The following is a 57,671-nucleotide window of genomic DNA, read 5'->3' on the forward strand; positions in this document are numbered from 1 at the left end:
CGAGCTGACGCACTTCGTTGCGCACCACGTCCATGCCCACACCACGGCCGGACAACTGACTGACCTGTTCGGAGGTGCTGAAACCGGAGGCGAAAATCAGACCATCGAGTTCGGCCTCGCTGAGCTCCTGGCCCGGTTCGATCAGGCCGCGCTGCTCGCCGCGGCGACGGATCGCCTCGCGATCCAGCCCGGCGCCGTCGTCGGCCACTTCCAGCACGATTTCCGAGCCTTCGCGGCGCAACCGGATCGCGATATTGCCTTCTTCCGGCTTGCCTGCGTCGCGCCGCTGTTCCGGCGTTTCCAGCCCGTGCGCAACCGAGTTGCGCAGCATGTGTTCCAACGGCGCGACCATGCGGTCGAGCACGTTGCGGTCCAGTTCGCCCTGGGTGCCTTCCAGCAGCAGGTGCACTTGCTTGCCGGTCTCGCTGGCCGCCTGGCGCACCACACGGCGCAGACGCGGCACCAGGCCGTCGAACGGCACCATGCGCGCACGCATCAGGCCGTCCTGCAGCTCGGAGCTGACGCGCGACTGCTGTTGCAGCAAGCCGTCGTACTGACGCGAGAGATCTTCCAATACACCTTGCAGACCGCCCAAGTCGGCGGCCGATTCGTTCAGCGCGCGGCTGAGCTGCTGCAGGGTGGAGAAGCGGTCCAGTTCCAGCGGATCGAAAGTGCGATCGCCCTGGTCCTGCTCACGCTGATAGCGCGCCACGATTTGCGCTTCGGTTTCCAGATCCAGACGCCGCAACTGGTCGCGCAGACGGGCGTTGGTGCGATCCAGTTCGCCCATGGCGCCACGGAATGCACCCAACTGCTGTTCCAGGCGCGACCGATAGATCGCCACTTCGCCGGCATGGTTGACCAGGCGGTCCAGCAGGTCGGCACGCACGCGCACCTGTTCCTGCTGTGCACGCGGCATCAACTCTTCTTCGACCTGGCCTTCGACCGGGATCGGCGCCGACAACGGTGCCTGCTCCACCGACGCCTTGGCGATCGCGCGGACATCGGCGTCGCTGGGCGGGGCGGCATCGCGGCCACGGGTACGGGTTTCGAATGCTTCCACCAGGTCGGTCGGCATCGACACCGCGCGGTGCATGCCGGTGCGGGTCAACAACTGATGCAACCGGTCGAAGCCACGTTCGAACAGACGCACGTCGTCGCGATCGATGTCGGTACGGTTGGCCGCCACCGCTTCGAGCAGCGATTCGATCGCATGACCGAGGTCGCCGATGGCGTTGATGCCGGCCATGCGCGCGCCGCCCTTGAGCGTGTGCAGATCGCGCTGCAGTCCGTTGAGGACCTCGCGGTCTTCCGGCACTTCGCGCATGCGGGCGATCAGACCATCGCAATGGTCCAGCAGGTCGCGGCCTTCTTCGACAAAGATGTCGATCAGCTCGCCATCGAGCCGATCGAAGTTGAGCGGGCCGATATCGAACGCGGCGCCCACCTCGTTGGTGGCCGTCTCGACCGGCGCGGCGTCTTCCACCGGTGCACTGAAGGCCGCTGCTGCGGTGGTTTCATGCTCGGCGGCTGCGTGCTCGGTGTCTGCGTGCTCGGCCACGGGTGCGCTGTGGTCTGCAGGCTCGCCGGCGTCGACGTGCTCTGCATGCTCCAGGTGTTCGAGCTGATCGCGCGTTGCGGCCGCGTCGTCATGCTGCGCATCGGCGTCGGCCGTCGCGATCTGGTCATGCAACTCGGGTGCAATCTCGGACTGCGGATCACCCGATTCCTCGACCTGATCGGCCGCATGCGCCATTTCGAACGCCTGCACCGACTCGATGGTCTGCTCCGACACTGCCTCATCGGCGTGTGCCGTCTCGGCCTGCTGCGCGTCGGCGTGCTCGGCCTCTGCGTGCGCTGCGTCCAAATGCTCTACGTCCACCTGCGCGGCTTCGTCGGCAGTCTCGGCAGTCAACGCGTCGTCGTGCGACAGCTGGTCCGGCTGCGCCTGTTCGATCGCATCCAGCTGCTCGCTCGCTTCACCCTGCGCGTCCGACTGCGACGGTGCGTCGTGCGCCGTCTGCGCTTCGGAATGCGCAAGCTGCTCGGCGTCCGCATGGTCTTGCGCCCCTGCGTGCTCGCCCGCTTGCGCGGCGTGCTGTTCCTGTTCGCTGACCTGTGCATCGGCGTCGTGCGCCTGCAGCGACTCGGCGTGCTCTGAGCCCTGGCCTGCGACGTACTCGGCCTGCTGATCCTGCGCACCGGCGTCATACTCGGACGACGCAGCAACGTGGTCGACATGACCCTGATCTGCGTACTGACCCTCCTGATCGGTCGAGACGCTGTCCAGCGCCGCGGTTTCCGGGGTCCAGTCTTCGGCGATTGCGGCAGGCGCTTCGTCGGCGACCGGCGCATCGGCGTGCACTGCTTCCAATGCGTCGATGGTTTCGACAGTTGCTTCGTCTGCAACCGTGTCGGTATCGGCCACTGGCGCAAGCGTCTGCGATTCGCCCAGAGTGGCTTCCGCCTCGGCCAGCTCGTCTACCGCAACGGCATCGTCTGCGTGCGTGCCATGTTCTGCCGCGTCGGACGCAGCGGAAGGCGTTGCATCGGAAGCGAGGTGCGCTTCGGTCGCTGCAGCTTCGGCATGGTCTGCAGGCTGCAACGCCGTTTCCGCTGTCTCGGCGTGCTGCAGTTCGGTGGCATCCCAGGCGTCGGCTTCGACCGCCGGCTCATCGGAGGTGTCGTGCGTCGCGGCGGCCTGCGAGGCCGCTTCGTCGTGCTGCGCGGCATCGCCATGCAGCTGTTCGGACTGCTCTGTGTGCGTTACCGCTGCGGCGCCATCGCTGGACGCGGCATCGGACGCGACACCTGCAGTGTCCTGCTCCAGCGCTGCGACGTGTGCGTCGGTCGCTGCAGGTGCTTGCAGTGATTCGTCCGCCTCGGCCTCGGCCAGCTCGTCCACCGCAATCGGTGCCTCGGCGTGTACGTCGGCGTCTTGCGACTGGTCGGACGGATGCGTCGGTGCAGCGGTATCGGCCGGCAGTGCGCTGGAGTCCAGGTACTGCGAAAGATCTTCCACGCCGGTGAGTTCGACCGCTTCGCTGGCGGCAACTTCATCGCTGGCAGTGTCGAGGTCGTCCAGCTCGTCCAGGAACGCCTGCGGCGGCCACTGCGCTTCGGGAAGCGTGTCCACCAACGCGCGCAAGCGCTCGGTCAGGGGCGCAAACGATGGAATCAACGGCGCATCGGCGCGCAGTGCGGTGACCGTGGTGGCGATCGCTGCGGCCGTGGCCGTGATCGCATCGATCCCGTCCTGCGATGGCGTTTGCGACGCCCCCAGCAGACGCTTGACATAACTTTCGGCCGGCGAGGTCACCAAGGTGATTTCCGGCACATCGGTCATCGCGAACGCGCCACTCATGGTGTGCACGGCGCGCAACAATTCTTCGGTTGCCAGTTGCGGCTCGGCCTGGGTGGCCTGCAACCAGGCGTTGACCGTTTCCAGATGCGTGGCGACTTCGGCTTCGAGGATCTCGCGCAGCACGCTGTCCACCGATGCGGGGGTCCCGCCGCTGGCGACAAACGCACCGGCAACCGCAGGAATCGCAGCAGTCTCGGCAGCCACCGGCGTGACCGGGGCGGGCACGTAATAGATCTCTTCACCAGCGGCAACCCGCTCGGCGATTGCCTGGATTTCCGGCAGATCGGCACTGATACGGCCCTGGTCGCGCAGCGCTGCATTGAATTGCGGCAGCACCTCGTAGGCCAGCTCGACCATCGCCACGACCGCCGGGCTGGCCGGGCGCGAGTTGTCGAGCACGCGGTTGAGCATGCTCTCGACCTTCCAGCTGAACTCGCCGAGCACATTGGCACCCACCAGACGCCCACTACCCTTCAAGGTGTGGAAAACGCGGCGGATCGGGCGCAGATGTTCCGGGCTATTCGGCGCAGCGCGCCAGACCGGAAGCAACTGCCCGAGGTTGACCAACTCTTCGTCGAATTCTTCGAGGAAGACATCGCGGATATCGTCGTCGATATCGCTGTCGCCAAAGCCGCCGAAAATGCCGGCATCGGCATCGGCAGCAACGGCCGGAGCCGGTTCGCTCGCAGCCTGCACCGGCGTGGCTTCGGACGCTGCGTCGCTGAGTGCCGATGCATCCTGCGGACGCTCCACGTCGAATTGCGCGGCGGCAGCGTCGAGCTGTGCCAGGAAGGCAGACGATGCATCGTCCAGCTCGAACTCGCTGACGGTCGCCTGCTGCACACGCGCAGCGGTCTGCTCGGCAGTGGCGTCGCTCGGCGCATCCTGTGCGTCATCGGGCGCGGACTCGACGAACGGATCGTCCAGTTCCTGCGACGGAGCCGGCGGCGGCGAGAACGCATCGTCGATGCTGACCTGCGCGCGGCGCGCTTCGTTCTCGGCAATGAAGTCCAGCGGAGCGTCGGCCTGATCCGCATCGCCCGGCAGATCGATCTGCTCGATGTGCAGCGGCGTCGTCTCGACCACCGCAGGCGCAGCGGCCTGCTCCTGTTCCAACGCGCTTAGATCCACGGTGTAGCTGACCTGTGCGGCCTCACTCGGCGCGTGGCTGTCCTGCTCGGCCGACACCGGATCGAACGCGGACGTGGCGATCGGTGTGGCCTGTTCGGTGGTTTGCAGCTGCCAGTCACCGGGCGCGTGCGCACCGTCGTCGGACAGATCCAGCGGCGCAACCGTAAACGGCACGTGCGCCTGCCCGGAGAGGGTTTCTTCTGCGGCCACCGGGTCGAACGAGAACACCGTATCGGTGGCCGCAGCGCCGGTGTCGTGCACCACACTGGCCGCGAACGGCGTTTCGACCACGGTTTCGTTAGCCCATTCCAGCGACGCGACAGGCGCCGCATCGTTGGCTGCTGCTTCCGGCGTGCCGGCGTGCTGGGTAAGCGGCGCAGCGACCGACTGCGACTCGGCCACGTTGCCCGGCTGGTCGGCACCGACCGGCAATTCGGACGGCTGGCCCGACGGCAGCGGCCAATAACGCAGCGTTTCCAGGCTGTTGCGGGTGATGTCCAGAATCTCTTCGCGGCCGGGACGGCGCTCGCGCAGGGCTTCCAGGTAGTACTCCAGGCTGGCCATCGCGTCGGCCAGCGTATCCAGCTGGCGGCCGCTGGGCACGCGCTGCTTGCCGATCAACTCCAGATCGACGTAGCGACGCACACCTTCCAGATAATCGGCGGCCTGCGGCAGTTCGAGGATGCGCAAGGCACCACCGACTTCGCCGAGCAAATGCGGCACATCGGTCAGACGCGCGTGATCCCAATTGGTTTCGATGAAGGCGACGAAATGCTCGCGCGCCGCACCGAAATTGGCGATCGCTTCCTGCGCCAGCACATCCACGGTGCGACGCACTTCCGCCGAGGTGGCGCTGTTGCCGGCCTCATTGCCGTCGCCGATGTCGGCACCAAGACTGGCGACCTGATCGTCCAGCGACGCATCCACGTACAACAGCGCGCCGGCGATATCCAGCAGCACGCCTTCGTCCATCTGCACCTGGCCATCGACCACGCGCGCCAGCGCATCGCGCTGCTGCACGACGACGTTGCGTGCCACGCCCAGACCCATCATGCCCAGGGTGTCGGCAACGCTGCCGAGGTCCTTGACCTGGGTCTGCAACTCGGCGATGTCGCCGCCGGTGCGCAGGTGCAGGTCCAGCGCGTCTTTCACGCGCAGCAATTCTTCCTTGACCGCACTGCCGACGGTATCGAGCAGTTCGCGGTTGCGGCCAGACAGGCTGCCGCGCGCGTGATCCAGCTCGGCTTCGGTGGCAACACCGGCCTGCGGGTCGAATGCGAACAGCACGCTCTCGTTGAGACCCGGCTGGCCACGGGTGGCGCGGATTTCATTGAGCAGCGGCAGCAGCACAATCGGAATATCGCGGTGGCCGTTCTGCAGACGCTCCAGATAATCGGGCAACAGCACGGTGCCACGCATCAGCATGGCGCAGGCTTCGTCGCGGTCGGCCACTTCGCCGGCCTGCACGGCCTGGGCAAGCAGCTCGAGCTCCTCGGCCACCATCGCCGGCGCGTACAGCTCGACCATACGCAAGGTGCCCTGCACCTGGTGCAGGTAACCGGCGCAAAGCCGCATCCGACTGGTATCGGACGGTTCTTCGGCGAAGTATTCGATCTCGTTGCGCGCCTGGCGCAACGTTTCGTCCAGCTCCGGCTTGACCCAGCCCAGTGCGGCGTGGCTCATCGCATCGCGAAGCGCACTCATTGCAGCCCCCTGACAACGGCCGGCTCACCGCTTGCGCGGTCACCGGTCACTTCCTGCATCGACGTAATGCGACTACGCGCCATCTGCTGATCCTTTCCCATTCCGCGTCGTGGTCACGCCGGCAGCTTGAAGTCGGCGACCGAACGGCGCAGATCGGCAGCGAGCTGAGCCAGGTTGCCGATCGAGTCGGCAGTCTGTTCCGCACCCTGCGATGTCTGGCTGGTGATCTGACGGATCACGCCCATGGTCTGTGTGATATCGGTCGCCGCCGCCGACTGCTGGTGTGCGGCGATGGAGATGTTCTTGATGAGGTTGTTCAGTGCGTTGGACACGCGCTCGATTTCGGTCAGCGCGGTGCCGGCGTCTTCGGCCAGGCGTGCACCGGACACCACTTCGGAGGTGGTCTGCTCCATCGAGCTGACTGCCTCGTTGGTATCGGCCTGAATGGTCTGCACCAGGCCTTCGATCCGGCGCGTCGCACCGGAGGTGCGTTCGGCCAGGCGTTGCACTTCGTCGGCCACCACGGCGAAACCGCGACCAGCCTCGCCTGCCGAGGCCGCCTGCACCGCGGCGTTGAGCGCCAGGATGTTGGTCTGCTCGGAAATGTCGTTGATCAGTTCCACGATCGAGCCGATTTCCTGGGTCGATTCGCCCAGGCGCTTGATGCGCTTGGAGGTTTCCTGGATCTGGTCGCGAATCTGGTCCATGCCCTGAATCGTCTCGCGCACCACGCCTGCACCTTCGGCGGCGATGACCACCGAGCGCTGCGCCACTTCGGCCGACTCGGTGGAGTTGCGCGACACCTGTTCGATGCTGGCAGCGATTTCGCTGATGCGCTCGGACGCGGTGGTGATCTGGTTGGCCTGCTGGCCGGCGGCTTCGGCCAGCTGCATCGCAGTGGCCTGGGTTTCCTGGGTCGACACGGCCACCTTGGCCGAGGTGTCGTTGATGGTGGTCACCAGGTGACGCAGCTCGTCCACGGCGTAGTTGATGGCGTCTGCGATGGCGCCGGTCATGTCTTCGGTCACCGAGGCCTTGACGGTCAGATCGCCTTCACCGAGCGAGCTGATTTCGTCCAGCAACCGCATAATCGCCTGCTGGTTGCGGCTGTTGAATTCCACCTGGGCCTGGTAGCGCACGTCCTGCTCGCGGGTCCGTACGCGCACCGAGCTCCACACGAAACCGACGATGGCCAGCAACGCGATCAGGCCGGAGACCACACCCAGCCAGAAGTTCGGAAACAGGCGCGTGTCGCGCACCGAACCGAAGGCGGAGAACGCATCGAATAGCTTCTTGCTGTCGTCGAGCATCTTGCTCGAACCGGCGGTCAGCGCGGCGGCCGACGACTGCGCGGCGAACAGGTTGCGCGAGCTGGCGAGGATGGCGTCGATGTCCTTCTTCATCGTCGTCCACTGCGCCTGCGACTGCTCCAGCGCCGACAAAGCGGCCGGGTTGCGCACCGCGGCGATGCCCATTTCTTCGTTACCTGCGCGCAGGCCTTCCAGCATCTGCGTGAACACCACCGAGTCGCGTGCCAGCGCGTCGCCCGAGGCGGCGGCATTGGCGCCACCGGCGCGCATTTCGGTCACCCGGCGCGCCATGGTGCCGGCAACCACGACCTGCTGCAGCGTGTTGTAGATCTGCGATGCGGGTGCGCCGCTGACCGTCATCGCGCGCACCACTTCATTCAACTGCGCCTGCAGCTGCGGCACGTTGCCGGAAAAGCGTTCGGCGTTGCCGGCCAGACCGAGCACCGCCGGTTCGCTGGCGATGACCTGGTCGGCGTTCTTGCTGAGCGGCACCCAGGTCGCCTTGAGCTGCGCCATCGAACTGGCCACCGAGCCTTCCTGGCCGTAGCGGCCATCCAGTTCGCTCACCGTGCTGTCGATGCGGCCCTTGGTTTCCTTGAAGGCCGCAAACGCCTTGGCATCGCCGGACACCGCTTCGCGGCCCTGGTTGGCCAGCTGCTGCGAGAGCACCTGCAAGTCGGCCGCGCCGGTGCCGGCACCGGCAAGACGACTGCCTTGCCAGGTCGCGACGCCGGTATTGGCGCCAAACACGATCATCGACAACACCAGCAAGCCAAGCCAGAAGCTGGTGCTGACGCTGCCGAGCTTGTTGGTCTTGCGGGCGTCCGGGGCGGTACTCATGGTTCGACCTCGATCTGTATGACGTGGCGGGGTCGCGGCTTAGGCCGCGGCCTGCCGGAATTCAGGAGTGCGCGACAGCAACGCCAGGGAGAACACACCCCAGTCCTGCGTCTCGTTGCGGAAGGCACGGTCGATAAAGTGCGCGTAGCGGCCCTGGGCCAACTCGCCGGGCTCGACCGCCTGTGACTGTTCGAAGCTGCGTTGGCCGTACAGCTCATCGATGGTCAGCGCGACGTCGCCGCCGCTCTGACGCATGATCAGCACACGCTGGCCTTCCTGCAGCACCGTGCGACGGCCCTCCAGGAACTGCTTCAGATCGATCACCGGAAACAGATTGCCGCGCAGGTTGCCCACGCCCAGCAACCAAGGCTGCCCGCCGGGCACCGGCGTCACCGGCGGCATCGGCACGATTTCCGCCACTTCGCGGAAATCCGACACCAGTCGCCGGGTACCGACCCGGTAGCCGACACCACGCCAGATATCGACCGAGAACTGGCGTTCCGGCAGCGGCGTGGCATGCGCAAGACTACGACGCTCGTAGTCTTCAAGAATATCGAATGGAGAACGCATCAACGCACCAGTTGTTTGATGCGTGCGATCAGATCGTCTTCGCGCGGCGGCTTGACGATGTAGTCGCTGGCACCTTGTCGCAAACCCCATGCCTTGTCGGTTTCCATGCCCTTGGTGCTGACCAGCAGCACGGGGATGTCCTTAGTGGCCTGGTCGCGTGCAAGTGCACGCGTTGCCTGGAAGCCGCTCATGCCGGGCAGCACCACATCCATCAACACCAAATCGGGCGCCTGGCTGCGAATCAGCTCAAGTCCCGCTTCGGCGTTGTCGGTGGCGACAACCGTGTGGCCAGCTTTTTCCAGCCATTGACTGAAGACTGCCCGATCGGTGGGCGAGTCCTCGATCAATATAATTCGAGCCATGTTGCCTTTCCCCCTGGTCAGGCGTGGACGTACGTGCGGATCGCGCTCAGTAGTTCTTCACGGGTGAATGGCTTGGTCAGATATTGCTCGGAGCCGACGATGCGGCCGCGTGCCTTGTCGAACAGGCCATCCTTGGAAGACAACATGATCACCGGCGTCGACTTGAAGAGCTGGTTGCCCTTGATCAACGCACACGTCTGGTACCCATCCAGGCGCGGCATCATGATGTCGACGAAAATGATCTGAGGTTGCTGGTCCGCAATTTTGGCCAGTGCCTCGAAACCATCCGTCGCTGTCACTACTTCACAACCTTCCCGCTTCAGCAGCGTTTCGGCGGTGCGGCGAATGGTCTTCGAATCATCGATCACCATCACCTTCAGTCCTGCGAGTTCCCCACCCGCAGCAATGTTTTCACTCATGCAAATATCCCCGGACGCGCAACGCTTCATCCCTTCCGACGTCGCTACGAAACTGCATGTATATCCCAAGACCCGCATTGACTGTCAAGGGCGCATTGCCGGGCCCCCGCCAGGCGGACGTTCCGACCGCGTCTGGGTGCGTCCGGACCGGCAAGTCGCGCATTTGCGACCCGCCAGACACGCCATCGCCCACCGCTTGAAGTTACCATCGGCAGCTTGTTCGAAAGGTTTAGCCCCATGTTGCTCGACGTCGTTGTGGTGATGGATCCCATCGCCTCCATCAAGATCGCCAAAGACACCACCTTCGCCATGCTGCTGGAAGCCCAGCGCCGTGGTCATCGCCTGCATTATGTGCGCCCGGGCGGGCTCAGCCTGCGCGAGGGCCGCGCGGTGGCGCAGGTCGCGCCACTGAGCGTGCGTGACGACAAGGCCGGCTGGTTCACCCTGGGCGAGTTCGCCGAACTGGCATTCGGCCCCGGCCAGGTGGTGCTGATGCGCAAGGATCCGCCGGTGGATGCCGAGTTCGTCTACGACACCCAGGTGTTGAGCGTAGCGCAGCGCGCCGGCGCGCAGATCGTCAACGACCCGCAGGGCCTGCGCGACTACAACGAGAAGCTGGCGGCGCTGCTGTTTCCGCAGTGCTGCCCGCCGACCCTGGTCAGCCGCGATGCGGCGGCGCTGAAAGCCTTCGTGCTGGAGCATGGACAGGCGGTGCTCAAGCCGCTGGACGGCATGGGCGGGCGTTCGATCTTCCGCAGCGGCACCGGCGACCCCAACCTCAATGTAATCCTTGAGACGCTGACCGACGGCAACCGCAAGCTGACCCTGGCGCAGCGCTTCATCCCCGACATCACCGCCGGCGACAAGCGCATCCTGCTGGTGGATGGCGAGCCGGTGGACTACTGCCTGGCGCGGATTCCGCAGGGCGATGAATTCCGCGGCAACCTGGCCGCCGGCGGGCGTGGCGAAGGCCGGCCGTTGTCCGAGCGCGACCGCTGGATCGCCGCGCAGGTCGGCCCGGAAATGCGCCGGCGCGGCATGCGCTTTGTCGGCCTGGACGTGATCGGCGATTACCTGACCGAGGTCAACGTCACCAGCCCCACCTGCGTGCGCGAGTTGGACGCGCAGTTCGGCCTGAACATCGCCGGGCTGCTGTTCGACGCGATCGAGGCCGGCGCCGCGCAATGAGCACGGCCGCGGCGCAGCCTGCTGCGATGGATGAGCGCCAGCGCCTGAGTGCGATGCTGGTGATCTCGCTGTTGCTGCACGCCGCGCTGATCCTGGGCGTGGGTTTTACGATCAGCGAAGACGCGCCACTGGTACCGACGCTGGATGTGATCTTCAGCCAGACCAGCACGCCGTTGACGCCCAAGCAGGCCGACTTCCTGGCCCAGGCCAACCAGCAGGGCGGCGGCAACCACGACACCGCCCAGCGCCCGCGCGACAGCCAACCTGGCGTGGTGCCGCAGGACCGCACCGGGCTGGCCCCACAGGCGCAGCGCGCAACCAGCGTGCAGGCCCCGGAGCCGACCCAGACCCGCGTGGTGAGCAGCCGTCGCGGCGAGCAGACGGTGCCGACGCCGCAACCCAATCCGCAGACCGACCCGCTCACCCCGGCCGATGCGCAACGCGTGCAGCGCGATGCGGAAATGGCCCGGCTTGCGGCGGAAGTGCATCTGCGCTCGGAGCAATACGCCAAGCGCCCGAACCGCAAGTTCGTGTCAGCCAGCACCCGCGAATACGCTTACGCCAACTATCTGCGCGCCTGGGTGGATCGCGCCGAGCGCGTGGGTAATCTGAATTATCCGGACGACGCGCGTCGGCGCCGACTGGGCGGCAAGGTGGTCATCAGCGTGGGCGTACGCCGCGACGGCAGCGTGGAAAGCAGCCGCGTGCTGATCTCCAGCGGCGTGCCGGCGCTGGACGATGCCGCGCTGCGCGTGGTGCAGCTGGCCCAGCCCTTCCCGCCCCTGCCCAGGACCAAAGACGACGTGGACATTCTGGAAGTCACGCGCACCTGGTTGTTCCTGCCCGGCGGCGAGCTGCACGACGACCGCTGAAGGTGCGGTGGAACCCGACCGATCTACGCGGGCCATGCGAGGTGTTGCGGTTCGGGCACGATGCGGATTTTCAACCTTGGGCTGGTGCGGCGTCCCTTCAGGCGGGTGCGACCTGCAGGCCTGCGCGATCGCGTTGCCCGCGTTGATTGAGCGGAGCAATGACAAGGATCACAGCCGGCTGCGGCCGCCAGTGTGTTCAGCCAAGCGGCGCTGTAAGTCAGGCCACCTACGCCGCGGCATGCAACTGGTCGGCCAATGCCACAATCTCGGCAGCATCCTGGACCCGCTCGCGCCAAGCGGCCGGAATGCCGTCGACGCCGTAGAACGCGCCGGCCAGCTGGCCGCAGATCGCAGCGGTGGTGTCGGCATCGTCGCCCAGATTGGCTGCGCGCAGCACCGCATCGGCGAACGTCTCGGTGGTGGCGAAGCACCAGAGCGCGGCCGACAGCGAATCGACCACGTAGCCGGTGCCGCGGATCTGCGCTGCGGGCACGGACGCGTGGTCGCGCGCGGCCAATGCGCGCACTGCCGGCGTCACCAGGGTGTCGCACTGCGTCTGCAGCACCGCATGACGCTCGCCACCGAGCAGCGCGGCGCGCAGCTGCAACGCGAACAGCCGGCAGGCATCCAGCGCTTCGGCAGCGGCATGCGTGGTGCGCGAACTGTCGGCGGCACGCGCGCACAATTCATCGGGACGATGCGCGTAATACATCGGCACCGGCGCCAGCCGCATCAACGCGCCGTTACCGGCCGTGCGCGGGTCCTCGCTGCCGCTGAAGGCCGGTCCTCCATCCAGATACCGCTCCAGCGCCTGCCGCACAGTGCCGCCAATATCGAAACAGGTGCCGGTGCTGCTGAGGTAACCGTGCTGGTACCAGTTGCAGTAGCGATTCATCTGATCGGCGGCATCGAATCCATGCCGATACAGCAGGCTGTGCGCCAGGCATAGGGCCATCGAGGTGTCGTCGGTCCATTGCCCGGCACGCAGTGCGAACGGGCCACCGCCGCGCATGTCGTCGATCGGGGTAAAGCTGCCGGGTGCGCAAAATTCCAGCGTGGTGCCAAGCGCATCGCCGACCGCCAGACCGAGCAGACAGCCGCGAAACCGCGCGCGCTCGCTATCGCCGCGTGTCATGGCGCGGCTGACGCTGCGGCTGCCTTCGCTGCACGTGCGGCCTGTTGCTCGACCAGCGTCAGTGCGACGTTATCGCGCAGATAGGCCGGCTCCACGCGTTCCGGCGCCACGCCTTCGCCGCGCTGCAACGCCGGTACCGCCAGCGTGAGCAGGTCGGCGGCGTGCGGCAAGGCGCTGGCATCAACGCTGCTCAACTGCGTTGCGAAACGCCGCTGCAGCAGACCATCGGCGGCAGCGAAACCGGTGCCCACTCCGGCGAAGTGGTGCTGTGTTTCGGGCACGACCAGCGTATCGGGCGTGCAAACCACTTCCGGCGCCAGTTCCAAAAACCCATTGCCATGACGCGCGAAGACGCCGGCATACACCTCGCCCATGCGCGCATCGATGCAGGCCAGCACATGCGTGGCATCGGCAGGCGCACGCAGCGCCAGTACCTGCAGCGTGGAGATCGCCAGCACCGGTCGATCCAGACCCAATGCAATGCCCTGCGCGATGCCGATGCCCAGGCGCACGCCGGTAAACGCACCAGGCCCACGACTGACCACAATCGCATCGAGCTGGCGCCGCGTGATGCCGGCTTCGGCCAGCAACTGCTCGGCCCAAGGCAACGCCAGTTCTGCGTGGCGACGTGGCGCCAGTTCGAAACGCTCGATGACGCGCCCGCCCACGGACAGCGCGACGGAGCAGGCTTCGGTAGAGGTTTCGAATGCGAGAACGTTCATGGCAGGGCCGCAGCAGGAAGTAAGGAGAAAGATCAGCCGTCGCCGAACGGCAACGTCAGTCCGGTATTGTCGCCCAGCGGCGCGGCGACGCCAAAAAACGCCCGCACATCGGCAATTTCACGCGTGCGTGCAAACGGTGGCAGCGACTTCATGAAAGTGCGTCCGTAGCTCTTGTTCACCAACCGCGGGTCGCACAGCACCAGCACGCCGCGGTCGGTCTCGCTGCGAATCAGCCGCCCAACACCCTGCTTGAGCGCGATGACCGCCTGCGGCAACTGCTCGTCGCGAAACGGGTTGCCGCCCTCGCGGCGGATCGCATCCAGGCGCGCTTCGAACACCGGGTCGTCGGGCGCGGCAAACGGCAGTTTGTCGATCACCACCACGCTCAATGCATCGCCGACCACGTCCACGCCCTCGCGGAAACTGGCCGACCCCAGCAGCACGCCGTTGCCGGAATCGCGAAAGCGCTGCAGCAGCGTGGCGCGTGGCGCTTCGCCCTGTACGAACAACGGCCACGGCGCACCACGCAGTGCTTCGGCCGCTTCGCGCAGCGCGCGGTGTGAGGCGAACAACAAGAACGCGCGGCCGTTGGAGGCATCCAGCACCGGGGTCAACGCCGCGATCAAGGCGGTACCGAAACCACGCGCGGCCGGATCGGGCAGATTGGGTGGCAGGTAGCACAACGCCTGACGTTCCCAGTCGAAGGGACTCGGCTGCAGCAAGGTCACCGGGTCGCTCAAGCCCAATCGCAGCGCGATGTGGTCGAACTCGCCGCCCACCGCCAACGTGGCCGAGGTGAACACCCAGGCTGCCTGTGATTTTTCGCGGTGCTCGCGTAGCGGCCCGGACACGTCCAGCGGCGTGCGCTGGCAGCGGAATCCACGCGGGCTGAGCTCATACCAGAGCACATCGTTGTCGACGGCCTGTTCCGGCAGATCCTGGGCAAAATCCGCCACCGGCACGTCTTCGCCCAGCCAGCGCGACAAGCGGTTCAGCGCTTCCTGCGCACGTGCGGTGCAGCCATCGAATCCCGGTGAGGCCTCGCGCAACGGCAGCAGCGATTCGCCCAAGCGCGCCAATGCCGACAGCACCGCATCGAACCCTTCGCGCACCTGCGGTTTGGCCAGTGCACGCCATTGCGTACCGCGCGGCGGCAGGCCTTCCATGCCGGCGCGCAGGCCGCGCAAGGCCTCGTCCAGGGCGAGGATCGGCTCTTGCAGACTGGCCTGCGCACCCGCGACCAAACGCGCTTCGACCATGCAATCGCGCGCCAGCTCCTGCCACGGCCGCATGCCGAAACTTTCGCCAAAGAAATTGGCCGCCAGCTCCGGCAGCTGGTGCGCTTCGTCGATGACAAAGGCCTGCGCGCCCGGCAGGATCTCACCGAAGCCTTCCTGCTTGAGCGCCAGATCGGCCAACAGCAGATGATGATTGACCACGACCAGATCGGCGGCCTGCGCACGCTGGCGTGCCTGCACCACGAAGCACTCGCTGTAGAACGGGCACTCGGTGCCGAGGCAGTTGTCGACGGTGGAGGTCACCATCGGCAGCAGCGGCGAATCGTCCGGCAAGGCTTCCATCTCGGCCATGTCGCCGTACTGGGTGCGTCCGCTCCAGGCCACGATGCGCTGGAATTGCGACACCTGCTCTGGCGTGGCGAAGCGCGGCTCGCCACGCGCCTGCTGGGTGCGGTATTTGCACAGGTAATTGGCGCGGCCTTTCAACAGCGCACTGCGCAACCCGATGCCCAACGCGGCGCGCACGCGCGGCAGATCGCGGTGGAACAGCTGATCCTGCAGCGCACGCGTGCCGGTCGAGACGATGGTCTTGAGCCCGGACAGCAATGCCGGCACCAGATACGCATAGGTCTTGCCGGTGCCGGTGCCGGCCTCGGCCAGCAGCACGTCACGCTGTTCGAACGCCTCGGCGATGGCGCCGGTCAGGCGCAACTGCGCATCGCGCGGCGCAAACGCATCGAGCTGACGCGCAAGCGCCCCGCCCTCGCTGAGCGCCTCGATGCTGGCAGTGGCAAGTTGGGACATGAGACCGACGAATGCGGAAGAAGAAGCACGACAGCCTAGCGCGTGCGCGGTGATGCTGCCTGGATCGGGTCTGCAGCAGTCGGTAAACACTTCATCGCGGTAAGGCGACTGCGGCAGACGTGAGAGGGGGATGCGTCGATTTTACAGCTGCGTTGTGCCATGCGCGGCCGATGCCGCTTGCCAGCGAGGATCAGGCGCCTTCGATGCAGTTGGCGCGCGCTGATCGCTACGTCATCCGTGCGGTCCAACGCGCTGGTACGTTTCTGTCGCTACAGATGCCCTGCTCCATCCGGACACAGGTTGCGTCCCGATCGGCGATGCAACCTTCGTCACCCAGCGGCTTGGTTGGCATGCATCGGCGACTTGCAGACAACAAGGCAGATTGCCCATGCCACGCGCGTGGTCACACATCACCCAGAAGCGGCCAAAGGCACGCAACCACGAACGCATACCACTCGACCACGAGACCTGCTGCGGACGAGGCGGAGGGTGCTGTTATCGAGTGACCTATGAGAGGCCCGCTTACGAAACTACTCGCTCAACCGCGCATGACGCAACCAGCCGAACCGGCCGCGCTGCTGGCAGCGCAACCGGGCTTCCACGCGCTCAGTACCGCTTCACGCCCGGCACGGTGCAGCCGGCGATCTGCGACTTGGCCGAGGCGGCATTTTCCTTTTCGCCGCGCGCCAGCCGCGATTGTTCGATGGTGGCCCAATGGCGCCGGCACAGCGGGCCGGTCTTGGAGCCAAGCTCCACCGCCTGGTTGGCAAAGCGTTCGGCAGCCGGCCAATCGGCCTGCAGCACGGCCACTTCGGCACGCTCCTGCAGGATCGCCGGGTCGCCGGACACCAGCCCCAGCGCCTGATCCAGCGCCGCCGCAGCGCCGGGCAGATCGCCGGCCTGGCGCTTGGCCTTGGCGCTCTCGCGCAGGTCGTCCACCTGCGGGTCGCGCAGCGGCTGCACCGACAGCTCGGTGTCGTCGACGCCGGCTTCGCGCTCGATCAGCAACAGCCGTTGGGTGGGCGTGGTCGGGTCCACCGGGGTCGGCGGCGGCGCGGGCGGCGCACTGACGCAGGCAGTGACTGCGGCGAGCACGCCGACCAGGACAACAAGACGGTGCAATCGGATCATGGGGTCATTCCAATTAATGTGCAGGGGGCGCCGACGCAGGCGCCGGTGCGGGTTCTTCCGGCTTCTTTTCCAATCCGAAGAAACGCCGCCAGCCGCCACCGCTGGATTGCTCGGCGGGTGCGGATCCATCGTCCGGCACGTCTTCGATGGAGGGCGCATTACCGGCACACGGCGCATAGGCCGGCGTGAAGCCGACCACGAACGGGAACTGGCGTGCGCCCGGGCAGCCAGCATCGGTGACGCCGGTGCCGGCCGCATCTACCGACTGCCAGTCCAGGCCCTTGCCACTGACCTTCAACGGTGCGCTGGGCAGGCGCGCGAAGATGCTCGACCACACCCGCATCGCGCCGGTCGCGCCGTACAGGCCGGTCTCTTCGTTTTGATCGTTACCCATCCAGATCACCGCCAGATGGTCGCCGGTGTAGCCGGCATACCAACTGTCGCGGCCGTCGTTGGAGGTGCCGGTCTTGCCGGCCGGCGACAGGCGCCCGAGGCCATCGCCGAGCAGCTGCCGCGCAGTACCGCCACTGACCACCTGCTGCAGAGCGACGCTGATCAGGTTGGCCGCCACCGAATCGCCTTCCTGCGCCGGCGCCGGGGTCTTGTCATAGCGCTTGAGCAATTTGCCCTGCGGGTCGAGCACGCCACGCACCGCATGCAGTGGCTGGATCTCGCCACCGGCGGCCAGGAACTGGTACAGCTGCGCCATGCCGTACGGACTCTGATCGGTGGCGCCCAGGATCAGCGATGGGTTCGGGTCGGCCTTGATGCCGGCCAGCACCTGGATCAATTGCGCCACGCGGTCGGCGCCGACCTGCATGCCCACCCGCACCGTGGCCTGGTTATAGGAATGCGCCAGTGCATCGATCAGGCGCACCGTGCCGTGGCTGCGGTTGTCGGAATTGCCCGGCGACCAGGTCTTGCCGCGACTGAGCTGCACGGTCACTGGTGAATCGTCGACCCAACTGGACAACGCCCAGCGATCCGGCGAGGCCAGCGCCAGCAGATAGACGAACGGCTTGAGCAATGAGCCCACCTGCCGCTGCGCTTCGACTGCGCGATTGAAGCCCGGCTTGGCCACATCGCGGCTGCCGACTACTGCCAGCACATCGCCGTTGTGCACGTCGGTCATCACCAGGCCCGCCTGCAGCGGCGGGCGCTTTTTGTTGTCCAACCGCTTGATGGTGCCGGTCACCGCGCCTTCGGCATAGGCCTGCGCGGACGGCGACATGCCGGTGAGCACGCTCATGCCGGCGCCTTGCAGCACGCCTTCGGGGTAATCGTGGGCCAGCTGCCGGCGCACCAGATCCACATAGGCCGGGAAACGGTTGGCCGCGACCAGACCCGGCTCGGTGGGCACGCCCAGCGGCGCAGCCAGCGCGCGCTTGTATTCGGCGTCGTCGATCAGCTGGTTGTCGTGCAGCTTGCCCAGCACAAAGTTGCGTCGATCCAGCGCGCGCTCCGGATTGCGCCGCGGGTCGTAATACGACGGCCCCTTGACCAACCCGATCAGCAGTGCGATCTGCTCGGTGGTCATCGAAGTGAGCTCGCGGCCGAACCACAGCTCCGCACCCGATGACACGCCGTGGATGGCCTGCCCGCCGCGCTGACCCAGATAGACCTGGTTGAGGTAGGCCTCCAGGATGGTGCGCTTGTCGTAGCGCGCCTCCATGATCACCGCGTACAGAATTTCGTTGAATTTGCGCGTGACCGTCTGTTCCTTGCCAATGCCGAGCAGCCCGCTGCGCGCCAGCTGCTGGGTCAAGGTGCTGGCGCCCTGACGGACCTGGCCGCCGGAACGCACCATGATCCACGCCGCACGCACCATGCCGCTCAGATCGATGCCGTGGTGGCTGTTGAAATCGCGGTCTTCTACCGCCTGCAAGCCGGTGACCAGCAGTTCCGGCACTTCTTCCATGCGCACCAGTCGGCGCTCTTCCTGCTTCTGGCCATACAGCGTGGCGATACGCGCCGGATCCAGGCGCGCGCTCTTGAGCGTCTTGCGGTCGGCAGCATCGCGCAGGCTCGCCACGCGGCCGCCGGTCAGGCTGACCTCTATACGTCGGGCAGGCACGCGTCCGTCCACATCGTTATAGCCGCGGCTGGCGATGGTGAAGCGGCTGCCATCCTGCTGATAGGTGCCGGCCAGCTTGGCCTGACCGTCGTCGCGGTAGGACGCCGCATCGAGCTCGGTCTTCAGCGTGGCCGCATCCAACGCTTTGCCGGGCACCAGCACCAACGGGCGCCCGTACACACGGGTCGGGATCTGCCAACGCAGCTCGCCGAAGCGTTGCGTGACCTGCTTGTTCAGATACACCGTGTAAGGAATCAGGAAACCGAGCGCCAGCGCGATCGCGGCAAATCCCCAGACAATCAGTCTGCGTTGCCAGCGGGAGCCTTGCGCGTTGGAGTCGTCCTGAAAGTCGTCGGAATCGTCGTGGTCGTAGCGTCGGGGCACAGGGATGCGAGAATGTAGAGTCGGGCGAGTCTAGCGCAGCGCTGTCATGGTTGCGGCCCGCTGGGCCCGCCGACTTAAGCGCGGCTAACAAACCCCCGTGCTCACCGCGCCGCCGCTGCAGCCTGTGCTCGGCGCGGCCTGTGCTCCTCGGTACACTGGCGGCGGTTGTCTGCCGGCTGCGCCATCGCACTCCCTGCTGACTCCATTCACCCGTCTCTCCGCTGGAGTTTCAACGCAATGTCGATGTCCCTGGCCGATGCGCGCTATCTGTTCAATCGCGTGCTCGGCCTGATCCACCGCAGCGTGGCCAGCATGCGCACACGCGGGTGGCGGGCCACCTGGCAGCGCATTCGCGTACACACGCAGGCACCGCCGGTTGCGCTCGGCACACCGCTATGGCTGCCCGATGCCGCGCCATTTGCTGCATTCGCAGTACCGCACAGCGCCGTGCCGCGCGTGACGGTGGTGATCCCGGTCTACAACCACATCGCCCATACGCTGGCCTGTCTGCGTGCGCTGGCTGCGCATCCACCAACGCTGGAGGTGGAGATCATCGTGGTGGACGACGGCAGCAGCGATGCCACCAGAGTGCAGCTGCCGCAGATTGCCGGCCTGCACTACCACCTGCGCGCCAGCAACGGCGGCTTCGTTGCTGCCTGCAACGATGGGATTGCGCTGGCGCGTGGCGAATACGTGGTGTTGCTCAACAACGACACCATTCCGCAACCCGGCTGGCTGGATCGACTGATCGGCACCTTCACCGCGCATCCGAACGCCGGCCTGGTCGGCGCGCAATTGGTGTATCCGGACGGGCGCCTGCAGGAATCCGGCGGTGTGGTCTTCGGCGACGGCAGCGCCTGGAGCTACGGCCGCTTCGAGTCGGCCGACGACCCGCGCTATGCCTATGTGCGCGCGATGGACTACTGCTCGGGTGCGGCCATCGCGCTGCCACGGGCGCTGTTGCAGACGCTAGGCAGGCTAGAGGGGTGCGATACGTCATCGGATTGGGATGCTGCCGACCTGGCCTTTGCAGTACGCGCCGCAGGGCATCAGGTCCTGGTGCAGCCGGCCAGTGTGGTGGTGCATGACGAAGGCACCAGCAACGGCACCGACACGCGCACCGGAGTAAAGGCCTATCAGGTGCGCAATCAAGCCGTTTTCGCGGAAAAATGGCAGCAGGCGCTGGCGACGCAGTTGCCGGTCGGCACGGTGCCCGGGCCGGCGCAACTGCATCGCGGGCAACGCCAGGTGCTGATCCTGGACGAAGGCGTGCCACACCCGGATCGCGATTCCGGCTCGTTGCGGCAGTTCAATCTGATCCGGCTATTGCGCGAAGAAGGCGCCCATGTGGTGTTCGTGCCGACCCGGCGCGAACATGCCGGACGCCACACCCAGGCGCTGCAGCAACTGGGCGTAGAGGTCTGGTATGCGCCGTTCCTGGACGGCATCGGCAGCTGGTTGCGCGCGCACGGCTCGCGCTTTGCGGTGGTGCTGCTGGTGCGGCATCACGTTGCCCACGCCTGCCTGCCGTTGTTGAAACAGTACGCGCCGCAGGCACGCACCTTGTTCGACACCGTCGACCTGCATTACCTGCGCGAACGCCGCGGCGCCGAGCTTGCCGGCGATGCCAATCTGCTGCGCAGCGCCGAACGCACACGCGTACGCGAACTGGAAATCATGGCGGCCACCGACGTCACCCTGCTGGTGTCTGCCGCCGAACAGGCGCAATTGCGCGCGGACGCGCCGCAGATCCTCACTGCCCTGCTCTCCAACCTGCACGAGGTCGCCGGCAGCGGCCACAGCTTCGTGCAACGCCGCGACCTGGTGTTCGTGGGCGGCTTCCGCCACCCGCCCAATGTGGATGCGGTGCAGTGGTTTATCAGCGCGATCTTCCCGCAGGTGCGCGCGCAACTGCCCGACGTGGAATTTCATTGCATCGGTGCGGATCTGCCGGCGGCGCTGAAGCTGCTTGCAGACGAATGCCCCGGCGTGCGACTGCATGGCCATGTGCCGGATCTGGTGCCGTTCATGGACAGCGCCCGCATTGCGGTCGCCCCGCTGCGCTTCGGCGCCGGCGTCAAAGGCAAGATCAATCTGAGCATGGCGCATGGTCAGCCGGTGGTCGGCACCACTTGCGCGGTGGAAGGCATGCATCTGCGCGATGGCGAGGATGTCTGCGTGGCCGACGAAGCCGATGCCTTTGCCAGCGCCATCGTGCGGCTGTATCAGGATGCAGCGCTATGGCAGAAGCTGGCCGACAACGGGCTGCGCAACGTGGCCGAGCACTTCTCGCTGGACGCAGCGCGCGCGACGGTCCGCGAGCTGTTTATCGCGGACTGAGGTGGCGCCCCTGCTGACTCACGGGTGCGTTGCGGATCGGGCAGTTGTCGTCGTACCACGCAGATCATTGCGGGCTGCATCGATGTCTTGGCGCGCAGGACGCGGGACTTCGCAGAGTTCGCTCACCGCGACGACGAACGCACACATGGATTTCGACGCTTCGCTCGTCCCCTCATCCGCCCTTTGGGCACCTTCTCCCGATGGGAGAAGGGAGCAACAACCGGTACGGACTGCGAGCAACTAATAAAACTACTTTGCTGCGCCAGGCGAGCGCGTCCGGCACTCGGAATGCTCATGTATCACGCGCACGCTCCGGTTCTGAGCGCGCCGTCCACACCCACCTGTCAACCGCGCACTACGTCTTGCTAGCCGCTCTGAGGTCATCTTCTGCGCGACAGGGGCAGTGCTGCGGCTGCGGCCAGCCGCCAGGGTTATCTCTCCCTGAGCGTTCGCCTGATGCGCCCACGCTGGTCGGCCATTGCCTGCTGCGAAGATGACGTCGAAGCGCCCCTGTGATGTCTCCGGTCGATCACCATCCACTACCGGCATGCACAGGCCAAACGCCGACCAAAACAGCGCACGCCTCAGCGCTGCTCTGCCACCGCTCTGACCCGGCGCGTGAATTCGGCCAGCTCCGGCAAGCCGGGGTCTAGTTGATGGGCTTCGTCCTGGGCCCGGCGCGCGAACGCCGCATCCTCCTGGCCCAGGCGCTCGCTGCCGACCGCGACCCAGCGCTGGGCCAAGCGTCGACGCGCGCCGGGCAGCGCATCGCCATTCGGCGTCAGCGCCTGCCAGGCATCCAGGCAGCCGCGTGCGGCACGCAGACGGTTATTGCGCAGCTCGTCTTCGAAACAACGCTGGCTGGCCGGCACCACGCGTGCGGCGGCCTGCAGCACGCGTGGATCGCGCGGTGCCAGCGCCTGCGCCGCGCGCACCGCGTCGTAGGCGCTGGCGCCGGGCGGCGTCATCCATTGCTGCCGCGCTTCGGCATCGGCGACGCGTTGCAACAGCAGGCGCAAACGGCGCTCGCGCACGCCGCGCGACAGCCCGGTTTCCGGGCTGCGCTGGGCGTCACGGGCGCGGGCAATAGCCTGCTCGGCCTGGGCGATGGATGCGGCGCCCGGCACCAGCGACTGCGCCTGTTGCAGCGACTGCATCGCCGCGTCGAACTGAAAATCTGCGGCCTGCCGGCCTGCCTGCGCGGCGTATTCGCTGGCCACCCGTTCCAGCCCGCGCTGCGCGCCGACATCGGCCGGCTCGGCCGCCAGTACGGCGTTGAAATCGCGTGCAGCGGGGGCCAATCGACCGCGTCGCAGCAATGCCTCGGCACGTTGCCGGCGCTGGTCCAGCACACGGTGATAATGCCCTTCGGTCGACGGCACGTCGGCATGCCCGGCGTCGTAGCGTTTGGCAGCTGCCAGCAGGCGCGCCGCCTCGCCGAGTGCGTCGCGCGCCAGCGCGTGACGCGCCTGCGCCAAGAGATCGGTCAAGGCATCTTCGCGCCCTTCCAGCGCGTCGGTGCGGTCGGGCGCCAGGGTCAAAATGCGCTGATACAGCGGCAGCGCGCTGTCGGGCGTGCCATCCAGGCGACCTTGCTGCTGGGCGGCAACGGCCTGCGCCAGCAAGGCATCCAGCCCGGCGCGGCGCGCCTGCAGTTGACGCAGCCGCAGCGCAACCGGCGCCACCTGTGCCTGCGGCACCTCCAGTGCAGTTGCCAATGCCAGCGTGCGCTGCGCGGCGTCCGCATCACCGGCCGCGATGGCGGCGCGCGCCTGCACCACGGCAGCCACGCCGGTCCGGGCCAACCCGACCCGCGCCTCGCTGCGATCGTTATCCAATGCAAGTGCGGCGGTGAACAGTTCGCGCGCACCGCTGCCATCGGCGGCACTGAGCTTGCCGCGCGACAGCGCAACATCGCCACGTTGCAGAAGTTGCTGGATCCGGGTATCCGGCCACAGCACATCGCCCAGCGGCTTGCGCAGCGCGATGACGCTTAACAGCAGACAGGCGGCCAGCGCCAGCACCACGCGCCACAGTGCACGGCTGCGCAACGGCGCCCAAAGGCGCGGCGACCTGACCCAGCGCGGCAGCGGGAACATACGGTAGCGTCCATCCTTGGCGCGACCTGACGGGGGCGCGTTCACGTGCGTATGGTAGCTGGCCGTGTTGCGAAGACGGTGTAGCGGATTCGGAATTGGTCAAGGCAGGCGCTGCGGGTGCGGGCGCGCTGTCCGGACTGCTCTGGTGCATCGATGCATCGTCAAGGCAGTTGCACGACGCCTGGGGTGGCTGACACGAGGGTGCCGCAGCACAGCGACCGCGCAAGCGACTCCCGAAGCGCAGCACACCGAGAGTCAGCCGATGCTCTGCGCCATCCCAAGATGATGTGTGCCACCCCAACCACCAGCAGCATTCGCCAGAAACACGCAACGCCGCTTGACCGCGCTCAGCCCAGCCGCCGCACCTCATTCACGCCGGGCAAGGCATCCAGCTTGCCGAGCAGCGCGGACAGCTGGTCGTAGTCGCTCACCTTGAGCCGCAGTCGCAGCTGCGCCCTGCCGGTGTCGCGCACGTTGTCGCTGTTGATTTCCAGCACGTGGGCATCTTCCTGCGCGATCAGGTTGGTGATGTCCTTGAGCAGCCAGCGGCGGTCCACCGCGCGTACCTGCACATCCACTTCGTACCCGCTGCCGGCCTTGCCCCATTCCACCGGCAACACGCGTTGCGGGTGGGCAGCCGCCAGCCGTGCCAATGCCGCGCAGTCGGTGCGGTGCACGGTGATGCCGCGCCCGCGGGTGAGGTAGCCGGCAATCGGTTCGCCGGCCACCGGTTGGCAGCACCGCGCCAGTTGCACCAGCAGATTCCCCACGCCCTGCACGGTGAATTTGGATTTCCCCAAGCTCTCGCGGCGCGCAGTCGGTCGCGGTGGCGCCGGCACCGCAGGTTGCGAGGCCGCGCGCTCGGCTTCCAGAAGCGCACGGCTCACCTGGTTCGGCCCGGTATCGCCCAGCGCCACCTGGATATACAGATCGTCAACGTTTTCGGCGTGGAACTTGCGCGTCGCCACGCTCAGATCGGCATGCTGCAGACCCAGACGCTTGAGCTCGCGATCGAGCAACTCCTTGCCCGCCTGCACATTGCGCGCGCGGTCGAGCTTGTGAAACCAGGCACGCACCTTGTCGCGCGAACGCCCGCTGGCCAGAAAGCCGTTGGACGCCAGCAGCCAGTCGCGACGCGGGTCGGCTTCCTTGGCGGTCATGATCTCCACGCGGTCGCCGCTGCGCAGCCGATAGGTCAGCGGCACGATGCGGTCGTTGACCCGCGCGCCACGGCAGCGGTGCCCCACCATGGTGTGCACGTGGTACGCAAAATCCAGCGGGGTGGCGCCTTGCGGCAGATCGATGACCTCGCCCTTGGGCGTCAGCGCATACACGCGGTCTTCGATCAGCTCGGCATCCAGCGCACCGGCCAACTCGCCGTGGTCGCCTTCCTGCACCTGTTCCAGCAACTGGCGCATCCACAGGATCTTGCGATCGAACGCCTTTTCGGCGCCCTTGCCGCCTTCCTTGTACTTCCAGTGCGCAGCCACGCCGAGCTCGGCCTGGGCATGCATCTCGTGGGTGCGGATCTGGATCTCGATCGTGCGCCCTTCCGGCCCGACCACCGCGGTATGCAGCGAGCGGTAGTCGTTGGCCTTGGGCCGGGCGATGTAATCGTCGAACTCGCTGGGCACAGGTGCCCACAGCGAATGCACCGCGCCCAACGCCGCGTAGCAGGCCGCCACGTCGTCGACCATGACGCGCACCGCGCGCACGTCATACAACTGGTCGAACGACAGCCGCTTTTTCTGCATCTTCCGCCAGATGCTGTAGATGTGCTTCGGCCGCCCGCTCACCTCTGCGCGCAGGCCCTGCCCCGCCAATGCGCTCGACAAGGTGCGCTTGACCGCCTCGATATAACGCTCGCGCGCCACCCGGGTTTCGTCCACTTCGCGCGCGATGCGGCGATAGGTATCAGGTTCCAGGTGCCGGAAAGCCAGGTCTTCCAGCTCCCACTTCACCTGCCAGATGCCCAGCCGGTTGGCCAGCGGCGCATGGATGTCGCGGGTGAGCTGGGCCAGCGCGCGGCGCTGCTCCTCGCTGAGGCGGTCGCCCACGCGCATGCGCGTCAGCTGCCGCGCCAGCAGGATCGGCACCACGCGCAGGTCGTGGATGATGGACAACAGCAGGCGCCGCAAGCCCTCGCTGTTGCGCCCGGCCTCGCGTCCGGCATGCAGCGCCCAGACCTGATCGGCCGCATCCAGGCCATCCAGCAATCCTTCCACGGCCACGCGCCGCTCCGCCGGTTGCCAGGGCAAGCCAGCCACCGCACCGCGTAATGCCGGCAGATCGAACAGCAAGGCCGCAATCACCGTGGCCTCGTCGGCTGCGAGCGACGCCAGCACGTCTAACGTGTCGGCCAGCAGCGCCCACGGCACGCTGTCGGCCTGCGCGGGCGGCGCCTCCTGCCAGGCCTGCGCCAATGCATCGCGTAATGCCGGTGCGATCGACGCAACGGCCGGGCGCTGCAGCAAGGCATGCAGGCGTTCGAATGAGGAACTGGTCACAACGGTGGACACGGCGGCCGGCGATCACTGGGGTCTGACAGCTACGGTAACGTGCGCGTCACCTTCTCTACAACGCGCAATTTCGGCGCAAATGCCGGCCGGTAGCATGTTTGCGCTTATGGTCGGTTCACCCGCCAAGGTCTTGATTCGCAACCGCTCTGCGACGGATAGGCGTTCGCGCGGCGGACTAACTGCGACGCAATGCCGGCTTTTTACAAGCTCTTTACAATTGGAATAAACCGGCTGCCTATGCTCGGCTCACGTCGTCGCTGCATTGCGCCGCGACGGCGTTTTTCCACCCACTGCGAGGTAGCCGATGAAGACCTGGAAGAAGCCTGTCGTTCGTGAAGTCAACTGTGGCGCCGAAATCAACTGCTACGTCTCTGGCGAGTTTTGATCCGGCACGTCTCAATCGCACCAGCCGCCCTTCTTTTTGATGCATGACCGGCAACTGCCGGCAGAGTAGGTAACAGTTTCCATGCGCATCATCGTTTTGGGATCGGCGGCCGGCGGTGGGCACCCGCAGTGGAATTGCCATACACCCGCTAGCCAGCGGGCCTGGCAACAAGCAGACGGTGCCCAACGTCGTACCCAAGCCAGTATCGCGGTCAGTGCCGACGGCGAGCGTTGGGTCCTGATCAATGCGTCCCCCGATTTCCGTCAGCAGATTCTCGCTACATCTGCGCTATGGCCGCAGCACGGCCTGCGCCATTCGCCGATCGAAGCGGTGCTGCTGACCAGTGGCGAGATCGACCATATCGCCGGATTGTTGTCGATGCGAGAAAGCCAGGCCTTCTCGTTGCATGCCAGCAGCCGCGTGCTGGACCTGCTGGCACAAAACCCCATCTTCGACGCGGTGAATCCAAACTACGTGACGCGCCAGCCATTTGCGCTGGACACGCCGGTGTCGCTGCTCGGCCTGCAGCTGACGCCCTTCTCGGTGCCGGGCAAGGTGCCGCTGTTCATGGAATCGCGCAGCGGCGGCGATCTGGCCGGCTCCAACGAAGAAACCCTCGGGCTCACCATCGACGATGGCCAGCACCGCATGCACTACATCCCCGGCTGCGCGGCGATGACCGATGCACTGCGCGCGCGCCTGCAAGGAGCCGAATTGGTCTTTTTCGACGGCACGCTGTGGCGAGACGACGAGATGGTGCAACTTGGCATCAGCCAGAAGACCGGCCAGCGCATGGGCCACATGAGTATCGATGGCCCCGACGGCACCATCGCTGCCTTTGCCTCGCTGGATGTGGCACGCAAGCTTTTCATCCATCTCAACACCACCAATCCCGTGCTCGACATCCACTCGCCGGAGTACGCCAGTGCGCGTGACAGCGGCTGGGACGTTGCCCACGACGGCCTGGAGATCACGCTGTGACCGCCCTGCTCACTCCCGACCAACTGGAAGCGGACCTGCGCGCGATCGGCGCACGCCTGTATCACGACCAGCACCCATTTCATGCGCTGCTGCACCACGGCAAGCTCGATCGCGGCCAGGTGCAGGCCTGGGCGCTGAATCGCTTCGAATACCAGCGCTGCATTCCGCTGAAAGATGCGGCGATCCTGGCGCGCATGGAAGACCCGGCGCTGCGGCGAATCTGGCGCCAGCGCATCCTCGACCACGACGGCAATAGCGCCACCGATGGCGGCATCGCACGTTGGCTGCATCTGACCGACGCGCTGGGCCTGGATCGCGGCCTGGTCGAATCCGGGCGCGCCTTGCTGCCCGGCACGCGGTTTGCGGTGCAGGCGTATCTGCACTTCGTCCGCGAAAAAAGCCTGCTCGAGGCGATTGCCTCCTCGCTCACCGAACTGTTCGCGCCCAACATCATCGGCCAGCGCGTGGCCGGCATGCTCAAGCACTACGACTTCGTATCGTCCGAGGCGCTGGCGTACTTCGAGCATCGCCTGACCGAGGCGCCGCGCGATTCGGATTTCGCGCTCGAGTACGTCAAGCAGCATGCCGATACGGTCGAAAAACAGCAGCTGGTCAAGGCCGCGCTGCATTTCAAATGTTCGGTGTTGTGGGCGCAGCTGGATGCCTTGCACGTGGCCTATGTCACGCCAGGCATTGTGTGGCCGGACGCGTTCGTGCCCGCCCGCGACGCCCGCCGGGCCGCTGCGTGAGCGAGATTACCCGCGAGAGTCAGCCGGCACTGCGCGCAGGCGTGCGTCTGCAGCACGACCGCACACGCGACCAGTGGGTGCTGCTTGCGCCCGAACGCGTTGTCGAACTCGACGAGATCGCCCAGGTGGTGGCACAGCGCTTCGATGGCGCGCGTTCGCTGGCGCAAATTGCGCAGGAATTGGCGGCAGAGTTCGATGCCGACGCCGCCGAGATCGAAGTGGATGTGATCGAACTCACCACCACCCTGCACCAGAAACGTCTGTTGCGGCTATGAACACTGCACCGCCACCGCTGTCGGTCCTGCTGGAGCTGACCCATCGCTGCCCGCTGGCATGCCCGTATTGCTCCAACCCGATTGCACTGGCGGCACTACGCGAAGAAATGGATACCGCCGGCTGGCGCTCGCTGCTGCAGCAGGCCGCCGACATGGGGGTGCTGCAGGCGCATTTTTCCGGCGGCGAACCGATGTTGCGCAAGGATCTGCCCGAGCTGGTGGCGCATGCGCGTGAGCTCGGGCTGTACAGCAACCTGATCACCTCCGGCGTGGCCGGCGGCGAACCGATGCTGGACCAACTGCAAGCCGCCGGACTGGAGCATGTGCAGCTGAGCGTGCAAGACGTCGACCCGGCCGGCGCCGACCGCATCGCCGGGTATCGCAATAGCCTGTCGAAAAAGCGCGATTTTGCCGCGGCTGTGCGTGCACGCGGCCTGCCGCTCACGCTCAACGCGGTGCTGCACCGGCACAACGCCGACCGCGTGCCCGGCATGATTGCGCTGGCGCTGGAATGGCAGGCCGAGCGCATCGAAGTGGCGCACACCCAGTACTACGGCTGGGGCCTGCGCAATCGTGCTGCGCTGATGCCCAGCCGCGAGCAGCTGATGGACACCATTTCTGCGGTGGAAACCGCGCGGCGCGAGCTCGGCGACCGTCTGGCGATCGACTTCGTCACCCCCGACTACTACGCGCGCCTGCCAAAGCCCTGCATGGGTGGCTGGGGTCAGCGCTTCGTCAATATCTCTCCGCGCGGCGACGTGCTGCCCTGCCACGCGGCCGAAACCATCGACGGCATGCGCTTCGACAACCTGCGCGAGCGCTCGCTGGCCGATATCTGGAACAACGGCGAGGCGTTCGTGCGGTTTCGCGGTACCGCCTGGATGCCCGAGGTTTGCCAGGAGTGTCCTAAACGCGAGATCGATTGGGGCGGTTGCCGCTGCCAGGCGCTGGCGCTCAGCGGCGATGCCGCCACGCTGGACCCCGTCTGCGAACGCTCGCCCGACCATGCGCAGGTGCGCGCGATTGCCGACACCGAGGCGGCTGCGTCGCCGCCGGAATTCATCTATCGCCGCCCCGCCCGCTCCGCGCAGGCGCCATCGGCCACTGCCGACCGCGTGGACTGACCGGCGTCGGCTGGCACGGCACAGCGTCTACACTAGCCACCTCTTCCCTGTCGGATGGCTTCCATGTTGCTCGTGCGCCGCATTCCCCTGCTGGTCTGCCTGTCTCTTGCATTGACCGCCACCCCGGCCCTGGCGCAGCGCGCAGTCCACGGCGATCTGCAGTCGCAGATGAGCGCCGAACAGTTCAAGGCCGCCGGCCTGGACAAGCTCGATGCCAGCGAACTGGCCGCGCTCAACGACTGGCTGCAGGGCAAGGTCGCCAAGGAAGCCGCCGTCGTGGTCGAACAAGCCAAGGAAGCCGGCCGCCAGGAAATCATCGTCAAGAACCGTGGTTTCTTCGACTTCGGCAGCAAGGAGCCGATCGAGAGCAACATCGTCGGCGAGTTCAAGGGCTTCTCCAAAGGCCGCGTCTATACGCTGGCCAATGGTCAGGAATGGGAACAAACCGATGTGGCCAGCCTCTCCGGCGTGCGCAAGGAGGCTCCCAAGGTCAAGATCAAGCCCGGCCTGGTCGGCGTGTGGTATCTGCAGATCGAGGGGTACAACACCCCGGCCAAGGTGCGGCGGATCAAGTAAGCGCGGCCAACAAAACGACTGCGCTCGCCGTCAGGCGGGCGTAGCCGGTGCTCGGTGCGGCAAGGGCCAGTCGTACGCTTTGGTGCTGAGTACGCCGTCAATGCATCGCTGACGACCGCTCGCTGCGTTTTTTAGCCCCCTCCAAGTGTTAGCCCGTACAAGCAGTGCGGATGGCGGAAAGGTGCTGCAGAAGCAAAGAAAAGCAGCCCCCTCGCCGGCGCGTGCGGATGTGCGATGAAGACTGGCCGGCACTGCCCAATCGCATGCAAGCGCGCTTCTGCGGAAAGTTAACGAATCAATGCAGCGGCCTCTGTTCGCCGACAAGCTTGACTTCGTTTTCGCCGGCATCTGGTGTGGGCACTGCAAAGGATGGATGCGTCCTACGTGCCAGACTGGCCACCGACAAGGCTTGATCTGCGCATCTGGCGCGGGCCGGGCCCTTGATCGCGCTGGCTCCCAGCGCCGCTGACGGAGAATGCCGATGCGCCTGATGACACGCTGCGGGATTGCATTGCTGGCCTTGATCGCAGGGCCAGTACTGGCGTCCACTGCTAACGAACGCTGCGCCACCGCGCCCGAGGTCGGGTTTGATAAGGCCCTGATCTGCTATCGCGATGCAGTAGAACAGCAGCCGCTGGTCTACACGCGAGGGGCCACCAGCCGCATCGCCGGTGTCGAGCGGCGCGAATACCTGTTGACCTCGCAGACATGGTCGCCTGAAGGGCTCGTCACCCCGGCCACCTGGCAGCATGACGTGGCGATGTATGTGCCCGCCGATGCGCTGCCGACGCGCGCGTTATTGATCTCCACCAATGGCACGCGTCATCCGGTTGCCGGCAGTGCGGCGCAGCCGGCCAGCGAGTTGCCGCCGGAAGCGCTGGCGGCGCTGGCGCAACGCAGCCGCACCGTGGTCATCGCGCTGAGCGACATCCCCAATCAGGCGCTGCAGTATCAGGGCGATGCCGCCCCGCGCCGCGAGGACGACAGCGTCGCCTACAGTTGGTCGCTGTTTCTGCAATCGCCGCAGCAGCGCAAGACCATGCCACTGCATGTACCGATGGCCGCGGCGATCGCGCGCACCATGAGTCTGGCCGAGCGCGAGTTGGCACCGCTGCAGATCCATCGCTTCATTCTTGCCGGTGCGTCCAAGCGCGGCTGGGCCAGCTGGCACGCCACCATCGCCGACCCACGCGTGGACGCTGTGGTGCCGTTCGTGATCGACATCCTCAACATGCCGGCCGTGCTGGACCACATGTATCGGGCATACGGTGGCAACTGGCCGATTGCATTCAACGCCTATGCGAAGCAGGGAATCACCGCGCAACTGCAGACCCCGGCGTTCGCGCAACTGGTGCAACTGCAGGACCCGCTGAGTTATCTGCACACGCCCTACCGCAAGCGCTTTAGGGTGCCCAAGTACATCGTCAACGCCAGCGGCGATGATTTTTTCCTGCCAGACAACACGCAGTTCTTCTACGACGCGCTGCCTGGCAGCAAAGCATTACGCATGGTGCCCAACAGCGCGCACAACGGCATCCGCACATCGATCGTCGATAGCTTGGTGCCGTTTATTGCGCGGCTGCAGCAGCAGCGCTCGCTCCCCAATGTGAGCGACACGTTGCGCGCAGGCGACGCACTGCACATTCGCTTCCGCTCGTCGGAACGACCGACGCAAGTGCGGCTGTGGGCGGCCACCAATCCGCAGGCGCGCGACTTCCGCTATGCCTGCGGCATCCGCTACCACGCCACCCCGATTGCGCTTGCACGCGGCAACAGCGTCTCGGTGCCGGTGCAGATTCCAGATGCCGGTTGGAGCGCCTATTTCGTCGAAGCCACCTATGCGGATGGATTCGTCGCTACCAGCCAGACCTATGTGCTTGGCAAGCAGCAATATCCCTCTACAGCACCGCCCACCGACAATGCCGCGTGCAGCACGTTGCCCGGCATTGCGAGTCGCGCTGCTGCGGGTTGAACGGTAATTGCTGTTGCAGTGAGCGCGGGCAACGCATCGCGCGGCGCGCCGTTCGCCGTTCGCCGTTCGCCGTTCGCCATCTTTCATAGCCCACCTTGATCCGCAAACGGCAGTGATGCTGCGTGACGTTGGGCATGCCAATGGCTTCGGCTTCACCAGACAGTAGTTCGCGATGTCGTGTAGCACCCCCAAATAAGACAGGTGGTCGATGGACTCGCACCTCACTGGCTCCGCATGCATCCGCACCAGCTGAGCACGCCTGCACACCGTCACCGCGCCAACTGCAAACGTACCGACTGCACCGTCTTGTCCACTTTGCGCAATGAAGTCCGCATAGAACCGGTCCATAGGGCGGTTTTTGCACTTGAGCCTGCCAACAAGATCGATCCAACCCGACTGGACCATTGACATCGTTGTCACCAACTTCTAAACAGGCCGCTACGCGCTGATGGCATCGGCTGATCAGACGGACTAAGGACTGCATGTGGCTGCGACTTCGCGTTCTGCTCACGCTTCTGCCACGCCTGCTGCTCCTGCGGCCACCGGCTTTATCGCGGCCGATGTCGGCGGCACGCATGTGCGTCTTGGCCACGTGCTGCAGGCAGAGGGCGCAGCGATTGCGCTTGCCCACTACCGCACCTATCGCTGCGGCGACTACGCCAGCCTTGACGCCATCCTGGCCGACTTCCTGCCGCAGGTGAGCCGTGTCGAGACAGTCGTGATCGCCAGCGCGGGCGTTGCGCTGGACGACGGCAGCTTCATCAGCAATAACCTGCCATGGAGCATCTCGCCCAACCGCCTGCGCGCCGCGTTGGAACTGCGCAACGTGCATCTGGTCAACGACTTCGAAGCGGTCGCCTATGCGGCGCCGCAGATGGAAGCGCGTGCGGTGCTGCAACTGAGCGGCCCCACGCCGCGGCATGCACGCAGCGCCGGGCCAATGCTGGTGGTCGGCCCCGGTACCGGATTGGGCGCGGCGGTGTGGATCGATGCCAAGCCGCGCCCCATCGTGCTGGCGACCGAAGCAGGCCAGGTCGCATTGGCCAGCACGCACGCGCACGAACAGCAGTTGCTGCGCATCCTGCTGCGCGACCAACACTATCTGCCGCTCGAGCACGTGTTGTCCGGCCCTGGACTGTTGCGGCTGTATGCCGCGGTGTGTGCGCTGCACGGTTCGCCGCAACGTCATCAGCAGCCTGCGGCAATCACGCATGCGGCATTGCATGAAGACGACGCACTGGCGCGCGAAACCCTGCACGTGTTCTGCGCCCTACTCGGCCACGCCGTCGGTGACATGGCGCTGGCCTACGGCGCTGCCGGCGGCATCTATCTGGCCGGCGGCATCCTGCCGACGATCGGACACTTTCTGGCGTCCAGCACGTTCGGCGCGCGTTTTCTGGACAAGGGCAACATGCGCGCGGTGCTCGAACGCATCCCGGTCAAGCTGGTCGAGCACGGGCAGCTGGGCGTGCTCGGTGCGGCCAATTGGTATCTGCAACGCCACGCTGACGTGTCGTAAGCGTTCCACCGCGCGTTTTCCCGAACGTGCGGTTACTAAAAGTGGCTAACAAAACGTAGCGAGCAGTCGTCAGGTGGGTGTGGACGGCGCGCTCAGAACCGGAGTGTACGAGGGGTACATGCCGATTCCGAGCACCGGCCGCGCCCGCCTGGCAGCTGCACAGTAGTTTTGTTAGCCACTTTCAGCCCCCGCATCCGGCGAGCCACGGCCCGCCATCCATCCCTGTGCGTGATGAGGAGAGACATCATGAAATACAGCACCACCCTGCTGTGCAGTGCGATTGCGTTGTCGTTGGCGGTCACCGCGCAAGCCCAGGAGAGCCCTGGCCAGCAAGCCACCGAGCTGGACGCCGTCCAGGTGGTCGGCATCCGTGCCAGCCTGGAAAAATCGCTGGACACCAAACGTAACAACACCGGCATTTCCGAAGCGATCACTGCCGAGGACATCGGCAAGTTTCCCAGCACCAATGTAGCCGAAGCGCTATCGCAGATTCCCGGCGTCACCTTGGACCGACGCTTCGGCCAGGGCGAGCGCGTCAGCATCGACGGCACCGACCCCAGCTTGAATCTGTCGTTCCTGGATGGCCACCCGGTGGCGCAGGCGATCTGGTTATACGGCGAACAGCCCAGCCGCGGATTCGACTACACCTTGCTGGCGCCGCAGATCCTGGGCCGCGTGGAGATCCTCAAGTCTTCCGAAGCGCGACTGACCGAAGGCAGCCTCGGCGGTACGGTGCTGATGCACACGCGCCAACCGCTGGATCTGAAAGCCAACGAGATCGCCGGCTCCATCGGCTACAGCTACAGCGACCAGGCCAGCAAGGGCAATCCCAATGCGGCCCTGCTCTATAGCTGGAAAAATCCCGCAGAAACCTTCGGCATTGCCGTGTCCGCGCAGCACTACGAAGAACGCGTGGACCGCCGTGGCATGGAAGTATTCGGCTATGCGCCTGCCAGCACCTTCGCCAACGCCGCAGGCACGGTTCCGGCCGATGCAGACGTACCCAACTCGATCAACGCTGCGTGGTTTCAGCAGGACCGCGAGCGCGACAGCGCAGTGGTCAACCTGCAACTCAAACCCAGCGACGCGTTGGAATTCAATCTGAGCGGCGTGTACATCAACGAGAAGTTCGACAACTACAACCAGTCGATGTACAGCTTTTTGACCTGGAATGCCGGCACGGTGGCCGCGGTGGACCAGCTCGGCGATATGCGCAACGGCGTAGTGACAAGCGGCCATTCCAGCGCCAACGCCGATCCGCTTGGCGGCACGGTGATCTACGACAACAACGTGCGCGAATCGGAAGTCACCACCAAAGGCCTGGATCTGCGCGGCGCGTTCCGCGGCGATGGCTGGGGTGTGAAGGGACAGGTGGGACAGAGCAAATCCGAAAACAGGGATCTGTCGCAATACTTCATCGAGCCGTTCTACAACGGCGGCTTCCGTTGGGACACGCGCCGCGGCATCCAGTTCGACGACCCTGCGCGCGCACGCGACCCGGTCAATTGGGGCTCTGCCGGTGGCTGGTTCGGCAACAACGGCATCTTCTCCACCGAGAGCAAGGACACCTACGGCCAACTGGATCTGGATGTGCAGTTCGATGGCGTGTTCAACCAGTTACTGCTGGGCGTGCGTCATGGCAAACATGAGGAACGTTTCGAGCTCAACGTCTACGGCGGAGTGACCCCTGGCACATTGGCCGATGTCGGCACGATCGGTCTGACCGACCTGCAGGACTTTTATCCCGACCACGGCCAGCACGTGCAGGCCGGGCGCAACAATGTGCTGAACTGGATCCGTAACAGCCCGGTCGATTACAACGCGCCGGATCCGGCCAGTTATCTCAACAACAGCTGGGCGCTGGAGCAGACCAATAACGCGGCCTACGCGCAGTTGAATTTCTCCGGCGGCGGTCTGCGCGGCAATCTGGGCGTGCGCTATGTGGACTCCAAGACCGAAGGCAGCGGCTTTGTCTATAGCGGCACACCGTCGCTGACCAACGCCGACAGCCTGTGGCAGACGCGTACCCGCAAAGAGGACTTTCTGCTGCCGTCGCTGACCGTGTCCTACGACACCAGCGCGGACTGGGTGTTCCGCTTCGCGGCGGCCAAGGTGATCGCCTGGGCGCCCTACAACCAGATGGTCAACAACACCTTCCTCAACGACACCACGCTGACCGGCAGCGGCGGCAACGCCGAGTTGTCACCGTACGAATCGTGGAATTTCAATCTCTCGGCAGAGTATTACTTCGCGCAGCAATCGGTGGTGGCGTGGTCGGTGTTCTACAAAAAGATCGACAACTACATCGACACCAGTGCCAGCGTGGAACGTCAATACAACGCGCTGCGCGATACCGCACCGCAGAGCTGGGCGCAATTGCTCGGCAGCAACGGCTGTACCGCCGACGGCTACTGCGACTACAGCGTGCAGCGGCCGCGCAATGCCGGCGACGGCAAGGTCAAGGGCTTCAACCTCTCGTTCCAGCAACCCTTTGGCGACAGCGGCTTTGGCCTGACCGCCAACTACACCTACGCCAACGGCGAAAACAACACCGGCGATGCGCTGCCGTACCAGTCACGCAACAGCGTGGCCTTCAGCCCGTACTTTGAGAAAGGCCCGCTCAACGCGCGCCTGACCTACAACTGGCGCGACAGCTATCTCGCCGGCGGCTATGTAGCCGGTGCGGCGCCGGCCAGCGTGGACGACTACGCCGAACTCGGCGCCAGCATCGGCTATGCATTCAGCCCGAACTGGTCGCTGCAGATCGATGGGCAGAACCTGCTGGATGAAGAGTATCTGCAGTATCTCGGTGACAAGGACCATCTAGCCGGCCGCTACAAAAGCGGGCGACGCTATATGGCGAGCCTGCACGTGAAGTTCTGAGGCTGCGACGTTCTGAGGCTGGCGTCTTCGTGGGTGCGGCCACTGCCATGTGGCCGCACGCGCGGGGTGCGTTGGGTCTCTACACGTCTGGGCTGCTTGGCGATGCGTCGGGAGACGCTAAGCATCGCCCCTCCACGCAACATGATCTACACGCCGCTCATGGCGGTGCAGGCGACCGACATGCCATTGCGGCGGCCAAGCGCATGGCCCATCACCCGTCGCCAGGTAAGCGCGAACGGATCACGCTGCAGCGGACTGCAAGCAGCCGTACGCAATCCGCCGACAACTCATCAGCGCAACGCCGCCACCCGCTGCGACAATTTCTTCGCCGACACGCCGGACCTGGCGCCGAGCTCCTGCGCGAACACCGACACTCGCAACTCTTCCAGATCCCAGCGCAGCGCCTGCCAGTCGGCACGTTGCTGCAATCCACGCGCAGCCGCATCGCCCAACGCATCCACAAACGGCTTGAGCTCGAGCATGCGCGACTGATCGCGCGCCGGGTCGCGCTTGGCACGCTCGGTCCGCAGGATCATCGCCTTGAGATAGCGCGGATAATTGGCCAGCGCCTCTGCCGGTGTGTCACGCAGAAAGCCGGCATGCACCAGCGCGCGCAACTGCTGCTCCATGTCGTCAAGATTGCCGCGTGCCCAGCCCATCAGTGGCGCTTCCAGCAACGGTTTGAGCTCGGCCACGGCGCCCAGGATGCTCTCGGCCAATTTGAGCCGTTCCATCGCTTCGCCGAACAGGCGCTTGGTCGCATCGTCGCGGCGTTGCGCAAACGCACCCGGGTCGCGGATCGCGCCCAGCCCGTCGGCCAGCACCGCATTGAGCGCGGCATCGACCAGATCGCCACGCAGCCGCTCTTGCGATTCGATCGCTGCATACAGCAGACCGGTTTTGGGCGAGACCGGCAACTGTTTGCGCGCGTGTTTGATCTTGTCGGCCAACGCGATTTCCAGCAGGCGACGCACGCCGCGCGGATGCGCCTGCGCGGCGTCGTTGCGGTCGGCAAAGATGCGTAAGGCAGCATCGTCACCCTGATCCACCAGGGCCGGGTACGCCGGCACGCCAGCCTCGCCGGCGACCTGTTCGGGAATCGGCGTGGCGGGGAAATCGCGCAGCCCTTCCGCAGCCAACGCGCGCCCGGCACGCGCAGCAAACGCCTGCCCGGCGCGTTCGCCGAAGCGCGCACGCAGCCCGTCAAGATCGCGCGATTCGGCCAGCACCTTGCCATCGTCGTCGCGCAGACGCAGGTTCATCAGTAGATGCGTGTCCAGCGATTCTTCATCGAAATCCAGCGCCGCGACCTGCACACCGGTGGCCTTGGACAGAAAGCGCGCCAGCTCGCCACGGATATCGTCGGCCGACGGCAGGCTGTAGGCCTCGTAGAACGCACGCCCGAAATCCGGCGCTGGCACAAAATTGCGCCGCTGCACCTTGGGCAGGCTGCGGATCAGCGCCGATGCCTTGTCGGCGACAAAGCCGGGCGCCAGCCATGACAGGCGCGCCGGGTCCAGCGCATTGAGCAGGTGCAGCGGCACGTCCAGGGTGACGCCGTCATCGATCGCACCCGGCTCGAAGCGGTACTGCAACGGCAGCCGCGCATCGCCCAGCGGGAAATACTTCGGAAAGCGATCGGCTTCGCTGCCTTCGCCGGGCAGCAGATCGTTCAAGGTCCAGTGCAGGCCGCGGCGCTTGTCTGACGGCAAGGTTTTCCACCAGGCATCCAGGCCGCTGGCCGAATGCAGCTCGGCCGGAATGCGGTCCAGATACCAGCGCGCCTGCCAGCCTTCGTCGGCCACGATACCGGCACGGCGCAGCTTGGCCTCTTCCTCGCGCGCCTGTTCCAGCACCTTGAGGTTGTCGGCCACAAACGCCGCGCGCGTATTGATTTCGCCGGTCACCAGGGCTTGCCGCACGAACAGATCGTGCGCGGCGGCCGGGTCGATCTTGCCGAAATGCACCGGCTTCTTCGGCGCCAGCACCAGCCCGAACAGGCTGATCTGCTCCGAGGCCACCACCTGCCCCTGCGCGCGCGACCAATGCGGATCGAAATGCTTGCGTGCCAGCAGATGCGGCAACTCGGCGATGGCCCAATCCGGCTCGATCGCGGCGTTGGTCATGCCCCACACTTTTTGCGTGTCCAGCAAGGTGGCCGCAAGAATCCACGGCGGTGGCTTGCGCGCCAGTGCGGAACCCGGGAACGGCACGAACCGGCGTTGCCGCGCCGCCAGGAAATCGCCCTTTTCGGTGCGATGGCCGATCTGCGTGGGCAGGCCCGCCAACAGTGCGCGATGCAGCGATTGGTACGCGGCAGCGCGTTCGCGCTCGCTCGCTCGCGCCGAGCCTTCAGCGGCCTCGGCCTGTTTGTTCGATGCCGCCGCAGCGGATTGCGTCGGTGGCGCAGTCGGATCGGGTTTGCCTTCGCGCGCAAGACGCGCGGCGCGATGCAGCTGCCCGCGCGTCGGCCGGTTGGCGTTGTGACCATCCTCGCGCGCAGGCGCGCTGGCGCCCGCCAGCAGCGGCGCCAGCATCACGTTGGCCGGCTCTTCGCTCCAGCCGAGTTCTTCGCACAACAGGCGCAACTGCCGATGCAGCTCGCGCCACTCGCGCATGCGCAAAAAGCCCAGAAAATGCCGGTTGCACCAATCGCGCAACTTGGACTGGGTGAGGTCTTCGTGCACCTGCCGGTACGCATCCCACAGGCGCAGGATGCCGACGAATTCCGAGCGCGCATCGGCAAACAATGCATGCGCATTGTCGGCCGCCTCGCGCGCTTCCGGCGGGCGTTCGCGCGGGTCCTGGATGCCCAAAAACGCGGCGATGATGATCATCTCGCGCAGGCAGCCGTGCTGCTGCGCGGCCACCAGCATGCGCGCCAGCTTGACGTCTACCGGCAGGCGCGCCATCTGCCGTCCGATGGCGGTCAGACGGCGCTCGGCGTCGATCGCGCCCAGCTCCAGCAGCTGCTGCCACCCATCGGCCACCGCGCGCTCGTCGGGCGCTTCCAGAAACGGGAAGTCTTCGATCCGCCCCAGCCCGAGTTGCAGCATGCGCAGAATCACGCCCGACAACGACGCGCGCCGGATTTCCGGATCGGTAAACGCCGGCCGCGCGGCAAAGTCCGCTTCGGCATACAGCCGGTAGCAAATCCCTTCGGCGATTCGCCCGCAACGGCCCATGCGCTGATTGGCGCTGGCCTGCGAGATCGGCTCGATATGCAGGCGGTCCAGCTTCTGCCGCGGGCTGTAGCGCTTGACGCGCGCAAAGCCCGGATCCACCACATAGCGGATGCGTGGCACCGTCAACGAGGTTTCGGCCACGTTGGTGGCCAGCACCAGACGCCGGCGCGGGCCAGGATTGAACACGCGGTCCTGGTCGGCCGCCGACAGCCGCGCATACAGCGGCACCACTTCGGTCTCGCGGTATTTGCGCCGTTCCAGCGAATGATGCGCATCGCGGATCTCGCGCTCGCCCGGCAGGAACATCAGCACATCGCCACGTGGATCGATGCGGGTGATCTCGTCAATTGCCGCCACGATCGCATCGTTGACGCTGCGCTCGCCGTCGCGGCCGGCATCCTGCGAATCGTCGCCGCCGCTTTCGCCTTCGAGCGGGCGATAGCGCACTTCGACCGGAAAGGTCCGCCCTTCCACATTGATCACCGGCGCATTGTCGAAATGCTGCGCAAAGCGCTCGGTATCGATGGTCGCCGAGGTCACGATCAACTTGAGATCAGGGCGTTTTTTCAGCAGCTGCTTGAGGTAGCCGAGCAGGAAGTCGATGTTTAGGCTGCGCTCGTGCGCCTCGTCCACGATGATGGTGTCGTAGGCCGACAACCAGCGGTCGCTGGCGATCTCCGCCAGCAGGATGCCGTCGGTCATGAACTTGATGCGCGACTGCTCGCTCACCCGGTCGGTGAAGCGCACCTGGAAGCCCACCACGGTGCCCAACGGCGTCTTCAGCTCGTCGGCCACCCGCGCGGCCACCGCACGCGCGGCGATCCGGCGCGGCTGGGTGCAACCGATCATGCCTGCGGCACCGCGCCCGGCGGCCAGACACAGCTTGGGCAGCTGGGTGGTCTTGCCGGAGCCGGTTTCGCCAGCGATGACCACCACCTGGTGGTCGCGGATCAACCCGATGATGTGCTCGGCTTCGCGTGCGATCGGCAGTTGCGTGTCGAGCGTGATTGCCGGCTGTTGCTCGGCACGCGCCTGCCGCTGCGTCAGCGACGCCGCCAGCGCCTGCTCGAATGCGTCGCGCAGCTGCGGGTTGCCGGGTTTGCCCTGCCAGCGCGACCATAGGCCAAGCAGGCGGGCCCGGTCTCGGCTCATTGCGCCATCCACGGCGTGGCGGCGCTCACGCAGCAGCGTGGCAAGGTCGGTGTCGATAGCGCTCATTGATGGAAAAATGTGAAAGATTGAATGACGTTTGATCCTTTAGCCTGTCTATTGTGACGCCATATCTGTTCCATCAGACATCCACTTCCTCAGAAGGGCCATCCCATGTCCAAGAAAAAGAACGCCAACAAGCCCGTCGTCATCAACGATGCCCTGCCGGTCGCTGCCGCGTCGGCGCCGCATATCGATATCGGGATCAAGGACGGCGATCGCAAGAAGATCTCCGACGGCCTGGCCCGCTACATGGCTGACGCCTTCACGTTGTATCTGAAGACCCACAACTTCCATTGGAACGTCACCGGGTCGATGTTCAACTCGCTGCACACCATGTTCGAAACCCAGTACACCGAGCAGTGGGCCGCGCTGGACGAAGTGGCCGAGCGCATCCGCGCCCTGGGCTATAACGCACCGGGTTCCTACAGCGAGTTCGTCGCATTGACCTCGATTCCGGAAGAGCCGGGCCTGAGCGACAGCGCCGACTGGCGGGAGATGGTGCGCCAGCTGGTCAGCGGCAACGAAGCGCTCTGCCGCACCGCGCGCAAGGTACTGGGCACCGCCGACGACGCCGGCGACGACCCGACCGTGGACCTGCTGACCCAGCGTCTGCAGACCCACGAAAAGTACGCCTGGATGCTGCGCTCGCTGCTGCAGTAACCCCTTGGGCTTGGCCCCTGCGGGTTTGCCCAAGGTTCCGCTGCGCCGAAACCTTGGGCGCCTGCTTACTGCCTGCCACACCCCGCGCCTTACGCATCTCCACACCCCGCACCTTCGGCGCGCCCCCTGACTCAGGGGGTGCGGCCATCTCCGCTTCGCGGACATGTCCCCCAACGTTTGCTCTGCAAACGGCGGGCCCCGCTACGCATCTCCACACCCCGCGCCTTCGGCGCGCCCCCTGACTCAGGGGGTGCGGCCATCTCCGCTTCGCGGACATGTCCCCCAACGTTTGCTCTGCAAACGGCGGGCCCCGCTACGCATCTCCACACCCCGCGCCTTCGGCGCGCCCCCTGACTCAGGGGGCTCCGTGTGCTGTCAGTTGTTGAGCCCCTCTCCCTCCGGGAGAGGGGTTGGGGTGAGGGTACGGTGCGAAGCCTCATCCAGCTCAACCTCACAAGACCTCACACACCGCTGATCAACCGCCCTCACCTCGCGGCGTTCCCCGACCAGCCAGTACGCAACACTGCCGGCATGACACCGACCAGGGCTTGACCCGCACGGTATCCTAGCTGGATGTCTTCCCCCGCCCACGAACTGCTCAGCCGCGTCTTCGGTTACGACGACTTCCGCGGCCCGCAACAAGCCATTGTCGAACACGTCGCTGCCGGCAACGACGCCCTGGTACTGATGCCCACCGGCGGCGGCAAGTCACTGTGCTATCAGGTGCCAGCGCTGTTGCGCGACGGCATCGGCATCGTGGTGTCGCCATTGATCGCGCTGATGCAGGACCAGGTCGAAGCCCTGCGCCAGCTGGGCGTGCGCGCCGAATTCCTCAACTCCACGCTGGATGCGGAAAACGCGCAACGGGTCGAACGCGCCCTGCTGTCAGGCGATCTGGATCTGCTCTACGTCGCACCGGAGCGCCTGTTGACCCAGCGCTTCCTGTCGTTGCTGGAACGCAGCCGCATCGCGCTGTTCGCCATCGACGAAGCGCATTGCGTGTCGCAATGGGGCCACGACTTCCGCCCCGAATATCGCCAGCTCACCGTGCTGCACGAGCGCTGGCCGCACATCCCGCGCATGGCCTTGACCGCCACCGCCGACCCGCCCACCCAGCGCGAGATCGCCGAGCGCCTGGATCTGGTGGACGCACGCCACTTCGTCAGCTCCTTCGACCGCCCCAACATCCGCTACACCGTGGTGCAGAAGGACAACGCGCGCAAGCAGTTGCAGGAATTCCTCACCCGCCATCGTGGCTCGGCCGGCATCGTCTATGCGATGTCGCGGCGCAAGGTCGAAGAAACCGCCCAGCAGCTGTGCGCGCAAGGCTTCAACGCCCTGCCCTATCACGCTGGCCTGCCCGCCGAAGTGCGTGCGCAGAATCAGCGCCGTTTCCTGCGCGAGGACGGCATCATCATGACCGCCACGATTGCCTTTGGCATGGGGATCGACAAGCCGGACGTGCGCTTCGTGGCGCATGTGGACCTGCCTAAATCGCTGGAGGGCTACTACCAGGAAACCGGCCGCGCCGGCCGCGATGGCGACCCGGCCGAAGCGTGGCTCTGCTACGGCCTGGGCGATGTGGTGCTGCTCAAGCAGATGATCGAACAGGGCGAAGCGGCCGAGGAGCGCAAGCGTCTGGAACGCGCCAAGCTCGATCACCTCCTTGGCTACTGCGAATCCATGCAGTGCCGCCGCCAGGTACTGCTGGCCGGCTTCGGCGAGACCTATCCCAAACCCTGCGGTAATTGCGACAACTGCCTGACCCCGGCAGCGGCGTGGGACGCCACGGTGGCCTCGCAGAAAGCGCTGAGCTGCGTGTACCGCAGCGGGCAGCGCTTCGGTGTCGGTCACCTGCTCGACATCCTGCGCGGCAGCGAGAACGAGCGCATCAAACAGCTTGGCCACGATCAACTGAGCACCTACGGCATCGGCCGCGACCTGGACGAGCGCACCTGGCGCGGCGTGTTCCGCCAGCTGGTGGCGGCCAGCCTGCTGGAAGTCGACAGCGAGGGCCACGGCGGCCTGCGCCTGACCGACGCCAGCCGCCAGGTGCTCAAGGGCGAGCGCCAGGTGATGATGCGCCGCGAGAATCCGGCCGCCGGACGGGATCGCGGCGCGCAGCGCACCGGCCTGCCGGTGCAGCCGCAGGATCTGGTGTTGTTCAACGCGCTGCGCGGTTTGCGCGCGGAACTGGCCAAGGAACAGAACGTGCCGGCCTTCGTGATCTTCCACGACAGCACGCTGCGCAACATCGCCGAGCAACGGCCCACCAGCATCGATGCGTTATCGCGGGTCGGCGGCATCGGTGGCGGCAAACTGGCCCGCTATGGTGCGCAGCTGATCGAGATCGTGCGCGAGCAAGGCTGATGCAACAGCGTGTGTCAGCGCCATGCCTGTCTCGACACAACAATCGGCCGAATCGACAGCGCGCATTCAATCAGCCGTTGCTAGTTTCACAAGGCGAGCTGGCACGCGCTGCCAGTCATTCCTATAGAGTCCAACCGATGAAACGCAGCCTGCTTCTCCTGGCCACTCTATTTGCCGCCGGTGGCGCGCTCGCCCAGACCGGCGATGTCAGCGCCGAACCGGCCACCGCCCGCTCGCTGGACCTGAGCGTCCCCCAGGCACCTCTGCAATACCGCTCCGACCCGGAGTACAGCACCGACCCGCCCGGCACGTTTTACGGCGACAAGAGCGGCCCCCGCCCGGCGCTGGCACGCCCCAGCGCTGCATCGATCGCGGCCGAACGCGCCGAGCAATGCCAGGGCAAGCTGCATGGTGCGGTCGAGACCGGCATGGGCTATTCCAACCGCGGCGGCAACAGCAACTGGCAGGCGGTCAATCTGAACTCCTGCAAGACCTATTACGACGACGACGGCAAGGCGCATCAGATCGGTGTCAGCATCAGCGTCGGCCGCGGCGAAGGCCCGGTATTTGGCCCACGCTACGCACCCGGCGGTTATGGCCCCGGCCCGTTCGGCTGGTAACCATACGGCTCCGTCTGCGTTGACGGGGGGTTCACTGCCGCATCGCTGAAAATGTGGCTTGCCTTACGAGACGTGCTCATGTCACAGAACAAGGAACGGCCAGTTGTATTCGTCGTCGAAGACGGCGACGGCACCCGACAACTCAGCTGCCTTGTCCTGGAGAGTTACGGCTTTACCTGCCGCAGCGCCGGATCGGTCGAAGAAGCCCTGACCCTGATCGACAGCGACCCGCGCGTCGATGTGTTGTTTTCCGATATCCATTTCCCCGGCGGCCTGACCGGCGTGGATCTTGCGTTGAAGACCGCGTATGCGCCATACAACCTGCCCGTGCTGCTGACCTCCGGTCTGGCGGTGGAATACGTGGAAGAGATCCTGCCTGACGGCGTGGCCTTCCTGGAAAAGCCCTACACCCCCGAACAACTGCTCACCGCGATCCGCAGCGTGATGGCGAAACGCCGCGTGCTCGCCACCCCAGGCGTGTAACGCCGATGGCCGCAGCTGGACGGCGGCCCACAATCCCGGTATGAAATGCCAGCCGTCGCGCGATGCGGCGGCAACGGGGATTGATCACGACATAGCTGTGCCAAGGCCGCGGTGCAATGCCCGCCTGGTGCCGCTGTGCTTTACGCCAGGGGACAACATGAAACAGCTAGTGACCGCAGCCATTGCCATGGCTGCGTTGAGTGGTTGCGCAACGGTGATGAACGACGCGACCCAGCCGATACGCGTCGATACCAAGACCGCCGACGGCCAAACCGTCACCGGCGCCGACTGCGCCATCGGCAACGACAAAGGGCGCGTCACCCTGAAGTCCGGCCAGACCGCGCAGGTGCGCCGGTCCGCGCACGATCTGGAAGTCACCTGCGTGCTGCCCGGTCAGCGAGATGCGGCGGGCCGCTCCATCTCGCGCGCCAACATGGGCATCTGGGGCAACATCCTGATCGGCGGCGCAATCGGCGCCATCGTCGACCACAACAAGGGCACCGGCTACACCTACCCGAGCTGGATCCAGCTGGTGTTCGGGCAGACGCTGAGCTTCGACCGCCGTCGCGAGGAACGCGGGCAGCCACTGCAAGGCGAGACCGCGCAAGGCGGTGTAGTGGCGGCAAGCGGCCGCACCCATAGCGAAGCAGTGACAACGCCGCTGGCAAGCGATGTCCCCTCCGCTGCGCCTGCCCGCGTTGCGGCATCTCCCGGCGTCGCTGCGGCTCCGACGACGCCTGCAGGCCCGGCGATGTCGAGCGAATCGTCCATGGCACGCGCTCAAAGCATCAGCAGCGGTTTGAACTGTGGCCCGGTGCAGGCGGCTGGCCCCACCCGCTTCACTGCGACTTGCCAGAGTGGCAGCACGGTGCAGATCGATTGCGCCGGCTTCCGCTGCACGCCCGCCTTTCAGTGACCTCCGGCGCCTGCGCTCCGCTGCGAGCGCAGTCGCACCAGCATGGTTGTCGGGAACGCCCCGACAGCCTGTGGGCGCGCCCCCGATTTACGTGATGCGCGTCTCATTTAAACTGCAACCACCGGACGCGAGGCCTGTTGGGCCGCTCAACTCGCGGAGCGCTGAGCACGCCCCTGCCGGGACATTGCTGATGCAGACCTGTAGTGGCGCAGTGCTGTCTTGCATCGGGCGACGCATTCGTCAGAACGTTGCGACGCGATGAGCGCGCTCCGTTGGCTTTTCATCTGGTTGCCTGCGCGCGTCGTTTCCGTGTGCCAACAGTTGCGTCTGCTGATGGAGACGTGCACTCCACTGGATGTCGCGAAGCGCGTCCAGCGATGCGAACGCATCATTGCTGCAGTCGACACACGTGGCAACCATCGCTGGTTTGCTGGCTGATCCAATCGATCTCGTCTGCTGGCCGATCTCATTGGCGCAGTAAGCATCCTGCTCGCGCCTGCGTCGCACGGTGCGAATGTCGCTGGCTTTTGGTCGCAGTAGCGCAGTTGCTGACACGTCTGTCTGAAGTTGGTTGACCTGCGATGGCTCTGACTGCGCGCGTGGCCTCCGTGCTAGTTGCAGCAAACGTCGCAGAGCAAGCGCCTCCACTGCAGCAATGCACTTCTAGCCGCACGACAGTGCTCCTGGCCTTCGAGCTAAGTAAGCGTGCGTCGATGCATGCGTGCTTGCTACGTACTTGCGTCGATGCATGCATGCGTGCGCATTTCACGCGATCACGCAGACCGCTCGCTAGGCTAACGTCAGTGCAGCGCTTCGCTGCAATGACTTTCAGGAGATTCTCATGGGCGACAACGCGTTTCTGACACCGGCATTCGCCATCTTGGTCATCGGGATCATCGCCGTGGTGTTCTGGCTGGTGACCCGCGCCAAGAAAAGGCGCAACAAGAAGTAAGCGAACCAAGCGTCAGCCTGCGACGTCCTTGCGCGGTGCGCATCGCTCCGTGCGATGTGGCCGGTCGGGCGTCGGCCGACGTGAGTCGGCGCGGGTTTGGTACACGCTCATGATGTTAGACGTCGACATCGCGAAGGCCGCAGCAAAGACGCTTGGTTGCCTTACAGCAATCCGCGTTTGCGGAAACGCACGCGGTGTCGATGCGGCCACTGTAGTCAGGTGCGCTACGTGCAGACACCTTACGCGCACTTGCCAACACGTCTCTTAGAAACGTTCGCCCGACGGCAGATAGCGCCACTGGCCGATGGCCAGCTTGCCCAGCGACACGCGGCCTACGCGCAGCCGGCGGATGCTCACCACGTCCAGCCCCACCTCGCCGCACATGTAGCGCAGTTGGCCTGGCTGCACATGCTTGATCGCAAAGCGCAGCCGCTCTTCGTTCTGCCAGCTCACCTTGCACGACGGCAGGCTGCGCTGCTGATACACCAGACCGTGTGCCAGACGCGCCATGCCATACGGGCGCAGCTCGCCGCGCACTTCCACCAAAAATTCCTGTTCGATCGAGCTGGCGTCGGCCGTCAGCCTGCGCAGTACGCGGCCATCCTGGCTCAACACCAGCAAGCCGCTGGCGTCGTCTTCCAGCGGCAGCGGCGCGCTGAGCCGCAGAAAATGCCGCTTGAGCACGCGCAACTCGGCGTTGTCCAGCTCGCTCCGGCTTGCCGGGTTGGTCAGCGCCAGCGCAGCGTCGGCGGTCATTCCCGCAGGCTTGTGCAAGAGCAGGGTGGCAGGCTCGGCAGGTTCAAGCACTGCATCCGGTGCAAGCGTCACCTGCACGGCGGTTGCCAGGGCCTGCGGTTCTTCGACAACGACCCCGTCCACGCTGACCCAGCCACCCTCGATGTACTGCTGCGCCTCGCCACGCGAGCAACCGAACTGCGCGGCAACGCATTTATCGAGACGAATGGGATCGGACATCGGGCAAGCTCAGCATCAGGGCACGGCAGTGTACGTGCTGGGTCGCCGAATGCGTGAGGCGAGCGCCTTTCCAGTCACCCGCTCCACAGACGGGCCACGCCACAAAAACCGAAAGGACGCTGCGGCACTGCCTGGGGTCACCTTACCGACGCGCCTTCATCCGTGCATGCTTCTGCCCAGCAGCACAAAGTGGGAAACTCAGCGCTCACACAGGAGCTCGCAGATGTTCATCAAGTTCGGCACCACCCGGGTCCGCGTCACCCATATCTCCGTCATCAGCGATCCGTTCAACGCCGGCGAAAGCTTCGGCTCGTATTGCCACTCGGTCCGGGTCGGCATGATCTCTGGCGAAGAGGTCTTCGCGCGGTTCAACAGCGAGTCCGATGCACGACAGTTGCACGCTGACGTGCTGGCTGCGCTGGAAGCCTGATGCCGGTTGGTAGCGCGGCGCGCGTGCTCGGCTGTTGAGGTTCGCCTCGTCACCAGATGCAGTGCGCGCTGCCGACAGTGCTTCACGCTCGCACGCAGTGCCCTGCACTGCGGGGCACTGGCGCAACATCGATCGACGCAGGTTGAGCGCATCTCTCGCTGTCGCTCCAGCGAATCTGCGCAAGGTCCATTGCAGGTAGTAGGCAAAACGCAATCCGACGCGCCTACCAGCGTGTCACGCGCGGCATAACAAGCGTTCTGCAGGTGACACGCATCGATCCAGCCAGACGTTACAAGCGCGACTAACAAATGGCGCGCGCGATCAGTTATCGATGCGGATTCCTGCACATACGCTGCGACGACGTGCGTATTGCGTGCGTTATTTCCAGCATCGGCAACATCTAATTAACGTGCACGCAAAAGCAGCGTTAGCTGCGCTCCATGCCTCTGACGCCATCAAGATGTCAGGCGCCGATGGACAGCTGTCGGGGAATCTCTTCCGCGCAATGAATCCGCTGTAACTATTACAGAACGGAAGTCTTTAGCACGCCCGTTTCCAGCCGCTAGCTGGGCAAGAGGCTTGAGTGGATGCACCCCGCATCCACTGGGCCCTTCAGCTGCGCTAACTGGATGCGGTTATGAACGATTATTTGCAACGCCTCAATGTCGGCCGTCGCTTGGGCATGGCCTTCGGCATTTTGATTCTCTTGTCGGGTCTGCTTGTGGCGACCGGACTGTTCACCATGTCCAACGCCCGTTACGAGCTGGATACCATCGTCAATAACAACATGGAGCGGATTCGCCTCTCGAGCGACATGCTCGATGCCAATACCAACGTGGCGATCGGCCTGCGCGACATCGTGATGGTGTCGGGCGATGCGGCCAACCGCCGCGCAATGGAGATGGTCCAAAACAATCGCGCGCGTTACAAGGAATCTCACGCTGCACTGGCGGCCATGCCCAGCAGCGACGTAGAAAAGGCTGCGCTCAAGCTGGTGCAGGAAAAACGCGACATCTCGGTCAAGTTCAACAACCAGATTCTCGACTACGGCATCCACGACCAGAACCAGGAGGCCCTGGGCTTGTTGCAAGGTGCGGCCGCCACTGCGATGAATGAGCAGCAGGCCGCCATTCGCGACAACGCCGCGTTGGAGCGGCGCCTCAGCAAGGAAGCATATGCCGCGGCCGTGCAATCCATGCATCGCGGCAAGATCATCCTGGCAAGTGGCGGCATCGCGGCATTGGTGATCAGCACCTTGCTGGCGTGGTTGATCACGCGCAGCCTGACCACACCATTGAGCCAGGCCACACGCACCGCCGAAGCCATCGCCGCCGGCAACCTGCACAACGACATCCACACCACCGCCACCGACGAAACCGGCCGTCTGCTGCAGGCCATGGACAAGATGCAACTGCAGGTGCGCAACCTGATCGCTGCACAGACCGATATGGCCAGGCATCACGACGCCGGCACGATCAGCTTCCGCATCGATGCTTCGGCATTCCCCGGCGACTACGGCCGCATGGCCAATGACACCAATCTGCTGGTGGCCTCGCACGTTGCCGTGCAGACCGATCTGGCACGCATCATGGGCCGCTATGCCGTTGGCGAACTATCCGAAGACATGCAGCCGTTGCCCGGTGAAAAAGCGGTGTTCAGCGACACCATGTCGCAGGTCAAGCTCAACCTCTCGGCGATGAATCACGAGATCAAGCATCTGGCGCAGTCGGCCGCCAACGGCGACTTCAGCGCGCGCGGCGATGTCGAGCGCTTTCAATTCGACTTCCGCATCATGGTCGAAAGCCTCAATCATCTGATGTCCACCGCCGACGGCAATCTGCAGTCGTTGTCGTCGTTGCTGCAATCGATCGCTGCCGGCGATCTCACCGCACGCATGAGCGGCGACTTCCGTGGCGTGTTTGCGCAAATGCGCGACGATGCCAATGCCACCGCCAGTCAGTTGGCGCAGATCGTCGGCAACATCCAGCAGTCGGCGGTCTCGATCAACGCGGCTGCCAGCGAGATCGCGGCCGGCAATCAGGATCTGTCGCAACGCACCGAGCAACAGGCGGCCAATCTCGAAGAGACCGCAGCGTCGATGGAAGAACTGACGTCCACCGTCAAACAGAATGCCGAGGGTGCACGCCAGGCCAATCAGCTGGCGATCGGTGCCGCACGCGTTGCCTCGCAAGGTGGCGAGGTTGTGGGCAAGGTCGTCGACACCATGAGCGGTATCGAAGCGTCGTCCAAGAAGATCGCCGACATCATCAGCGTCATCGATGGTATTGCGTTCCAGACCAACATCCTCGCGCTGAATGCAGCGGTGGAAGCCGCACGTGCCGGCGAACAAGGCCGTGGCTTTGCCGTGGTCGCCTCCGAAGTGCGGACGCTCGCACAACGTTCCTCCGGTGCGGCCAAGCAGATCAAGGATCTCATCGACGACTCGGTGCAGCGCGTGGCCGATGGCTCGGCGCTGGTCCACAGCGCCGGCAAGACCATGAGCGAAGTGGTCGCGAGTGTGCAACGCGTCACCGACATCATGGGCGAGATCTCCGCCGCATCGCAGGAGCAATCGGCCGGCATCGAACAGGTCAACCAGACCATCACCCACATGGACGAAACCACGCAACAAAATGCAGCGCTGGTGGAAGAAGCCACCGCGGCCGCACGCTCGATGGAAGAGCAGGCAGCGCAGCTCACCGATGCGGTGGCCATCTTCAGAATCGATGCACGACAGGCGCAAGACACCAACATGCGCGCGGCCGCTCCGGTCGCACGGCTGCTCCACAAAGTCGCCAACGCCTGATCGATCCACGGCGGCAAGTTCGCCGCGATATCTCCAGCACCGCCGCGTGCAACATGTCAGCAAAAGAGCGCCGCCTGGCGCTCTTTTGCTTTGGCTATTCACGCATCACGCCATCGGCAAGCGCTTGCGCGTGACACCGATGCGCGAGCACGAGCGAAACTTCGCTATGGCGCATCTGCTCGACCAGGCACGCGCGCGATAGGCACTGCCTAACAACTCCGCAGTGCCGCAACCGTCGACGCAACGCCTACTCCCGCCGGCGACACATGACATCGCCCTCACCCCAGCGCGCGTCACCGGCACGTCGTATGGCGCTTCGCTTATGGCTTCACCAGTTCGCACTCTGGTGCGCCTGCGGTACAGATGTGACCCATCATCATTACTTCATCAGTTGATCTTCGAGAAGTGGTTATTTATTTCCTATCACTGTGAACAGTCATTGCATTACAGATAGGTATTACCTAACACGCATGATTGGGACGAATGCCGTGCAGCAGAAGCCGCTGGATTACAGGCTCCGACGCTCTCCGCCGATGGCTGCACACCCCGCACGACGACCGGCTGGCAGTGCTGCGCGCGCGACGTTCCCACCCATGCTCATTCCGACGGCCCCGACCGTCATCCCCCTGCCGCTTGCCCAGGGCGTTATGTAGCGAGGTCTTTACATGGAATTGCGAGTCAACATCGGCACGGCATTGGGCATCGCCCTGCTGGCCACCGCCGGCGCTTCGCAGGCGTCCCCCTTCGGCACCCATCCGGCCCGTGGCACGGTCTTGTCGAGCAACGTTCTGACCAGCTACACCCGCGATGCCATTGCGAACATGCTGCGCGACGACCCATCGCATGAGCAGCCCAGCTGCAACGTTCGCGTAGCGGAATTCACCTATGCCACCATCGGCGTCGAAGGCGAACCGGCCACCGCCTCGGCCGCGCTGCTGGTGCCGGGCGGGCCACAGTGCCAAGGCCCCTATCCCCTGCTGGCATGGGGCGAAGGCACCCAGACGTTGCGTAGCACGGAACAGGCCAAGGACATCCGCGACGCGCGCGGGAACGATCCGTTGGTCACCCGACTTGCCAGCCAGGGCTACGTCGTCGTCGCCACCGATTATCTCGGCCTTGGCAAATCGAATTACCCATATCACCCCTACATGCACAGCGCCTCGCAAGCCAGCGCCATGATCGATGCGATGCGCGCCGCGCGCCGCGTCCTGCGCCGTTTGAACACGCCGCTGTCGGGCAAGGTGATGCTCTCCGGCAACTCGGCCGGCGCCCACGCCGCACTGGCAACACAACGCGAGATCGAAGCGCACCTGTCGCAGGAGTTCAACCTCGCCGCCAGCTCGGGGATCTCCGGACCTTATGCGCTAAGCGAATCGGTATTGGACGATCTGACCGGGCGTAACACCGTGGCCGAAAGCACCTTTGCCTTGGTCTTTTTGAGCTACGCGATCACCTCCATGCAGCGCACTTACCACAACGTCTATCTGGCGCCCTCGCAAACGTATCAAGACCCCTGGGCCGCACAGGTGGAAGCGTTTTTCCCCGGCACGCGTAGCGTGGGCGATCTGGTCACCACGTTGCCGCCGGTCGGCAAGATCAAGGACTACTTCACCGCGGCCTTTCTTCAGGACGTCGCAAGCAATCCGTTCAACCCATTGCGGCAAGACTTGCAACGCAACGACCTGCTCGATTGGCGCCCGCGTACCCGCACCCTGCTGTGCGGCTCATCCAACGATGCGAGCGTGCCATTCAAGAACGCCACCAGGGCGATCGACACGTTCAAGCGCAATGGCAGCAACCAGGTGACAACGCTCGATCTGGGCACGGGCAAGCGGGAAGACAACAGCGCCTTCGTGCATCTGGCAGTCGAGGAAAGCTGCATCGTGGCCGTGCGTCAGCAGTTGCTGGACCACAGCCGCTGATCGTTGCAGATAAGCGCGTCTGCGCCTTGCCGCCATCCCGCAGGCAGCTGCGGGGTGGTCGATCATGATTCCTTACTCAGGCCGCAGCTGCGCCAGCGCATCCTTCAGATCGCGAAACTGAAAGGGTTTTTGCAACCCGTGCCGATGGCGGAACTTCTCCGGAATTCCGCTTTTCGCATATCCGGTCACGAAGATGTAAGGCACTCCGCGCGCATCGAGTTCTTCTGCGATCGGAAAGGACAACGTCCCACCCAGGTTGACGTCGAGCACGGCCAGATCCAGGTTGCCCTGCTGTACCACCGCAAGCGCGGTATCGACATCGCCTACCGTCGCCGCAATTTCATACCCCAGCTCGGACAGACAATCTTCCAGCAGCATGGCGACCAGCGATTCGTCCTCGACCAACAACACACGCATGGTCACGGACGCACCTCGGCGAGCTCGATCGGCAGCGGAATGGAAACGCAAAAACGCACGCCCGTCGGCTCGAACGAAAGCTCTACATCGCCCTTGAGGTCGTGCTTCAAACCGCGTTCCAACATGCGCGACCCAAAGCCCTTGCGCGTGGGCGGTTGCACAGCCGGGCCACCAGACTCCTGCCAGATCAGCTCAAGCATCTCTTGGCCGTCTTGGGTGTGGCGTTTCCACGCAATTTGCACAACCCCCTCGGCCGATGACAGCGCACCATATTTGAGGGCATTGGTGCACAGCTCATGCAACGCCATCGAGAGCGCCAACGCGCGCCGCGGATCAAGACGGCAGGAATCGCCCAGTAGCGTAAAGCGCTGACTGTCGCGCGGTGCGTGCAGCGCCGCCGCATCGCGGGTCAGCTCCAAAATATCTGCACTGACCCAGTTCTCCCGGGTCAGCGTGTCGTGCGCACGCGACAACGCGAGCAGACGCGCATCGATTTTTTCCTGCGCATCGGCAAGGCTATCGGCATTGTTGAACGACTGGCGCGCCAACGACTGCACCATCACCAACGAATTCTTGACCCGATGGTTGAGCTCGTTGATCAACAACTGCAGATGCTGTTCGTGCTGCTTGTGCTCGGTGATGTCGCGCGTGGCGCCAGCGATTGCCTCGACGTTGCCATCCGGCCCGAACACCGGCGTAAAGATGTAATCGTAGACCCGCAATCCCTTGACCGTATGCGGAAACGGCACCTCGCCCCGAATCGGCTGACGCGTGGCAATGACGCGCTCGATCTCCTCGTCATGCATCGCGGCATGCCACGGCTCATAGCCCAGCTCCAGGCACGTCTTGCCGCACGCGTCTTCCCAGCGCATGCCCCACATCGTCAATAGCGCATGGTTGGCGTAGACGAAGCGATGCTGGGTGTCGAACACGTATAAAAGGTCCGGCGTGGCCTGTAGCAAAGCCTCGTAAATACGCGACTTTGCGGCGTCTTCCTGATACTCGGCCATTCCCGTCATGGTCCTGAAGTTGGATCGCACAATAGAACGATTGCCGTGAACGCTCGATCATGCCGGCACCGGGATCTTGACCATCCAAAAATGCATACCTGCCGCGCGCCTTATGCCCGATGGATCAGACAGATACGACGACTGCCGCTAAGCGGCCCCGACCAATGCATGCGCCGGCACCGCTGTGCCAGAGGTTGCACGCACTGAGGTTTGGCGCGACCTCCACGCCACCTTCGCCCTGCAATCCAGGTAGTTGAAAGGTCTGACGGATCAGCACCTGGACGCCCGGACGCAGCGACTTGCGCTGCGATCGCCGTCGGGCGATGAACCCCGGAATAACCCATTCGATTCGCAAACCCACGGTCACCGGGGCGTCTTATGCGCACCGTAGCCTCCCGCCGAAAGTGACCAACACCCCCACCCTTCCATCACTCGAATCGGCCAGACCATGTCTTCGTTCTCGCGCAAAAACTCCCTTCACACCTCGATGCTGGCGTTCGCAATCATCCTCTGCTCCAGCGTGGCCACGACTGCCGCTGCAACATCGCTGCATGTCGTCTCCCGCACCGAGCAGATGACATCGTTCACCCACACCGGGCCGAGCAGGACCGAGGTATTCAATCAGCAATGGGCGGACAGCGCCGCGCAATGCCGCGACACGTTTCCGCAGACCACCTCGGTGCAACTCGGCCAGGTCAATACGCGTGCGATCAACGCAAAGACCTTCAAGGTCACCGGCAAGTGGATCTGCAGGGGCTGATCGCCGCGGCCGGCGAGCAGTGCTGATTGAAGAGTCAGACTGCTTCAGGCGTAATCCCCAGTCGAAAAAAAGATCACGCAACTTTTCACTGGGGCGCCGTGAAATCATTGATAGAGCTGCTTTCAGCAGCAAGTTCCCAGCCAGCGAAGGCGATCTTCAAGACGGGATACGACGAAAGAGAGCAGGCAATACGGCAGCTTGACGAGGCTTACATAGTCGGTCCGGCTTACATAGTCGGTCCGGTCTGTGCAGGATCGCCCATCCCACGTGTCAACTCCTGCTGCTGGGTCAACTCTCTCTGCTGCGCGATCGCCCGATTGGCAGCCAGCAGCTTCTGATCCGACTGCTCCACCGGAATATTGATGGCCTGATCAAGCTGCACATGTGCCCGCCTGTGAGCGGGATCATCCTGCCGACCTTCCACAGCGAAAAGATTGCCGTTCCTGCCCATCACGACTAGGTCAACTCGGCTCAGCTCATTTCCCGCCAGTGAATAGTCGGGCTTGTCCGGATACGCGTCGCGGTTGTCCTTGCAGGCGGCCAACAGGCTTCGACTAACCCGCTCGCTCATATCGTCCCAGGGCTTGCCCACACTCTCGTCGATTTTGCGCACGCCGCTCCGAATCTGCTCGAGCATGTCGTGATTGGGATGAGCCGCGTCGTCTGGACTCAGCGGTCTAGCTGCTGAAGGGGAAGAATGCGCACTGGCAGCAGCCGGAACGACTGGCACGTAGGTATGGTTGTGCGCAGGATTCACGCTTCCGTCCTGCGTGTGGTCGAAGTGGTGCAACGTTGCCGGCGTGGTGCTGCTGTCGTAGTAAGGCAGCGGCGCTTTGTTCGGACCACGGTCCAGGCCTTCGTTTTCGATCAGGTGCTCTCTCAGTCCGAGGCCCGCCATATCGATGGTCACCCGTGGCCTCGCACCTTGGTACTGCACATTGGCCCGATCCTCGGCTCGGGCGATCTGCTCGACAGCCCAGGTTCCGTAGTAATTTGTGTAGTCCGCAGTGGGCTGCAGATTGCCAGCTTGGTCGACGTGTTCGCCAAGTCCCACAGCGCGCTGCCCAGGCTGAGCGTACAGCGGTGAAGGCCGATCAAAGTAGTGCTGCCCCATGGCAGCGATGTTGCTTGGGGTCTGCGACAGGGAACCGTCCTGATTGAAACTGAGGCCAGGCCGCGTGATCGCCTTGGGAACCGCCGACGTGGGATCTCGCTCGATGAAATCCTCCGTTCGGCTGGTCGTCGTGGTCAACATCAAGTCCACACCGTTGGCCGTCGGATTGCCTTGCCGTTTCAAGCTCAACAGCGCATTCCACCCTGCGATTTCCGCCTTTGCCTCGTCCTCCCGCCCGGCTTGTATGTAAGCCCGCAGCTCGTTCGTGTAATCGTGGACCGGGCCCTGCACTTTCGCCTGGCGTTCGATATCCGACAAGAACGTTGCGGTCGCCTGGCTCTTCGCCGCGTGATTGAAACTATGCTGGATCTCGTGTCCCAACACGAAGGTCGTGGAATCCGCGTTGAAGCTCCCGCCAGGATTGGCAGCGGTTCTGGTTTGCAAGCCGATAGGCGGCAAGTTCATTATTTTTTGATTGCCGTCGTATGTTCCGCCGGCAGCTTGGCCCGGACCAACGAACCCGAAGCCCTCAAGGTTTGCACGTTTTGGATTGTGCGTATCTGACGCGTCAATTGTGGTCGCGGCCTTCTTGATCTCGTCTGCCAAGAAGGGCGAGTTGTTGATGCTGGACTGCAGATTGCTGACCATATCCTGTGTAACAGGGTGACTGGTCCGCGCCGCATCTTGGTAGGTGCTATGGGCGAACGCGACCGACATCTGCTGAACCTGCAGCACACCTTTCAAGTCACTGCTTGCAGTCGTTCCAGCGGGGGGCAAGCTCGCCGTCGGCAAAGTAACCACGCCACTCTGGATGTCGTACGTCCCCACCAGGTTAGGCGCACCACTACCGGCTGACTGCAACGCAAAGCCTCGTAGGCTTCCTGCCTGTGCCTGCTGGTCAAACTGCGCCAGGAGCACGGCATCCGCGCTGATCGCGTTGCGTAGCTGGGCGACCTGGTCTTGCGTTACTCCTTGTTGCCCGGCGAACTGAGCCAATGCCGCTTCGAGCTGGGGGCTAGGGCTTGCCATGTGCTTCTTCCTTGATTAGCCCAGAGTGCTGATCGATTTAACGCACATCCGAGTGGCAGATCCGACAACGATGTTCTGCGGAACAATGGAAATAACGATGTCTCCGCCAGCCTCGCTTGTCGACGCTTTCACATAGTGCA

At 64.9% G+C, this 57,671-nt stretch carries 38 protein-coding genes, 2 other RNA genes and 2 pseudogenes (2 of these 42 cut by a window edge); 22 read left to right on the top strand and 20 right to left on the bottom strand.

Features of this window, described 5'->3' with window-relative positions:
* From ACZZ0O_RS21705 to pilG, 6 genes and pseudogenes are all read right to left on the bottom strand, one after another.
* Window positions 1-4,027, bottom strand: a pseudogene (locus ACZZ0O_RS21705) (hybrid sensor histidine kinase/response regulator); its annotated part reaches 905 nt to the left of the window's first position; the annotation flags it as partial.
* A 1,899-nt stretch (window positions 4,028-5,926) separates the two neighbouring features.
* Window positions 5,927-6,199: pseudogene (locus tag ACZZ0O_RS21710) on the bottom strand (Hpt domain-containing protein); the annotation flags it as partial.
* 113 nt (window positions 6,200-6,312) lie between these two features.
* Window positions 6,313-8,349: a methyl-accepting chemotaxis protein gene (locus ACZZ0O_RS21715; RefSeq protein ID WP_055849207.1), complete on the bottom strand. Its 2,037-nt coding sequence runs from the start codon at window positions 8,347-8,349 to the stop codon at window positions 6,313-6,315.
* Window positions 8,350-8,388: 39 nt separating this feature from the next.
* Window positions 8,389-8,919, bottom strand: coding sequence for a chemotaxis protein CheW (locus ACZZ0O_RS21720; protein ID WP_046962985.1), 531 nt, complete (start codon window positions 8,917-8,919; stop codon window positions 8,389-8,391).
* Window positions 8,919-9,281, bottom strand: coding sequence for a response regulator (locus ACZZ0O_RS21725; RefSeq protein ID WP_006450735.1), 363 nt, complete (start codon window positions 9,279-9,281; stop codon window positions 8,919-8,921). Before ACZZ0O_RS21725 ends, ACZZ0O_RS21720 begins: the two co-directional genes overlap by 1 nt.
* Window positions 9,282-9,298: 17 nt before the next feature.
* Window positions 9,299-9,700 (bottom strand): twitching motility response regulator PilG, encoded by a 402-nt coding sequence (pilG, locus tag ACZZ0O_RS21730; protein ID WP_005913706.1) that lies wholly within the window; start codon window positions 9,698-9,700, stop codon window positions 9,299-9,301.
* A gap of 237 nt (window positions 9,701-9,937) precedes the next feature.
* On the opposite strand from pilG, the gene gshB reads away from it, so the two are divergent.
* Window positions 9,938-10,888 carry a glutathione synthase gene (gene gshB, locus ACZZ0O_RS21735; RefSeq protein ID WP_323537520.1) on the top strand — a complete coding sequence of 317 codons (951 nt, stop codon included), beginning with the start codon at window positions 9,938-9,940 and terminating at the stop codon, window positions 10,886-10,888.
* Window positions 10,885-11,760: an energy transducer TonB family protein gene (locus tag ACZZ0O_RS21740; RefSeq protein ID WP_323521389.1), complete on the top strand. Its 876-nt coding sequence runs from the start codon at window positions 10,885-10,887 to the stop codon at window positions 11,758-11,760. The genes gshB and ACZZ0O_RS21740 overlap by 4 nt, the downstream gene beginning before the upstream one ends.
* A gap of 226 nt (window positions 11,761-11,986) precedes the next feature.
* Here ACZZ0O_RS21740 and ACZZ0O_RS21745 read toward each other — a convergent pair whose 3' ends face one another.
* The 5 genes from ACZZ0O_RS21745 to mrcB form a co-directional block, all read right to left on the bottom strand.
* On the bottom strand, window positions 11,987-12,895 hold the full coding sequence (locus tag ACZZ0O_RS21745) for an ADP-ribosylglycohydrolase family protein (RefSeq protein ID WP_463591821.1): 909 nt from the start codon (window positions 12,893-12,895) through the stop codon (window positions 11,987-11,989).
* The gene (gene tsaB, locus ACZZ0O_RS21750) at window positions 12,892-13,617 is read right to left on the bottom strand and encodes a tRNA (adenosine(37)-N6)-threonylcarbamoyltransferase complex dimerization subunit type 1 TsaB (RefSeq protein WP_463591822.1); all 726 of its coding nucleotides are present in this window, start codon (window positions 13,615-13,617) and stop codon (window positions 12,892-12,894) included. The genes ACZZ0O_RS21745 and tsaB overlap by 4 nt, the downstream gene beginning before the upstream one ends.
* A 32-nt stretch (window positions 13,618-13,649) precedes the next feature.
* A complete protein-coding gene (locus tag ACZZ0O_RS21755) occupies window positions 13,650-15,659 on the bottom strand; it encodes an ATP-dependent DNA helicase (protein ID WP_463591823.1) in 2,010 nt (669 codons plus the stop codon).
* A gap of 606 nt (window positions 15,660-16,265) precedes the next feature.
* Window positions 16,266-16,790: a tetratricopeptide repeat protein gene (locus tag ACZZ0O_RS21760; RefSeq protein ID WP_323521391.1), complete on the bottom strand. Its 525-nt coding sequence runs from the start codon at window positions 16,788-16,790 to the stop codon at window positions 16,266-16,268.
* Between the two features lie 13 nt (window positions 16,791-16,803).
* A complete protein-coding gene (gene mrcB, locus ACZZ0O_RS21765) occupies window positions 16,804-19,248 on the bottom strand; it encodes a penicillin-binding protein 1B (protein ID WP_463591824.1) in 2,445 nt (814 codons plus the stop codon).
* Between the two features lie 237 nt (window positions 19,249-19,485).
* On the opposite strand from mrcB, the gene ACZZ0O_RS21770 reads away from it, so the two are divergent.
* Together ACZZ0O_RS21770 and ACZZ0O_RS21775 are read left to right on the top strand one after the other, a co-directional pair.
* A complete protein-coding gene (locus ACZZ0O_RS21770) occupies window positions 19,486-21,588 on the top strand; it encodes a glycosyltransferase (protein ID WP_463591825.1) in 2,103 nt (700 codons plus the stop codon).
* Window positions 21,589-21,882: 294 nt separating this feature from the next.
* Window positions 21,883-21,959: non-coding RNA, sX9 sRNA (locus tag ACZZ0O_RS21775), on the top strand.
* Between the two features lie 213 nt (window positions 21,960-22,172).
* Here ACZZ0O_RS21775 and ACZZ0O_RS21780 read toward each other — a convergent pair.
* Both ACZZ0O_RS21780 and ACZZ0O_RS21785 read right to left on the bottom strand, forming a co-directional pair.
* Window positions 22,173-23,687 (bottom strand): hypothetical protein, encoded by a 1,515-nt coding sequence (locus ACZZ0O_RS21780; protein ID WP_161961670.1) that lies wholly within the window; start codon window positions 23,685-23,687, stop codon window positions 22,173-22,175.
* A 347-nt stretch (window positions 23,688-24,034) separates the two neighbouring features.
* A complete protein-coding gene (locus tag ACZZ0O_RS21785) occupies window positions 24,035-26,206 on the bottom strand; it encodes a RelA/SpoT family protein (RefSeq protein ID WP_330218876.1) in 2,172 nt (723 codons plus the stop codon).
* A gap of 304 nt (window positions 26,207-26,510) precedes the next feature.
* Between ACZZ0O_RS21785 and pqqA the strand changes: the two genes are divergently transcribed.
* The 8 genes from pqqA to ACZZ0O_RS21825 all read left to right on the top strand — a co-directional run bounded on the left by pqqA (window position 26,511) and on the right by ACZZ0O_RS21825 (window position 33,787).
* On the top strand, window positions 26,511-26,591 hold the full coding sequence (gene pqqA / locus ACZZ0O_RS21790) for a pyrroloquinoline quinone precursor peptide PqqA (RefSeq protein WP_002812057.1): 81 nt from the start codon (window positions 26,511-26,513) through the stop codon (window positions 26,589-26,591).
* Between the two features lie 81 nt (window positions 26,592-26,672).
* Window positions 26,673-27,572, top strand: coding sequence for a pyrroloquinoline quinone biosynthesis protein PqqB (gene pqqB, locus ACZZ0O_RS21795; RefSeq protein WP_463591826.1), 900 nt, complete (start codon window positions 26,673-26,675; stop codon window positions 27,570-27,572).
* Window positions 27,569-28,321, top strand: coding sequence for a pyrroloquinoline-quinone synthase PqqC (gene pqqC / locus ACZZ0O_RS21800; RefSeq protein WP_463591827.1), 753 nt, complete (start codon window positions 27,569-27,571; stop codon window positions 28,319-28,321). The genes pqqB and pqqC overlap by 4 nt, the downstream gene beginning before the upstream one ends.
* Complete coding sequence (gene pqqD / locus ACZZ0O_RS21805; protein WP_238151831.1) at window positions 28,318-28,596, top strand: pyrroloquinoline quinone biosynthesis peptide chaperone PqqD; 279 nt, start codon at window positions 28,318-28,320, stop codon at window positions 28,594-28,596. Before pqqC ends, pqqD begins: the two co-directional genes overlap by 4 nt.
* Entirely contained in the window at window positions 28,593-29,720 is a 1,128-nt protein-coding gene (gene pqqE / locus ACZZ0O_RS21810; protein WP_463591828.1) for a pyrroloquinoline quinone biosynthesis protein PqqE, read from the top strand. The genes pqqD and pqqE overlap by 4 nt, the downstream gene beginning before the upstream one ends.
* A 63-nt stretch (window positions 29,721-29,783) precedes the next feature.
* A complete protein-coding gene (locus ACZZ0O_RS21815; protein ID WP_463591829.1) occupies window positions 29,784-30,296 on the top strand; it encodes a hypothetical protein in 513 nt (170 codons plus the stop codon).
* Between the two features lie 481 nt (window positions 30,297-30,777).
* Window positions 30,778-32,268: a PhoPQ-activated pathogenicity-related family protein gene (locus tag ACZZ0O_RS21820; RefSeq protein ID WP_463591830.1), complete on the top strand. Its 1,491-nt coding sequence runs from the start codon at window positions 30,778-30,780 to the stop codon at window positions 32,266-32,268.
* A gap of 484 nt (window positions 32,269-32,752) precedes the next feature.
* A complete protein-coding gene (locus ACZZ0O_RS21825) occupies window positions 32,753-33,787 on the top strand; it encodes a glucokinase family protein (protein WP_463591831.1) in 1,035 nt (344 codons plus the stop codon).
* A 43-nt stretch (window positions 33,788-33,830) separates the two neighbouring features.
* On the opposite strand, the gene ACZZ0O_RS21830 is transcribed toward ACZZ0O_RS21825, so the two are convergent.
* Window positions 33,831-33,907, bottom strand: a non-coding RNA gene (locus tag ACZZ0O_RS21830) — sX9 sRNA.
* 126 nt (window positions 33,908-34,033) lie between these two features.
* On the opposite strand from ACZZ0O_RS21830, the gene ACZZ0O_RS21835 reads away from it, so the two are divergent.
* The gene (locus ACZZ0O_RS21835; protein ID WP_463591832.1) at window positions 34,034-36,670 is read left to right on the top strand and encodes a TonB-dependent receptor; all 2,637 of its coding nucleotides are present in this window, start codon (window positions 34,034-34,036) and stop codon (window positions 36,668-36,670) included.
* 290 nt (window positions 36,671-36,960) lie between these two features.
* Here the strand turns inward: ACZZ0O_RS21835 and hrpA are convergent, their stop codons facing one another.
* Window positions 36,961-41,073 (bottom strand): ATP-dependent RNA helicase HrpA, encoded by a 4,113-nt coding sequence (gene hrpA, locus ACZZ0O_RS21840; RefSeq protein WP_463591833.1) that lies wholly within the window; start codon window positions 41,071-41,073, stop codon window positions 36,961-36,963.
* Between the two features lie 105 nt (window positions 41,074-41,178).
* Here hrpA and ACZZ0O_RS21845 point away from each other — a divergent pair, with 105 nt between their 5' ends.
* From ACZZ0O_RS21845 to ACZZ0O_RS21865, 5 genes are all read left to right on the top strand, one after another.
* Window positions 41,179-41,727 (top strand): Dps family protein, encoded by a 549-nt coding sequence (locus ACZZ0O_RS21845; protein ID WP_055849144.1) that lies wholly within the window; start codon window positions 41,179-41,181, stop codon window positions 41,725-41,727.
* A 573-nt stretch (window positions 41,728-42,300) separates the two neighbouring features.
* Entirely contained in the window at window positions 42,301-44,097 is a 1,797-nt protein-coding gene (gene recQ / locus ACZZ0O_RS21850) for a DNA helicase RecQ (protein ID WP_055849142.1), read from the top strand.
* 137 nt (window positions 44,098-44,234) lie between these two features.
* Window positions 44,235-44,717, top strand: coding sequence for a hypothetical protein (locus tag ACZZ0O_RS21855; protein ID WP_055849139.1), 483 nt, complete (start codon window positions 44,235-44,237; stop codon window positions 44,715-44,717).
* Between the two features lie 78 nt (window positions 44,718-44,795).
* A complete protein-coding gene (locus ACZZ0O_RS21860) occupies window positions 44,796-45,200 on the top strand; it encodes a response regulator (protein WP_055849136.1) in 405 nt (134 codons plus the stop codon).
* 157 nt (window positions 45,201-45,357) lie between these two features.
* On the top strand, window positions 45,358-46,116 hold the full coding sequence (locus tag ACZZ0O_RS21865) for a hypothetical protein (RefSeq protein ID WP_463591834.1): 759 nt from the start codon (window positions 45,358-45,360) through the stop codon (window positions 46,114-46,116).
* A 1,216-nt stretch (window positions 46,117-47,332) separates the two neighbouring features.
* Here ACZZ0O_RS21865 and ACZZ0O_RS21870 read toward each other — a convergent pair.
* Window positions 47,333-48,043: an rRNA pseudouridine synthase gene (locus ACZZ0O_RS21870; RefSeq protein WP_463591835.1), complete on the bottom strand. Its 711-nt coding sequence runs from the start codon at window positions 48,041-48,043 to the stop codon at window positions 47,333-47,335.
* Between the two features lie 223 nt (window positions 48,044-48,266).
* On the opposite strand from ACZZ0O_RS21870, the gene ACZZ0O_RS21875 reads away from it, so the two are divergent.
* From ACZZ0O_RS21875 to ACZZ0O_RS21885, 3 genes are all read left to right on the top strand, one after another.
* Window positions 48,267-48,473, top strand: a complete 207-nt coding sequence (locus ACZZ0O_RS21875) for a hypothetical protein (protein ID WP_055849131.1) — start codon at window positions 48,267-48,269, stop codon at window positions 48,471-48,473.
* Window positions 48,474-49,110: 637 nt separating this feature from the next.
* Window positions 49,111-51,279, top strand: a complete 2,169-nt coding sequence (locus ACZZ0O_RS21880) for a methyl-accepting chemotaxis protein (protein WP_463591836.1) — start codon at window positions 49,111-49,113, stop codon at window positions 51,277-51,279.
* Between the two features lie 665 nt (window positions 51,280-51,944).
* Window positions 51,945-53,201, top strand: coding sequence for a lipase family protein (locus ACZZ0O_RS21885; protein ID WP_463591837.1), 1,257 nt, complete (start codon window positions 51,945-51,947; stop codon window positions 53,199-53,201).
* 72 nt (window positions 53,202-53,273) lie between these two features.
* On the opposite strand, the gene ACZZ0O_RS21890 is transcribed toward ACZZ0O_RS21885, so the two are convergent.
* Complete coding sequence (locus tag ACZZ0O_RS21890) at window positions 53,274-53,624, bottom strand: response regulator (RefSeq protein WP_115513616.1); 351 nt, start codon at window positions 53,622-53,624, stop codon at window positions 53,274-53,276.
* Window positions 53,621-54,628 (bottom strand): sensor histidine kinase, encoded by a 1,008-nt coding sequence (locus ACZZ0O_RS21895; protein ID WP_115513617.1) that lies wholly within the window; start codon window positions 54,626-54,628, stop codon window positions 53,621-53,623. The genes ACZZ0O_RS21890 and ACZZ0O_RS21895 overlap by 4 nt, the downstream gene beginning before the upstream one ends.
* Before the next feature lie 574 nt (window positions 54,629-55,202).
* Here ACZZ0O_RS21895 and ACZZ0O_RS21900 point away from each other — a divergent pair.
* Window positions 55,203-55,388, top strand: a complete 186-nt coding sequence (locus tag ACZZ0O_RS21900) for a hypothetical protein (protein WP_055850342.1) — start codon at window positions 55,203-55,205, stop codon at window positions 55,386-55,388.
* Between the two features lie 226 nt (window positions 55,389-55,614).
* Here ACZZ0O_RS21900 and ACZZ0O_RS21905 read toward each other — a convergent pair whose 3' ends face one another.
* Complete coding sequence (locus ACZZ0O_RS21905; protein WP_463591838.1) at window positions 55,615-57,531, bottom strand: XVIPCD domain-containing protein; 1,917 nt, start codon at window positions 57,529-57,531, stop codon at window positions 55,615-55,617.
* Between the two features lie 15 nt (window positions 57,532-57,546).
* On the bottom strand, window positions 57,547-57,671 hold the 3' portion of the coding sequence (locus tag ACZZ0O_RS21910; protein ID WP_463591839.1) for a hypothetical protein. Its footprint extends 523 nt past the window's final position; 125 of the gene's 648 nt are visible here — the last part of the coding sequence; its start codon lies beyond the right edge, outside the window — the gene reads right to left on this strand; the stop codon is at window positions 57,547-57,549.

It is taken from the genome of Xanthomonas sp. AC360, from assembly GCF_979258225.1.

Coding starts and splice junctions, on each gene's coding strand:
- pqqA (WP_002812057.1), top strand. CDS start 26,511: ATGAAGACCTGGAAGAAGCCTGTCGTTCGTGAAGTCAACTGTGGCGCC.
- ACZZ0O_RS21770 (WP_463591825.1), top strand. CDS start 19,486: ATGTCGATGTCCCTGGCCGATGCGCGCTATCTGTTCAATCGCGTGCTC.
- pqqB (WP_463591826.1), top strand. CDS start 26,673: ATGCGCATCATCGTTTTGGGATCGGCGGCCGGCGGTGGGCACCCGCAG.
- ACZZ0O_RS21725 (WP_006450735.1), bottom strand. CDS start 9,281: ATGGCTCGAATTATATTGATCGAGGACTCGCCCACCGATCGGGCAGTC.
- pilG (WP_005913706.1), bottom strand. CDS start 9,700: ATGAGTGAAAACATTGCTGCGGGTGGGGAACTCGCAGGACTGAAGGTG.
- ACZZ0O_RS21755 (WP_463591823.1), bottom strand. CDS start 15,659: ATGTCCCAACTTGCCACTGCCAGCATCGAGGCGCTCAGCGAGGGCGGG.
- ACZZ0O_RS21895 (WP_115513617.1), bottom strand. CDS start 54,628: ATGGCCGAGTATCAGGAAGACGCCGCAAAGTCGCGTATTTACGAGGCT.
- ACZZ0O_RS21760 (WP_323521391.1), bottom strand. CDS start 16,790: ATGATCCGATTGCACCGTCTTGTTGTCCTGGTCGGCGTGCTCGCCGCA.
- ACZZ0O_RS21880 (WP_463591836.1), top strand. CDS start 49,111: ATGAACGATTATTTGCAACGCCTCAATGTCGGCCGTCGCTTGGGCATG.
- ACZZ0O_RS21905 (WP_463591838.1), bottom strand. CDS start 57,531: ATGGCAAGCCCTAGCCCCCAGCTCGAAGCGGCATTGGCTCAGTTCGCC.
- ACZZ0O_RS21740 (WP_323521389.1), top strand. CDS start 10,885: ATGAGCACGGCCGCGGCGCAGCCTGCTGCGATGGATGAGCGCCAGCGC.
- pqqE (WP_463591828.1), top strand. CDS start 28,593: ATGAACACTGCACCGCCACCGCTGTCGGTCCTGCTGGAGCTGACCCAT.
- ACZZ0O_RS21865 (WP_463591834.1), top strand. CDS start 45,358: ATGAAACAGCTAGTGACCGCAGCCATTGCCATGGCTGCGTTGAGTGGT.
- tsaB (WP_463591822.1), bottom strand. CDS start 13,617: ATGAACGTTCTCGCATTCGAAACCTCTACCGAAGCCTGCTCCGTCGCG.
- ACZZ0O_RS21745 (WP_463591821.1), bottom strand. CDS start 12,895: ATGACACGCGGCGATAGCGAGCGCGCGCGGTTTCGCGGCTGTCTGCTC.
- ACZZ0O_RS21780 (WP_161961670.1), bottom strand. CDS start 23,687: ATGTTCCCGCTGCCGCGCTGGGTCAGGTCGCCGCGCCTTTGGGCGCCG.
- ACZZ0O_RS21715 (WP_055849207.1), bottom strand. CDS start 8,349: ATGAGTACCGCCCCGGACGCCCGCAAGACCAACAAGCTCGGCAGCGTC.
- ACZZ0O_RS21875 (WP_055849131.1), top strand. CDS start 48,267: ATGTTCATCAAGTTCGGCACCACCCGGGTCCGCGTCACCCATATCTCC.
- gshB (WP_323537520.1), top strand. CDS start 9,938: ATGTTGCTCGACGTCGTTGTGGTGATGGATCCCATCGCCTCCATCAAG.
- ACZZ0O_RS21815 (WP_463591829.1), top strand. CDS start 29,784: ATGTTGCTCGTGCGCCGCATTCCCCTGCTGGTCTGCCTGTCTCTTGCA.
- ACZZ0O_RS21860 (WP_055849136.1), top strand. CDS start 44,796: ATGTCACAGAACAAGGAACGGCCAGTTGTATTCGTCGTCGAAGACGGC.
- ACZZ0O_RS21820 (WP_463591830.1), top strand. CDS start 30,778: ATGCGCCTGATGACACGCTGCGGGATTGCATTGCTGGCCTTGATCGCA.
- ACZZ0O_RS21900 (WP_055850342.1), top strand. CDS start 55,203: ATGACATCGTTCACCCACACCGGGCCGAGCAGGACCGAGGTATTCAAT.
- ACZZ0O_RS21855 (WP_055849139.1), top strand. CDS start 44,235: ATGAAACGCAGCCTGCTTCTCCTGGCCACTCTATTTGCCGCCGGTGGC.
- ACZZ0O_RS21885 (WP_463591837.1), top strand. CDS start 51,945: ATGGAATTGCGAGTCAACATCGGCACGGCATTGGGCATCGCCCTGCTG.
- ACZZ0O_RS21845 (WP_055849144.1), top strand. CDS start 41,179: ATGTCCAAGAAAAAGAACGCCAACAAGCCCGTCGTCATCAACGATGCC.
- ACZZ0O_RS21870 (WP_463591835.1), bottom strand. CDS start 48,043: ATGTCCGATCCCATTCGTCTCGATAAATGCGTTGCCGCGCAGTTCGGT.
- ACZZ0O_RS21720 (WP_046962985.1), bottom strand. CDS start 8,919: ATGCGTTCTCCATTCGATATTCTTGAAGACTACGAGCGTCGTAGTCTT.
- hrpA (WP_463591833.1), bottom strand. CDS start 41,073: ATGAGCGCTATCGACACCGACCTTGCCACGCTGCTGCGTGAGCGCCGC.
- recQ (WP_055849142.1), top strand. CDS start 42,301: ATGTCTTCCCCCGCCCACGAACTGCTCAGCCGCGTCTTCGGTTACGAC.
- ACZZ0O_RS21835 (WP_463591832.1), top strand. CDS start 34,034: ATGAAATACAGCACCACCCTGCTGTGCAGTGCGATTGCGTTGTCGTTG.